General features: G+C 60.9%; 44 protein-coding genes (1 of these 44 running past the window's edge). 4 read left to right on the plus strand and 40 right to left on the minus strand.

The window, feature by feature from the left end; all coding sequences use genetic code 11:
• The 13 genes from holA to pyrR all read right to left on the minus strand — a co-directional run.
• Window positions 1-69, minus strand: the beginning of a protein-coding gene (gene holA, locus NBH09_RS05555) for a DNA polymerase III subunit delta (protein WP_250787302.1). 894 nt of this gene lie to the left of the window's left edge; 69 of the gene's 963 nt are visible here — the first part of the coding sequence; its start codon is at window positions 67-69; its stop codon lies beyond the left edge, outside the window.
• A 78-nt stretch (window positions 70-147) separates the two neighbouring features.
• Complete coding sequence (locus tag NBH09_RS05560) at window positions 148-2,451, minus strand: DNA internalization-related competence protein ComEC/Rec2 (RefSeq protein ID WP_250787303.1); 2,304 nt, start codon at window positions 2,449-2,451, stop codon at window positions 148-150.
• Window positions 2,448-3,161, minus strand: coding sequence for a helix-hairpin-helix domain-containing protein (locus tag NBH09_RS05565; protein ID WP_148331463.1), 714 nt, complete (start codon window positions 3,159-3,161; stop codon window positions 2,448-2,450). Before NBH09_RS05565 ends, NBH09_RS05560 begins: the two co-directional genes overlap by 4 nt.
• A 213-nt stretch (window positions 3,162-3,374) precedes the next feature.
• Complete coding sequence (gene thiI, locus NBH09_RS05570; RefSeq protein WP_250787304.1) at window positions 3,375-4,619, minus strand: tRNA uracil 4-sulfurtransferase ThiI; 1,245 nt, start codon at window positions 4,617-4,619, stop codon at window positions 3,375-3,377.
• On the minus strand, window positions 4,620-4,901 hold the full coding sequence (locus NBH09_RS05575; RefSeq protein ID WP_035138532.1) for a DNA-directed RNA polymerase subunit omega: 282 nt from the start codon (window positions 4,899-4,901) through the stop codon (window positions 4,620-4,622).
• A gap of 5 nt (window positions 4,902-4,906) precedes the next feature.
• A complete protein-coding gene (gene gmk, locus NBH09_RS05580) occupies window positions 4,907-5,476 on the minus strand; it encodes a guanylate kinase (RefSeq protein ID WP_006236131.1) in 570 nt (189 codons plus the stop codon).
• On the minus strand, window positions 5,477-5,785 hold the full coding sequence (gene mihF, locus NBH09_RS05585; RefSeq protein ID WP_006236130.1) for an integration host factor, actinobacterial type: 309 nt from the start codon (window positions 5,783-5,785) through the stop codon (window positions 5,477-5,479).
• A 239-nt stretch (window positions 5,786-6,024) separates the two neighbouring features.
• The gene (gene pyrF, locus NBH09_RS05590; protein WP_035138533.1) at window positions 6,025-6,741 is read right to left on the minus strand and encodes an orotidine-5'-phosphate decarboxylase; all 717 of its coding nucleotides are present in this window, start codon (window positions 6,739-6,741) and stop codon (window positions 6,025-6,027) included.
• Window positions 6,735-7,643 (minus strand): dihydroorotate dehydrogenase, encoded by a 909-nt coding sequence (locus NBH09_RS05595; protein WP_006236128.1) that lies wholly within the window; start codon window positions 7,641-7,643, stop codon window positions 6,735-6,737. Before NBH09_RS05595 ends, pyrF begins: the two co-directional genes overlap by 7 nt.
• Window positions 7,644-7,657: 14 nt before the next feature.
• Window positions 7,658-8,425: a dihydroorotate dehydrogenase electron transfer subunit gene (locus NBH09_RS05600; protein WP_117770351.1), complete on the minus strand. Its 768-nt coding sequence runs from the start codon at window positions 8,423-8,425 to the stop codon at window positions 7,658-7,660.
• Between the two features lie 116 nt (window positions 8,426-8,541).
• Complete coding sequence (locus NBH09_RS05605; RefSeq protein ID WP_250787305.1) at window positions 8,542-9,831, minus strand: dihydroorotase; 1,290 nt, start codon at window positions 9,829-9,831, stop codon at window positions 8,542-8,544.
• Window positions 9,815-10,759, minus strand: a complete 945-nt coding sequence (locus NBH09_RS05610) for an aspartate carbamoyltransferase catalytic subunit (protein ID WP_035138537.1) — start codon at window positions 10,757-10,759, stop codon at window positions 9,815-9,817. Before NBH09_RS05610 ends, NBH09_RS05605 begins: the two co-directional genes overlap by 17 nt.
• Window positions 10,760-10,763: 4 nt before the next feature.
• Window positions 10,764-11,348 carry a bifunctional pyr operon transcriptional regulator/uracil phosphoribosyltransferase PyrR gene (gene pyrR, locus NBH09_RS05615; RefSeq protein ID WP_117770320.1) on the minus strand — a complete coding sequence of 195 codons (585 nt, stop codon included), beginning with the start codon at window positions 11,346-11,348 and terminating at the stop codon, window positions 10,764-10,766.
• 452 nt (window positions 11,349-11,800) lie between these two features.
• Here pyrR and rpmB point away from each other — a divergent pair, with 452 nt between their 5' ends.
• Complete coding sequence (rpmB, locus tag NBH09_RS05620; protein ID WP_022094725.1) at window positions 11,801-11,989, plus strand: 50S ribosomal protein L28; 189 nt, start codon at window positions 11,801-11,803, stop codon at window positions 11,987-11,989.
• 206 nt (window positions 11,990-12,195) lie between these two features.
• On the opposite strand, the gene NBH09_RS05625 is transcribed toward rpmB, so the two are convergent.
• Window positions 12,196-12,972: a transposase gene (locus tag NBH09_RS05625; RefSeq protein WP_250787306.1), complete on the minus strand. Its 777-nt coding sequence runs from the start codon at window positions 12,970-12,972 to the stop codon at window positions 12,196-12,198.
• A 332-nt stretch (window positions 12,973-13,304) separates the two neighbouring features.
• On the opposite strand from NBH09_RS05625, the gene adhE reads away from it, so the two are divergent.
• Together adhE and NBH09_RS05635 are read left to right on the plus strand one after the other, a co-directional pair.
• Complete coding sequence (gene adhE / locus NBH09_RS05630) at window positions 13,305-15,953, plus strand: bifunctional acetaldehyde-CoA/alcohol dehydrogenase (RefSeq protein ID WP_055309881.1); 2,649 nt, start codon at window positions 13,305-13,307, stop codon at window positions 15,951-15,953.
• An 88-nt stretch (window positions 15,954-16,041) separates the two neighbouring features.
• A complete protein-coding gene (locus NBH09_RS05635) occupies window positions 16,042-16,806 on the plus strand; it encodes an aminoglycoside phosphotransferase family protein (protein ID WP_250787307.1) in 765 nt (254 codons plus the stop codon).
• Window positions 16,807-16,984: 178 nt separating this feature from the next.
• Here NBH09_RS05635 and NBH09_RS05640 read toward each other — a convergent pair whose 3' ends face one another.
• From NBH09_RS05640 to rpsP, 26 genes are all read right to left on the minus strand, one after another.
• A complete protein-coding gene (locus NBH09_RS05640) occupies window positions 16,985-18,706 on the minus strand; it encodes a proline--tRNA ligase (protein WP_250787308.1) in 1,722 nt (573 codons plus the stop codon).
• Window positions 18,707-19,789, minus strand: coding sequence for a flavodoxin-dependent (E)-4-hydroxy-3-methylbut-2-enyl-diphosphate synthase (gene ispG, locus NBH09_RS05645; protein WP_250787309.1), 1,083 nt, complete (start codon window positions 19,787-19,789; stop codon window positions 18,707-18,709).
• Window positions 19,790-19,802: 13 nt separating this feature from the next.
• Complete coding sequence (locus tag NBH09_RS05650; RefSeq protein WP_250787310.1) at window positions 19,803-21,164, minus strand: M50 family metallopeptidase; 1,362 nt, start codon at window positions 21,162-21,164, stop codon at window positions 19,803-19,805.
• Window positions 21,165-21,189: 25 nt separating this feature from the next.
• The gene (dxr, locus tag NBH09_RS05655; protein WP_250787311.1) at window positions 21,190-22,377 is read right to left on the minus strand and encodes a 1-deoxy-D-xylulose-5-phosphate reductoisomerase; all 1,188 of its coding nucleotides are present in this window, start codon (window positions 22,375-22,377) and stop codon (window positions 21,190-21,192) included.
• Complete coding sequence (locus tag NBH09_RS05660) at window positions 22,377-23,276, minus strand: phosphatidate cytidylyltransferase (protein WP_250787312.1); 900 nt, start codon at window positions 23,274-23,276, stop codon at window positions 22,377-22,379. The genes dxr and NBH09_RS05660 overlap by 1 nt, the downstream gene beginning before the upstream one ends.
• Before the next feature lie 2 nt (window positions 23,277-23,278).
• A complete protein-coding gene (gene uppS / locus NBH09_RS05665; RefSeq protein ID WP_055309876.1) occupies window positions 23,279-24,073 on the minus strand; it encodes an undecaprenyl pyrophosphate synthase in 795 nt (264 codons plus the stop codon).
• A gap of 1 nt (window position 24,074) precedes the next feature.
• Window positions 24,075-24,611: a ribosome recycling factor gene (gene frr / locus NBH09_RS05670; RefSeq protein WP_006236112.1), complete on the minus strand. Its 537-nt coding sequence runs from the start codon at window positions 24,609-24,611 to the stop codon at window positions 24,075-24,077.
• A 2-nt stretch (window positions 24,612-24,613) separates the two neighbouring features.
• Window positions 24,614-25,336, minus strand: coding sequence for a UMP kinase (gene pyrH, locus NBH09_RS05675; protein WP_035138557.1), 723 nt, complete (start codon window positions 25,334-25,336; stop codon window positions 24,614-24,616).
• 117 nt (window positions 25,337-25,453) lie between these two features.
• Complete coding sequence (gene tsf / locus NBH09_RS05680) at window positions 25,454-26,323, minus strand: translation elongation factor Ts (RefSeq protein WP_022094736.1); 870 nt, start codon at window positions 26,321-26,323, stop codon at window positions 25,454-25,456.
• Window positions 26,324-26,368: 45 nt separating this feature from the next.
• On the minus strand, window positions 26,369-27,097 hold the full coding sequence (gene rpsB / locus NBH09_RS05685) for a 30S ribosomal protein S2 (RefSeq protein WP_006236109.1): 729 nt from the start codon (window positions 27,095-27,097) through the stop codon (window positions 26,369-26,371).
• Between the two features lie 219 nt (window positions 27,098-27,316).
• Window positions 27,317-28,237 carry a tyrosine recombinase gene (locus NBH09_RS05690; protein WP_350446087.1) on the minus strand — a complete coding sequence of 307 codons (921 nt, stop codon included), beginning with the start codon at window positions 28,235-28,237 and terminating at the stop codon, window positions 27,317-27,319.
• Window positions 28,234-29,571: a methylenetetrahydrofolate--tRNA-(uracil(54)-C(5))-methyltransferase (FADH(2)-oxidizing) TrmFO gene (gene trmFO / locus NBH09_RS05695; protein WP_161144691.1), complete on the minus strand. Its 1,338-nt coding sequence runs from the start codon at window positions 29,569-29,571 to the stop codon at window positions 28,234-28,236. Before trmFO ends, NBH09_RS05690 begins: the two co-directional genes overlap by 4 nt.
• 14 nt (window positions 29,572-29,585) lie before the next feature.
• Window positions 29,586-30,518, minus strand: a complete 933-nt coding sequence (locus NBH09_RS05700; protein WP_117745984.1) for a DNA-processing protein DprA — start codon at window positions 30,516-30,518, stop codon at window positions 29,586-29,588.
• A complete protein-coding gene (locus tag NBH09_RS05705; protein ID WP_250787314.1) occupies window positions 30,518-32,041 on the minus strand; it encodes a YifB family Mg chelatase-like AAA ATPase in 1,524 nt (507 codons plus the stop codon). Before NBH09_RS05705 ends, NBH09_RS05700 begins: the two co-directional genes overlap by 1 nt.
• Entirely contained in the window at window positions 32,041-32,526 is a 486-nt protein-coding gene (locus tag NBH09_RS05710) for a YraN family protein (RefSeq protein ID WP_055250020.1), read from the minus strand. Before NBH09_RS05710 ends, NBH09_RS05705 begins: the two co-directional genes overlap by 1 nt.
• A gap of 189 nt (window positions 32,527-32,715) precedes the next feature.
• Complete coding sequence (rnhB, locus tag NBH09_RS05715) at window positions 32,716-33,504, minus strand: ribonuclease HII (RefSeq protein ID WP_250787315.1); 789 nt, start codon at window positions 33,502-33,504, stop codon at window positions 32,716-32,718.
• 93 nt (window positions 33,505-33,597) lie between these two features.
• Window positions 33,598-33,939 carry a 50S ribosomal protein L19 gene (gene rplS, locus NBH09_RS05720; RefSeq protein ID WP_250787316.1) on the minus strand — a complete coding sequence of 114 codons (342 nt, stop codon included), beginning with the start codon at window positions 33,937-33,939 and terminating at the stop codon, window positions 33,598-33,600.
• Between the two features lie 209 nt (window positions 33,940-34,148).
• Window positions 34,149-36,899, minus strand: a complete 2,751-nt coding sequence (gene ppdK, locus NBH09_RS05725) for a pyruvate, phosphate dikinase (RefSeq protein WP_250787317.1) — start codon at window positions 36,897-36,899, stop codon at window positions 34,149-34,151.
• A 299-nt stretch (window positions 36,900-37,198) separates the two neighbouring features.
• Window positions 37,199-38,074, minus strand: a complete 876-nt coding sequence (locus NBH09_RS05730) for a pyruvate, water dikinase regulatory protein (RefSeq protein WP_250787318.1) — start codon at window positions 38,072-38,074, stop codon at window positions 37,199-37,201.
• A 34-nt stretch (window positions 38,075-38,108) separates the two neighbouring features.
• A complete protein-coding gene (gene glyS, locus NBH09_RS05735; RefSeq protein ID WP_250787319.1) occupies window positions 38,109-40,205 on the minus strand; it encodes a glycine--tRNA ligase subunit beta in 2,097 nt (698 codons plus the stop codon).
• A 3-nt stretch (window positions 40,206-40,208) separates the two neighbouring features.
• Window positions 40,209-41,120, minus strand: coding sequence for a glycine--tRNA ligase subunit alpha (locus NBH09_RS05740; RefSeq protein WP_006236091.1), 912 nt, complete (start codon window positions 41,118-41,120; stop codon window positions 40,209-40,211).
• Between the two features lie 59 nt (window positions 41,121-41,179).
• Entirely contained in the window at window positions 41,180-41,743 is a 564-nt protein-coding gene (lepB, locus tag NBH09_RS05745) for a signal peptidase I (protein ID WP_250787320.1), read from the minus strand.
• A gap of 2 nt (window positions 41,744-41,745) precedes the next feature.
• Window positions 41,746-42,504, minus strand: a complete 759-nt coding sequence (gene trmD / locus NBH09_RS05750; RefSeq protein WP_250787321.1) for a tRNA (guanosine(37)-N1)-methyltransferase TrmD — start codon at window positions 42,502-42,504, stop codon at window positions 41,746-41,748.
• A 10-nt stretch (window positions 42,505-42,514) separates the two neighbouring features.
• Window positions 42,515-43,006 (minus strand): ribosome maturation factor RimM, encoded by a 492-nt coding sequence (rimM, locus tag NBH09_RS05755; RefSeq protein WP_250787323.1) that lies wholly within the window; start codon window positions 43,004-43,006, stop codon window positions 42,515-42,517.
• A gap of 34 nt (window positions 43,007-43,040) precedes the next feature.
• On the minus strand, window positions 43,041-43,286 hold the full coding sequence (locus tag NBH09_RS05760; RefSeq protein ID WP_171021534.1) for a KH domain-containing protein: 246 nt from the start codon (window positions 43,284-43,286) through the stop codon (window positions 43,041-43,043).
• A gap of 42 nt (window positions 43,287-43,328) precedes the next feature.
• Window positions 43,329-43,670: a 30S ribosomal protein S16 gene (gene rpsP / locus NBH09_RS05765; protein ID WP_022094749.1), complete on the minus strand. Its 342-nt coding sequence runs from the start codon at window positions 43,668-43,670 to the stop codon at window positions 43,329-43,331.
• 201 nt (window positions 43,671-43,871) lie between these two features.
• Here rpsP and dinB point away from each other — a divergent pair, with 201 nt between their 5' ends.
• Window positions 43,872-45,125 carry a DNA polymerase IV gene (gene dinB / locus NBH09_RS05770; RefSeq protein ID WP_250787322.1) on the plus strand — a complete coding sequence of 418 codons (1,254 nt, stop codon included), beginning with the start codon at window positions 43,872-43,874 and terminating at the stop codon, window positions 45,123-45,125.
• Window positions 45,126-45,396 lie beyond the last annotated feature (271 nt).

The raw sequence follows: 45,396 nt of genomic DNA on the forward strand, positions 1-45,396 counted from the left end.
GGCGTGATCGCGCTTGACGCCGTCGGTACCGACGATCAGATATGCCGGCAGCAGACCGATTTCGGACATTGCGCTCCCCTCCCGCAGGCCTTCGTATTCGTTCCGTGCCATTCTAGCCCAGGGGCCCACCACACGCCAACGACGTCGTCACGGTCGCTGGCATCGCATCGTAAAGCCCTTCGCGGTCGGCGTGATGGTGATATCGCCGTGTTCGATAGTGCACGCGAACACACCGCCCGCTTCCTTAACGGCATCGATGCAAGCATCGGACGGATGGCCGTATCGATTCCCCTCGCCCGCGCTCGCGAGGGAAAGCTCAGGCTTCAGGACGTCCAGCGACTCACCATCGACTGAAACCTTAGAGCCGTGATGCCCAAGTTTAAGGACATCGATATCCCCCACCTCCTGCACGAATTCCCGTTCTTGGTCGAGCTCGGCATCACCGGTGAGGAGCATACGCAGGCCCTTGCCTTCCTGAATATAAGAGAGCAGCAGGACAAGCGAGTCCTCATTTCCCTCGCCATCCACGGACTCGAATGGCCACATCACGCGAGCGCAAAATGAGCCGATGTCGACCGTATCCCCACGGCGCACCTGCCGATACTCCACGCCAGGTCGGTTCAATACTTCGGCAGGAGCATCCTCCAGCGCATCCGCCGCCACGGCAATCGTTCCGACCGAAAACTGTTCGAGCACGGCAGGCAGACCACCCCAGTGGTCCTCATCCCAATGCGTCACAAAGACGGCATCGATATGGTGCACGTTATTGCGAACCAACGCCGCCACCACGCGCTCGTCGAGCCCGCAGTCGACGAGCGCTACTGCACCGCCCTCGCGGATAAGAATCGCATCGGCCTGGCCCACATCGAGTACCGTCACCGAAGGCGGAGCGAATCGATCCCAGTAGACGTACGGAATCGCAGCCAAGAGCACCAGGCATGCAAGCCCCACCGCCATAAGACGTGCACGGGGACGCGGCCACCAGACCAGCAGAACCGCCAGCAAACACGGCACTAGGTAAATCCACATGCTATCGGGCGGCACGCTCACGGATGCACCCGGCACGGCGGCAAACAGCTGCTCGAAGAACAGCGCGCAACGGGCGGCAATCATGGGCACAACGAGCGCCCAAGTCCGCAACGGCGCCACGAGCGAAAAGGGAACCAGCACGATCGACACAGCAAGCAGTACGCTCACCACCGGACCGATGACCGCATTTGCCAACGGAGCAATGAGCGAGAACGTACCAAAGGCAGGAATGGTGATGGGGAGCGTCGCCAACTGCGAGCACAGTGTGACGGAGAGCATGCTGGCAATGCCCGACGGCACGCTCAGCTCACCCAAAGCGTAGGTAGCATACGGGCAAAAGCACAGGATGGCAAAGACGCTGGCACATGAAAGCTGAAAGCCCATCTCGAACAGCACCGTCGGCCTCAGTAGCACAAAGATGGACATGGTTACGAAGAGTGCCGATGCGCCGTGCCGACGACGACCCGCTCCGTTTACGACAAGCGTCGCGAACACCATGCAGCACGCGCGCACGGCCGAGGGAGACGCGCCCGTAAAGGCAGCGTAGCCCACAAGCGTTATCGCCAATATCACCCGCTGAAAACCACGTGAGCACCGAGTCTTTTGCAATACGCCCTCGATCACAAACCCCACGATAGCCAGATGGCTGCCCGAGACGGCGATAAGATGCGCCGTTCCCGTCACCGAAAACCAGTCGCCCGCCGGCTGGGCGCGCAGCTCGGCCGAACGACCACAGACGACACCAGCTATGAGCGCACGTGCCGGGTCGGTCGCAGGCGCGATGGACGCAAGCAGCCAATTTCGCAGCCGAAGCAGCGGCCCCGGAGAGCCCTCATCGACCGACACAATCCGAACGGCTTTAACCTTGCGCACCTCGCCTCGGAGCACGCGCAATCGTCCATACGCATCGTTCTCAAAACGTGAAACGCGACCGATAACACGCACGTGCGCCCCGACCTTGAGCTCGCGGTCGCACGATAGGCGAACCGTTGCCAAGTTCTTACCGTCCGCGCGTACCTCGCAGGTATAGGAATACACGTCGTCGTTTATGGATGGATCACCCTGCACGACAAACTCGAGGCTGCTTGCCGCTCGACCGTCGAGCGCCTTCGAGGCGTTGAGCGCGCCCGCAGCCCACCACGCCGAGACGACCGCTCCCGCCACGAGACCGACGGACGCGGCATACAGCCACCGCTTCCAAGGGGCAAGCCGCGCACAAGATTGAGCCAGCACAACGAATACCGTCGCCGCAACGGGAATGGCCCATAGCAGCCCGACCGCCGGCGCCTGCTCCCTCAGCAGCGCATCAGCGGCCACGTTGAGCACCAAGGCGCAGCTCATGCACATGCCGGCACACAGGGCCATCGTCCACGGCATCAGGGGCCGCGGAGGCATCACATGTTCGCGCTCGGTCGCACTCATACGCAGATGCAATCTTTGATTTTGGCAAGCTTCTTCTCGCCGATTCCCGACACACGCATCAGATCGTCAACCGAGGCAAAAGCACCGTTCTTTGTACGCTCATCGATAATCGACTGTGCCACGGAGGGACCGATGCCCGAGAGCGTCTGCAGCTCTGCCGCGCTTGCCGTATTGATGTTGACTAGGCCCGTTGCGCCACTCACGCCCAATGATGCGGAAGCCCCACCATCAACACCGGCTTCCGCAATGGACGCCTGCTGCTCCCCCACCGTTGGAACGTGAATCTTCTGCCCATCGACGACCTTGGATGCCCGATTGAGCCCCGTAACGTCTGCCTCGGGCGCCAGCCCGCCGGCGGCATCTATCGCCTGAGCCACCCGCGCGCCGTCCTTGACGCGATATACACCGGGCGACACAACGGCACCATCAACATCGACATAAACCTCTGCCGCGGCAGACGCCTTAGACGAAGAGCCTTCGGATGTCTTTCCGCTCGAGGCATCGCCGGATCCCGGCTCCACTAACGAGCCCGAACCATCAGTGCGCTCAAACGACACGCCGCCAGTACCGCCGCCAAGATTCGCCATCGCCAAGCCGCTCGCCATCGCAATGACGACCAGTATCGCCATCACCACTGCCTTGTGACCGAGCAGCTTGTCCGCCCAGCGGTCCATCTTTTTGACCCGTTCGTGTTGTTCGCGCTGCGCCATAGCAAAACCTCCCAACACCATCGTGTCAGGAAGGGAGCTCCGCAACAGCCACGCTCCAAAACCGGTTTTAGCGGTCAAACCAAAAACCGACCAAAACCTTGCACAAATCTGTCCATTTATTCAGCCACACGTCAGCAAATGGACACTTAGCCGCAAAATGCCCAGATAGAAAAAGACCGACGATGCAGGCGCATCGTCGGTCTATGCACAAAATTACTCGTGATCTTGGTAAATCTCACGCGGAGCAAGCTCCGAATGTTTGCGTTTTAAGGTCTTAGGGGCCTTATACGTGTTGCTCTCGAAGTCGATGTACTCGGTCTGCTTGAGCAGGCGCTCGATCATCTCCTCATGATCGAACAACTCCCAGGCCTCATGCACGGCATCGAGTTTAGCGTGCGTCTCGGGACGGCGCGGCATAAACAGCGTGCAGCAGTCGGGAGCGGCCTCAGTCGAGATATCGAACGTACCGATCTCCTCGGCACGCGCAATGATCTCCTGCTTGTCCGAACCGATGAGAGGACGGAACACGGGGATCTTCACGGCCTCGTTGACGGCCATGATATTCTCAAGCGTTTGGGAGGCAACCTGTCCAAGCGATTCGCCCGTCACGATGGCATTGGCGCCCTCGATGTGTGCAATGCGCTCGGCAACCGAATACATAATGCGGCGATACATGATCACGCGCAGGTTGCTGGGACAGGTGACCGAAATCTCACGCTGGCAGTCGCCAAACGGCACCACGTACAGGCGGCCGATCTGGACACCCGGCTCAAGCGCACGGATGATGTCCTGCACCAGATACTCACTCGTATCGGGCGTCTGCGGACGACCAGAGAAATGTACCGGCACGCACACCGCGCCGCGACGCGCGAGCATCCAGGTCGCCACCGGAGAATCGATACCCGACGACAGCAGCGTCACGACCTTGCCGGCAGAACCCACCGGCAGACCGCCCACGCCGCGCTCGGAGCGCGCGTACACATAAACGCTACCCTGGACCACCAGTACGTGCACCATCGCATCGGGGTCGTGCATTTGAACCTTTTTATCGGGGAAGGCCTCACACAGCACCTCACCCACCTGACGATTGATGTCAATCGAGGTAAGCTCATAGTCAGTATTGGAGCGCTTGGCGTGCACCTTAAAAGAATCGAAGGAACCAAACTCGCGCAGCGCCTTCACGGCGGCGGCGCAGTACTCCTGCGAGTCGCGGTTGGTGTGATACGCCAAAGACACACGTGCAACGCCGGGAACGGTGCGAATGACACGCGCCGCCTCATCGGCCTGATGCTCGTTAAAGGTCACGAGGATATAACCGGAAATTCGAGACACGGCATTCACGGAAAAGGCGGCCAAGGCCGCCTTGATGTTATCCATGAGGATATGCTCAAAATGTGCGCGGTTCTTACCCTTCAGTCCAACCTCGTGATAGTGGACCAGGCAGACGCGAGCCGCCATTTAGGCTTCAGCAACCTTGTGGCCGAGCGCCTTCTCGTAACGGGCCTCGTCGTAAGAGATGTCGCCGTCGACAATCTCGTCCATAGCCATCGAAATGGTATCGGCACCGGAAAGCCCGATGGTGATGTCATCGACATCCTGGACGGCAAGCACGCGGTTGTGCTGGCCACGCAGCATGCTGTTAATGTCGCAGGCGCGCTTGGAGGCAAGCGAAGCGAGCAGGAAGCGGTTGTGATCGGTCTTCTCCAGAAGATCGTCAATGCAAGGCTTTACAACGGACACGGACCTCAGATCCTTTCATGCATATCGAGAACGCGAACGAGCTCATCGGTCGCGCGGTCGAGATCGTCATTAACCACGACGTCGTCGTAGCGGTCGGCAAGGGCAAGCTCATCGGCGGCGTTTGCCATACGCAGCTCAATCGTCTCGGGCGTCTCGGTACCGCGACCGACCAGGCGCTCGCGGAGTACCTCAAGCGAAGGCGGCTTGATAAAGATCAACACGGCCTCGGGGAAACGCTCCTTCACCTGCAGGGCGCCCTGGACATCGATCTCCAAAATCAGAGATGCGCCAGAGGCGAGCTTGGATGTGACCTCGCTCACCAACGTGCCGTAGCAGTTACCGTGGACCTCGGCCCACTCAACAAACTCACCGTTTGCCACGCGGCGGTCGAACTCCTCGCGCGTCAGAAAAAAGTAGTTGACGCCGTCGACCTCACCTTTGCGTGGTGCTCGCGTGGTAGCCGAAACCGTCAGGCCCAGGTTCGAGCGGCGCTCGCGCACACGAGTGACGAGCGTACCCTTCCCTGCGCCTGACGGTCCAGAAATCACAAAGAGCTTGGAATCCTGAGCGCTCACTTATTTGGTCAGCTGCTCGAGGAGCTGCTCGCGCTGACGGACGCCGAGGCCCTGGACGCGACGGGTAGCGGAGATACCAAGCTCCTCCATGATCTTGGCGGCCTTGGCCTTGCCATAACCAGGAAGAGACTCGATGAGGGTGGAAACCTTCATGCGGGAAGCGATGGGGTCATCGGAGTTGAGCACGGACTCGAGGGACTTCTCGCCCTTCTTGATCTGCTCGCGAAGCTCAGCGCGGGCGTGACGTGCGGCAGCAGCCTTCTCAAGAGCCTGCTTGCGCTGCTCATCGGTAAGCTGAGGGAGTGCCATTCGTACCTCCAAATAGTTGGGTTATATCTGATTCAATAATTGGCATTTTAGCACGTAGAACGTACAAAATGCCCAATCGCGGCTCCATAGGTTAGACGATACCCGCAAAAAGTGCAATATACTGCGCCCAAAGTTAAGCCCCTGACCTGCGATTCCACACAAAGGATGGGAAAGTTTACGCAGGCACAGGGGCTATTTTGTGCTAATGAGACCCAAAAGTGGTGACTTAGGGGAATCTTTTAGGCGACGTTTTCGACCAGCTCGGCGACGATGGCGTCAAAGGCGGCAACCGGATCGTCGGCGCCGGTGATGGGACGGCCCACCACAATGTGGCTTGCGCCACGCTCGATAGCCTGGGAAGGCGTCGCCACGCGGGACTGGTCACCAAGGGCGGCACCCACCGGACGCACACCCGGAGTCACGATCAGGGCATCAGGGCCCAGCAGCTCACGCATGTCGTGAGCCTCCATCGGCGAGCACACGATGCCATCGATGCCGTTGGCCTGAGCGAGCTTTGCCAGGCGGGCGGCCTCCTCAGCCACGGGCGACTCGACACCGATCTCGCTCAAGGCATCCTGATTCATGCTCGTGAGCACGGTGATGGCGACGAGCTTGGCGCGGTCCTCGCGCGCCTCCTCGGCACCCTCGCGGCAGGCAGCGAGCATGGCGCCCGAACCCAAGCCGTGAACCGAGAGCAGGTCGGCACCGGCAAGCGAGGCCGAACGGGCGGCACCGCGAACCTGATGCGGAATATCATGGAACTTAAGGTCAAGGAAGACCTTAAAGCCCAGGTCCTTAAAGGTCTTGACGATCTCGGGGCCCTCAGCGTAATAGAGCGTCATACCAACCTTAAGCCAGGCGGCATGGCCCGAAAGCTCGTGGGCGAGCTCGAGCGCACGCTCACGATCGCAGTCGAGGGCGACGATTACGCGGTCGCGGGCATCGGTCTCTAGCATTCGAAAGCACCTACCAGCTCGTTGATGTCCTTTACGCCCTGGGACTCGGCCCAGGCCTCGAGCTCATGCGCGATCTTGAGCGAAGCGCACGGATCGACGAAGTTGGCCATGCCGACCGACACGCAGGTGGCGCCGGCCAGGATAAACTCAGCCGCATCCTCGCCGGTCATGACACCGCCGACACCGTTGATGGGGATATCGACGGCCTGGGCAACCTCCCAGACCATGCGCACGGCGATGTGGTGGCACAGCGGGCCCGAAAGGCCGCCCTTGGGCTTGGCCACGCGGGACTTGCGGGTATGGACGTCGATGGCCATGCCCTGGATGGAGTTGATGACTGAAAGGCCGTCGGCGCCGGCAGCCTCGAGGGCCTTGGCGATCTCGGCGACGTTGACCGGAGCCATCTTCACGAACAGCGGCTTATCGGTCACCTTGCGGCAGGCAGCCATAACGGAAGAGGCGCCCTCGGGCGTGGAGCCCATGGCGGCACCGCCGGCGGCGATATTAGGGCAGCTCACGTTGATCTCGTAGCCGGCAGCCCAGGGGCACAGCTCGACATACATCTCGAGTGCGCGGACAAACTCGTCAACGGAGTGGCCGGCAACCTGACAGATGACCTGGCAGCCGTCCTTGGACAGCTGTTCGAGCCACGGACCGGACTCGCGGGCAAAGGCGGCCACGCCGGGGTTCTGAAGGCCCACGGAGTTGATCATACCGCCGGGAATCTCGGCCATGCGGGGCGCGGGATTGCCGGGCCAGGGCTCGGCAGCGCAACCCTTGGTGGTGATGGCACCCAGCTGGGAGACATCAAAGAAGTTCTGGAACTGCCAGCCGTAGCCAAAGGTACCGGCTGCGGTGTTGATGGGGTTTTGCATCTTGACGCCGCCGAAATCGACGGCCATGTTCACGGTACCCACTAGAAGACCACCACCTTGGAAGCATCGAACACGGGGCCGCACATGCAGGCGCCCTTCATACCGTCGACCGTCTCGACATTGCAGGTGTTGCAGGCGCCAAAGCCGCAGCTCATCATGCGCTCGAGCGACACCTCGCAGTACGCGCCGGCCTCGGCGGCAGCGGCGGCGACCTTCTTCATCATGACGGCGGGGCCGCAGCTGGCCACATAGTCGTAGCCGCCCTCGCCGAGCAGCTCGGATGCCGGGTCGGTGCAAAAACCGTGCGTGCCCAGCGTGCCATCATCGGTGCACACGTTAACCGTATCGCACAGCGCGCGGAACTCATCGACGCCCACGGCCTTGGACGCGGTGCCAAAGCCCAGGCACACGTCGACGGCTACACCCTGCTCGGCAAGCTTGTCGGCAAGGCACAGCACAGGCGGAACACCGATGCCACCGGCGACGAGCAGGGCCTTCCTGGTGCCCTCGGGTACCATCCAGCCACGGCCACCGGGGCCCAGCAGGTTAGAGGTGGAGCCAGGGCCCATCTGGGACAAACGACGGGTATCGTCGCCCACGACGGCGTACCACAGCTCGACGGTGCCAGCCTCGGCGTCGGCGCGGTAGTAGCTCAGGGGCACGCGAAGCAGCGAGGACGCATCGCCGGGTACGGCGATGTTCACAAACTGACCGGGCTTGAGCGCACTTGCAAGCTTGGGGGCCGAGATGACGAGCGAGAAGATGCCGTCGGCAATCTCCCGGTTCGAGACGACCTCGAAGTCGTGCATGCGTGCAGTGGAAGGTGTGGGCATAGACGCTCCAATCCCCCATGCGGTTGCATGGTCCAAACGAACAGAAAGCGCGGCACCGCAAGGGCGCCGCGCACAAAAGCGATAAGGCTATGCTAGCAGATGCAGCCGTCGGCAAGCGTCTGCTTACCGCCGACAAACACATCGGTGGCACGACCGGTGAGCGTGCGGCCGGCAAAACCGGAGTTCTCGGCGCGCGACTCGTAACCGTCCTCGCCAACCGTCCAGGTGGCGGACGCGTCGAACACGGTCAGGTCGGCAACGGAGCCCGCCTTGACCTGAACCTGGTCGAGACCCAGGATCTCACGCGGCTTGATGGCCATGAGCTCGACCATGCGGCCCATGCTCATCTTGCCCGTGTTGACCAGCTCGGTGAGTACGAGCGACAGCGAGGTCTCGAGGCCGATCATACCAAAGGGCGCAAGCTCGAACTCACGGGCCTTCTCCCACGGGGTGTGAGGAGCGTGATCGGTGACGATAACGTCGACGGTGCCGTCGATGACGCCCTGACGGATGGCCTCGGCATCCTCCTCGGTGCGCAGCGGCGGATTGACCTTGAGCGAGGTGTTGTAGGTCTCGTCCAAGTCGTTCTCGGTCAGAAACATGTGGTGCGGGGTGGCCTCGCAGGTCACCTGGACGCCAGCGGCCTTACCGGCACGCACGAGCTCGAGACCGTGAGCGGTGGAGATGTGCTGGATGTGCAGCTTGGCACCGGTCAGCTTGGCGATCTCGATGTCGCGGGCGATCTGGAGCTCCTCGCCGGCAGCCGGCCAGCCCTCGAGAGCCAGACGGGTCGAGACCTTGCCCTCGTTGATCTGGCCGTGGCCGACCAGGTCCTCGTCCTGGCAATGGCTCATAAAGACCTTGCCGAACATCTTACCGTAGTCCATGCAGCGACGGAGCATACCCGCGCCCTGCACGCCGCGACCGTCGTCGGTGAAGGCGACGGCGCCGTGGGCGACCATATCGCCCATCTCGGACATGGCCTCGCCCTTAAGACCGCGGGTCATGGCGCCCGACGGATAGACGCGGCAGTGACCGACCTCGGCAGCGCGGGACTTGACGAACTCCACGACGGTGCCGTTATCGGTGACGGGATCGGTGTTGGGCATGGCGCACACGCCGGTAAAGCCGCCCTTGGCAGCTGCGCGGGTGCCGCTCTCGATGTCCTCTTTGACCTCGTAGCCGGGCTCGCGAAGGTGAACGTGCATATCCACCAGGCCAGGGACGAGGTACTTGCCGGAAAGGTCGCGGACCTCGGCTCCCTCGACGGCGAGATTCTCGCCGACCTCGGCGATCTTGTCGCCGTTAATCAGGACGTCAACGACACCGTCAAGCTCGACGGACGGGTCGACGACGTGGGCATTCTTAAGAAGCAAGGCCATTATCGGCACCTCCAAGCAGCAGATACAGGATAGCCATACGCACGCAGATACCGGCGTAGACCTGCTCCAGGATGACGGAGCGTTGCGGGTGGTCGGCCATATAGGAGTCGAACTCGACGCCGCGGTTGATGGGGCCCGGGTGGCAGATGATCGCATCGGGCTTCATGAGCTTCTCGCGGTCCTTGGTCAGACCGAAGAGCTTGTGGTACTCACGAATGGTCGGGAACGGGGCACCCTCGAGGCGCTCCTGCTGCACGCGCAGCATGTAGACGACGTCTAGCTCGGGCAGGACGGAATCGAGGTCGCTCGTCACGTGGTCGCAGCCCAGGACCTCGGGCGCCGGCGGCAACAGCGTGCCGGGGGCGACGGCGTAGGTCTCGCAGCCCATGATCTTAAGGGCGGGAATCAGCGAGCCGCAGACACGGGAGTGCGCGATATCGCCGACGACAGCGACCTTCAGACCGTGGAAGTCACCCTTGTGCTCCCAGATGGTGTACAGGTCGAGCAGGGCCTGCGTGGGATGGTTGTGCTTGCCGTCGCCGGCGCAGATGACGCTCGCGGGCGAGTTCTGCGTGACGATGTAGGGAGCACCGGCGTGCTTATCGCGCACGACGATGCAGTCGATCTTATAGGCGTTGAGGGTCTCGACGGTGTCGACGAGGCTCTCGCCCTTGACCGTGGAGGTCGAGGAGCCGCCAAAGTTGAGGCTGTCGGCCGAAAGACGCTTCTCGGCGAGCTCGAAGGAGCTACGGGTGCGCGTCGAGGGCTCGTTGAACATGTTGACGATGGTCTTACCCTTGAGCGTGGGGACCTTCTTGATCGCACGCTCGTTGACCTCAGAGAACGCCTTGGCGGTCTCGAGGATGAGCTTGATGTCCTCTTCGGAGTACTCGGTAATGTCGATCAGGTGCTTATGGTTGAACGCCACGGTACTACTCACCTCCCAGCGGCGCGGAGCCCACGTGGGAACCCGGCGCGACGTCGTTAATCTCGACGGCGGTGTGGCCGTCGACTTCCTTCATATATAGGTGCACGTTCTCCTCATGCGACGAGGGAACGTTCTTGCCGACAAAGTCCGGCGAGATGGGGAGCTCGCGGTGACCGCGGTCAACGAGAACTGCCAGCTCAATACGGCTCGGACGGCCCAGGTCCATGACGGCGTCCAGAGCAGCGCGGATGGTACGACCCGTGTACAGGATGTCGTCCACCAGCACGACGCGCTTGCCGTCGACGCTAAAGGGAATGTTGGTGGCGTGGATCGCGGGAGCGAAATTGGTCGCATAGTCATCGCGGTAGAAGCTGATGTCCAGGCTGCCGAGCGGAACTTCGACGCCCTCGATCTCCTTGATCTCCTCGGCGAGCTTCTTTGCCAGAAGGTCGCCGCGCGTGACGATGCCGACCAGAGCGAGGTCTTCACAGCCCTCGTTGCGCTCGAGAATCTCGTGCGCGATGCGGGTCATCGCTCGATTGACGGCGGTCTCGTCCATGATGACCGCCTTGGGGGAAGTCGTGCCCATCGATCTCCTTCCTCACATGTCTTGACTGCTGACACAGTCAAAAAAATAGATGCCCGACCGCTTAAAGCGGACCAGACACCCAGAGGAAAGGCTGCTCGCATGGCAGCTATGTAATTCCATGTGGGTATCTCGTACCCCTTTAATGGTCAAGGGATAGTGTAGCCAACCTCGAGCTTAATTGCGAGCATAAATACAGAGCAATCCGTAAACGGAGCCCAATGCTCCATAAACCTATATATATTTGTGGGACGAGCTTGAAAACGCACGCACGAGCTGGCATAATCCCCTCTGCTGCACGCAAATCGGATCTACGTCCAGGGCCGTGGCGTGGGCACTATCGCCAAAAGAGGAATATCTCTGTGTAGATTGCGCACAGGGAGCGACTTCTGTGCTATAGTTCAGGCTTGTTTGTTAACGCGACATGTTCGTTTGTCGCCCAAGGAGGGTCAGTTATGTCCAAAGTTTGCGAAGTTTGCGGTAAGCACCCCGTTGCCGGTCGCTCCATCAGCCACTCTCACCGCGTCACCAACCGTAAGTTCCGCCCCAACATCCAGCGCGTCTACGTTGTCGTCGATGGTCACCGTCGCAAGATGAACGTTTGCTCCACCTGCCTCAAGTCTGGCAAGGTTGCGCGCTCCTAAATAAGGTCTTACCAACAAGTACCTCGGACTCTCCGGGTCAAAGACCTCGCGTTCATATAGAACTTACCAAAGGCGTCCTCCCCTACGGAGGGCGCTTTTTTGTGCTCATTGGGCGCTCATTGGGGACAGACTTAGATGAGTGCTTTCACGCATTGGGGACAGACATGACGTACACATGCGGCGCCATGATCAGGTCCTGCCCAGCCTCACGCAGCCTCCTTCCAGCCTGCAGTGGCCTTGGTCACGCTTGTAGCGCCGATACCGGTGATACGGGCAATTTGCTTGACCGTGAGATGTGCCCGCCTGAGCCTCAGCAGACACGCATCACGCTCGAGTCGCGGCAGGGCCTTGAGCAGCGCAGGATCTATGCTCGGCAGGACTTCGTGCGCAACGGAAAGGGCCTCCTCATCGGGGATCCGCCGGCGTGGAAGAACCTCTACTAACCAGATGCGCCCGGCAACTTTCTCGAGATGCTCGCAATAGCAACGGGAGCCTCCGACAATATCGAGCATAGGAGCCGCATCACAGATGTCAAAGGGATCATAGCCCAGCTGATATGCCTTGTAGCTTGACCAGCGGTATGCTTCGAGTGAGTTAATTGCACCCTTCACAGGATTGAGATGGATATAATCGAGTAGCTGCACCGCCTGTGTGTCCGACTCGACCGCGACCCGCGAATAGCGATTGTCAAACAAATGCCCCGTTCTCCCCGTTTTCCCATTGAAATACTTAGCATATGCCGTCAATGCGCACTGCATCGCCTTTGAAAGATTGTCGAACGGATCATCAACCATCAAATGAAAGTGGTTGTCCATAAGGCACCAAGCCAAAACCGCCACTTCATGGCGCGCAAACCTGTCCGAGATGTCCGATAAGAAACGATATCGGTCAGAGTCATCTTCAAAAATAATCTGTTTGGAGTTGCCACGGTCAAAGACGTGGTAATAGCCGGTGAGCGAAACGGCGCGGGCGCATCGGGGCATAATCTCTCCTTTCAAAACTGAACAGGCAACACCTAAAAGGAGAGAAGGAACGCGAAATGCTGAGCCTGTGACCTATTTATATCCAATGAGCGGCAAAAACAGGTTCAGAACGGCAAAATGGCAAAACGATATCTGTCCCAAATGAGTGAAAGCACTCATGTAAGTCTGTCCCCAATGAGCGGGGCGATGCAGCAGGCAGATAGTTTTAGTTAAAGCGTTTCAGTTTTTTGAAGCGTTTTAGTTTGTCTTTTACGGGAATCTGACCGTTCACCGAATTATTTCTTGCTATCATGCAAGGCGTAGGGTAAATCTCCGATCGCAAGGAGACACAAATGGTGAAAAAGTCACCGGAAAACACTACTCCCGCAATTGTGGACAACGTAGAGGCGCTTGAGGCTAAGCTCGCTCAGATGCGAGAGGCCCAGGCGCTTTTTGCTACGTACACGCAGGAGCAGGTCGACAAGATCTTCTATGAGGCCGCCATGGCCGCCAACAAGGCTCGTATCCCGTTGGCGAAGATGGCCATCGAGGAGACCGGCCGCGGCGTTCTTGAGGACAAGGTCATCAAGAACCACTACGCCGCAGAGTACATCTACAACGCTTACAAGAACACCAAGACCTGTGGTGTCCTGGAGCGCGACGAGGCTTACGGCATCACCAAGATCGCCGAGCCCATCGGCATCGTGGGCGCCGTCATCCCGACGACCAACCCCACCTCCACCGCGATCTTCAAGACGCTGATCAGCCTGAAGACCCGCAACGGCATCATCATCTCCCCGCACCCGGCAGCCGCCAAGTGCACCATCGCCGCCGCCAAGCTCGTGCTTGACGCCGCCGTCAAGGCCGGCGCCCCCGAGGGCATCATCGGCTGGGTCGATGTCCCCTCCATCGAGCTGACCAACATGGTCATGCGCGACGTCGACATCATCCTCGCCACCGGTGGCCCGGGCATGGTCAAGGCCGCCTACTCCTCGGGCAAGCCCGCCCTGGGCGTTGGCGCCGGTAACACCCCGGTCATCATCGACGACACCGCTGACGTGCTGCTCGCCGTCAACTCCATCATCCACTCCAAGACCTTCGATAACGGCATGATCTGCGCTTCCGAGCAGTCCGTGACTGTCATCGACAGCATCTATGACCAGGTCAAGGCCGAGTTCCAGAAGCGCGGCTGCTACTTCGTCAAGCAGGGTGCCGAGATGGAGGCCCTGCGTGCCGCCATGTTCAAGAACGGCGCCCTCGATCACCGCATCCCCGGCATGGCTGCCGCCAAGATCGCCGAGCTCGCCGGCATCGAGGTTCCCGCCAAGACCAAGATCCTGATCGCCGAGGTCACCTCCACCGACCCCGCCAAGGAGGAGTTCTCCCACGAGAAGCTCTCCCCGGTCCTGGCCATGTACCACGCCAAGGACTTCCAGGAGGCCGTCGACAAGGCCGAGCACCTGGTGCTCGCCGGTGGCCCGGGCCACACCGCCTCTCTGTACGTGCACCCCGCCCAGGCCGAGAAGATCAGCCTGTTCGAGCACGTCATGAAGGCCTGCCGTATCGTCATCAACACCCCGTCCTCGCACGGTGGCATCGGTGACCTGTACAACTTTGGCATGAAGCCGTCTCTGACCCTGGGCTGCGGCTCCTGGGGCGGCAACTCCGTCTCCGAGAACGTTGGGGTGAAGCACTTGATCAACGTTAAGACTGTGGCCGAGCGCCGTGAGAATATGCTGTGGTTCCGCGCTCCCGAGAAGGTCTACTTCAAGAAGGGTTCCACGCCCGTTGCCCTCGACGAGCTGGGCAACGTCATGGGCAAGAAGCGCGCCTTCATCGTCACCGACCAGTTCCTCTTCAAGAATGGCAACACCCGCGCCATCGAGGCCAAGCTCGACGAGATGGGCATCGCCCACGACTGCTTCTATGACGTCGAGCCCGATCCGTCGCTGCAGTGCGCACGTCGCGGCGCCAAGCAGATGGCCCTCTTTGAGCCGGACGTCATCATCGCCGTCGGCGGTGGCTCCGCTATGGACGCCGGCAAGATCATGTGGATGATGTACGAGCACCCCGAGTGCAAGTTTGAGGACATGGCCATGGACTTCATGGACATCCGCAAGCGTATCTTCACCTTCCCCGAGATGGGCAAGAAGGCCTACTTCGTCGCCGTCCCGACCTCCTCGGGTACCGGCTCCGAGTGCACGCCGTTCGCCATCATCACCGACAAGGAGACCGGCATCAAGTGGCCGCTCGCCGACTACGCGCTGCTCCCCAACATGGCTATCGTCGACGCCGACAACTGCATGACCGCCCCGCGCGGCCTGACCGCTGCCTCCGGCATCGACGTCATGACCCACGCCATCGAGTCCTACGTCTCCATCATGGCTTCCGACTACACCAAGGGCCTCTCCGAGCGCGCTGCCAAGCTCGTCTTCGAGAACCTGCCCTCCAGCTTCACGAACGGCGCCAAGGACCCGCACGCCCGCGAGGAGATGCACAACGCCTCCTGCATGGCCGGTATGGCCTTCGCCAACGCCTTCCTGGGCCTCAACCACTCCATGGCCCACAAGCTCGGCGCTTTCCATCACCTGCCCCACGGCCTCGCCAACGCCGTCATCCTGACTCGCGTCATGCGCTACAATGCCGCCGAGGCTCCCGTCAAGATGGGTACCTTCTCCCAGTATCCTTACCCCAACGCACTGCACAACTACGCCGAGATGGCCAAGTACTGCGGCATCGAGGGCAAGGACGACAAGGAGGTCTTCGAGAACTTCATCACGAAGCTCGAGGAGCTCAAGGACTTCATCGGCGTCAAGAAGACCATCGCCGACTACGGTGTTGACGAGCAGTACTTCCTCGACACCCTCGACGAAATGACCGAGCAGGCATTCAACGACCAGTGCACCGGCGCCAACCCGCGCTACCCGCTCATGAGCGAGATCAAGGAGCTCTACCTGGACGCCTACTACGGCCGCGAGCCCCAGGATTACGCCGTCTGCTAGTTTTAGCACGGTTTTTAACGGCGGGGGTGCACGGGTGTTTCACACACCCCCGCCGTCGCTTCTATCGCATCGTTGAAAGGATGCAACCATGCTGCTACCCGATTCCAAGACCGAGCTCGTCCGCCGTGGCAACAAGGTCGTTTACGACCTGGGCGACAAGATTGTCAAGGTCTTTAACGAGACCAAGCCTGTCTCCGACGTGTTCAACGAGGCTTTGAATCTTGCCCGCATCAATGAGTGCGGCATCCGCAGCCCCAAGGCGCTCGAGGTTTCCCAGCTCGAGAACGCCAACGGCTGGGCGCTCGTGACCGAGAAGGTTCCGGGCACCACCCTTGCCGAGAAGATGACTGCCGAGCCCCAGCGCTTTGGTGAGTACCTCGAGATGTTCGTCGACCTCCAGATCGAGATCCACGGCTACACCTCCCCGCTGCTCAACCGTCAGCGTGACAAGTACGCCCGCATGATCGACAGCCTTGATCAGCTCAATGCCACCACGCGCTACAACCTTCAGGAGCGTCTGGACGGCATGACCAAGGAGTTCAAGGTCTGCCACGGCGACTTCAACCCCTCCAACGTCATCGTCGGCGACGACGGCCAGCTCTATGTGTGCGACTGGGCACACGCCACCCAGGGCTCCCCTGCTGCCGACGTTGCCACCACCTACCTGCTCTTTGCCCTCAACAGCAAGGATCAGGCTGAGGCCTACCTGGAGCTCTCCTGCGACCGCGCCGACATGCCCATGCAGGTCGTGCGTCAGTGGACGAGCATCGTCGCCGCTTCCGAGCTCGCTCGTAAGCGCAACGTGAACGATGAGTTCCTGAAGAACTGGATCGACGTCGTCGATTATCAGTAATATCTGAGCGATTTATTTCGCATCGGAGGCACAAGGAAAACCCCGCAGCTCGCATGGGCTGTGGGGTTTTCCTTTTAGATATCGAGGATGCCACAAGATAAAAGGACGGCCCCGCATCTCCCCGATCTGGAGAAATGCGGGGCCGTCCCGTATATCGAACTACAAGCGAAATCGTCGATTAACGGCGTGCTGCCTTCACAAGCTCGGCGACCTTGGCGACGACCTCGTCGATCGCCACATCCTCGCGCTCACCCGTGGCACGGTCCTTGAGCTCAACGGTGCCATTCTTAAGGCCACGCTTACCCAGAACGACCTGATACGGGAAGCCCATAAGGTCGTTGTCGGCAAACTTAAAGCCGGGACGCTCGTCGCGGTCGTCGACGACAACCTCGATACCCTCGGCGCACAGGCCATCAACGATCTGCTCGCAGACGGTAGCGCACTCCTCCTTCTTAGGATCGAGCGGAATCACCGCGACCTCGTACGGGGCAACGGAGACCGGCCAGACGATACCGTGCTCGTCGTTGTGCTGCTCCACGACGGCAGCGAGCGAGCGGGACACACCAACGCCGTAGCAGCCCATGATGAGCGGCTTCTCCTTGCCGTCCTCGTCCATAAAGGTGGCACCCATGGCCTCGGAATACTTGGTGCCCAGCTGGAAGACCTGAGAGACCTCGATGCCGCGGGCAGCGGAGAGCGGCTTGCCGCAGTGCGGGCAGGGGTCGCCGGCGACAACGGTGACCAGATCGGCCCACTCATCGACGGTAAAGTCGCGCTCGGGGCAGGCACCGGTAAAGTGATAATCGACCTCGTTGGCACCGCAGGCCCACTGCTTGGAATCGCGCAGGCTCTCGTCGCACACCAGACGGATGCCCTCGGGCAGGTTGACCGGTCCGATAAAGCCCTTGTGCAGGCCGTTCGCTTGAAGCTCCTCGTCGGTCATCATGCGATAGCCCTTGCCAAAGACGTGCTCGGCCTTGCAATCGTTGAGCTCGTGATCGCCCGGAACAATGGCCACGACCGGCTTGCCCTCGGCGTCGATGAGTGCCAGCGACTTGCGCGTGCCGTTCTCGGGGAACCCAAAGAACTTAGCAACTGCCTCAATGGTGCCCATGCCCGGAGTCTCAACCTTGGTGAGCGTACCGTCACCAGGACCCTCGGTCACAACGACCTTGGTGCTTGCGGCCTCATCGTCGGCAGCGAACCCGCAATCGTCGCAGTAGACGAGCGAAGCCTCGCCGGCGTCGGCCAAAGCCATGTACTCGACGGAGGTATCGCCACCGATCTCGCCGGAGTCGGCGACAACGGGCAGGGCCTTGATGTAGCAGCGCTCGCAAATGTTGGCATAGGCCTGCTTCATCTTGTCGTACTCCTCCTGCAGGCTCTCCTGAGTGGCGGAGAAGCTGTAGGCGTCCTTCATGATGAACTCGCGGCCGCGCATCAGGCCAAAGCGGGGACGGAACTCGTCGCGGAACTTATCCTGGATGTGGTACAGGTTGACGGGCAGCTGTTTGTAGGAGCGCAGCTCGTTGCGCACCAGGGCCGTGACGGTCTCCTCGTGCGTGGGGCCCAGGACGAACTCGCGACCGTGACGGTCGTCAAAGCGCACAAGCTCCTTGCCATAGGCGTCGATGCGGCCGGACTCACGCCACAGCTCGGCGTCGACCATAATGGGCATCATGAGCTCCTGGGCACCAGCGGCATCCATCTCGTCGCGCACGATATTCTCGATCTTGCGGATTGAGCGCCATGCGAGCGGCAGATAGGAATACAGGCCGGCGGCCTCCTTGCGGATCATGCCGGCGCGAAGCAGCAGGCGATGGCTCGCAAGCTCGGCGTCGGCCGGATCCTCTTTGAGCGTCGGAGCATACAGCTTAGACATATACATTGCTCGGGTCATTTATTTCTCCTCAATAAGCTTGTCGACCTCGGCCATAAGCGCATCGACAATTTGGTCCTCAGCTACTTTACCAATGATCTGGCCGTGCGAAAAGAGCAAGCCCTGACCTCGTCCACAGGCCACGCCTAGGTCGGCGTCGGAAGCCTCGCCGGGGCCATTAACGGCACATCCCATCACGGCGATCGAAAGCGGCGCGGAGTAGTTCTTAAGCCGCTCGGTGACCTCCTCGGCAATGGGAATAAGGTTAACCTGGCAGCGAGCGCACGTAGGGCACGAGACAATCTCGGGACCACGGCGGCGCAGGCCCAGCGACTGCAGAATACCCCAAGCGACCGGCGGCTCCTCGACCGGATCGGCCGTGAGCGACACACGCATGGTGTCACCGATGCCTTCGGAAAGCAAGATACCCAAGCCTACAGAGCTCTTGATGGTGCCCTGGAGCTTGGTACCCGCCTCCGTCACACCCAGATGAAGCGGAACGTGTGGAATCTCACGCGACAGGGCTCGATAGGTATCGAGCGTCGTTTGCACGCTGTGGGCCTTGGCCGAAAGCACAATGTTCGTAAAGCCGCGGTCCTCAAAGTGCTTGACGAAGCGCTCGCTCGACATCACGAGCTTTTCGGGCTGCGTGAGGTCGTCGCGCTCGGCGATATCCTGCTCAAGCGAGCCCGCGTTCACGCCAATGCGAATCGCACAGCCCGCAGAACCCGCAGCATCGATCACCGCATCGACCTTGGCCCAATCGCCAATGTTGCCGGGATTGATGCGGAGCTTGGCGGCACCGGCCTCCACAGCGCCAATGGCCAGCTTGTGGTTAAAGTGGATATCGGCAACGATTGGCACCGGAGACTCGGCACAGATGGTGCGGAAACCCTCAAGCGCGGCCTCAGTGGGCACGCTCACACGCACGATATCGCAGCCAGCCTGCGCCAACGCGCACACTTGCGCAAGTGTTGCCTTGGCATCAGCGGTATCGGTGCAGGTCATGGATTGGACCACCACCGGCGCACCGCCACCGATCTGCACACCGCCCACATGCACGGGGCGCGTCAAATCGCGAGGCAAAGGATGGGATAAAGACAATCCAAACACTCCCCTACAGAATAAATCGAAGGATGTCGGAACGAAGCATATAGACAAACAGCAGCACAAAGAGCGCGATGCCCACATAGCTCACAATCGTCTGGACCTTGAGCGGAAGCTCGCGGCCCACAATCTTTTGAATGATCTCGATGACCAGCTTGCCGCCATCGAGTGGTGGGATGGGCAGCAGGTTCATAAAGCCAAGCGAGAACGAAATGAGGGCGGCAAACGAAAGGAATGTGGCAGGACCGGCAGCAGCAGCCTGTGAGGACATAACGCTAATACCCACGATCGAAGAAGACTGATCGAGAATCTCCATCGTATGCTGCGGCTGGAGCAGGCGCATCACGCCCTCCGCGGTCTGCACAACATAGGAGAATGACAGACGCGCCGAGGTGATGGGGTCCAAACGGACTACCTGCGTAGAGGCATACACACCTAGGCGCTCGTCCTCTTTGAGCGCAACCGTGGTCGAATGCTGCTTGCCGTCACGCTCGTACTCGATGGCGATATCGTCCTTACCGGCGGCCTTGCCGATGGCATCGTAAACGTTCATCCATGTGGAGCACGATACACCGTCAACCGAAAGGATCGCATCACCAGCCTCGATACCCGCCTTGGCGGCAATAGACCCCTCGTCAACCTGACCGATCACGTTGGTATCGATCGGCACGGTGACGCCCGCAATGGAATAGATGCTCATAAGCAGCAAAAAACCCGTCAGGATATTGACGAGAATGCCCGCGAACAGCATAAAGGCGCGCTTGAGAAAGCCCTGGCCAAGATAAGTGTGCGAGCGCTCTTGCGCCAAGAAATCAGCCTCGCCGCACGGCAGCTCCCACACATCGCCCTCGGCAGTCGCATGCTCTCGATCGAACCGGCGGCCGTCAAAGGTGGTGTAACCCGCCGCGTCTCGCGGCAGCGTCTGATACTTGGTGGGATAGTAGCTCGGCGAGGGTTTCTCCCCTTCCTCATACCAGGGAGCGATGGAGCCCCAGCCCAGCAACAGAGCACAAGCCTCGAGCACATCCTCCTCGGAAAGCTCGAGCTCGACAGCAAGGTCGGCCACGGTCACGCGACCATGACGGTAGATAGCCGCGAGCACGCGATCGGCGCAGGAGACATCGGTCGGATCCATACCGCAGATGGCAGCGTAGCCACCCAGCAGCAGCGGGGTCACGCCAAACTTGGTTCCAATGCGACGCGACGTGTAATGGATGTCAAAGCGGCACGGCAGGCCCAAAAAGAACTCGGTCACACGGACGCCGCAGGCACGCGCCGCCAAAAAGTGGCCGCCCTCGTGCAAAAACACGAGGACGGAAAGCATCAGCAGGCCCCAAAAGACCGATGAGAGAACGCTCAGAACAGTATCCATAAAACGAAAAAGCAATCCTTATGGGTTAGGAACGGGTTGCGGCGAGTACCTGCGCAGCCTTTTCACGCGCCCACGCATCGATGTCGCGAAGCTGCTCAAACGAATCGACCGCCTGCATATCGTGGGCATCCATGCAGGATTCCACAATGCGATCGATATCGGTAAAGCTGCAGCCATCGTGCAGGAAGGCATCGACGGCGACCTCGTTGGCGGCATTGAGCACGCACGGCATGGTGCCACCCGTCTTGCCGGCACGCTCGGCCAGTGCCAGACAGCGGAAGGTATCCATGTCGGCAGCATCAAACGTGAGCTGCCCCAGCTCGCGGAAATCGATACGAGGCGCCGGGGTATCCCAACGCTCGGGATACGAGAACGCGAACTGGATGGGAATACGCATGTCGGAAGCACCGAGATGCGCCATCACGGAGCCGTCGGCAAACTCGACCATAGAGTGAATCTTGGACTGACGCTGCACGACCACGTTAATGAAATCGAGGTCGCAGTTAAACAGATGCATGGCCTCAATGCGCTCCAGGCCCTTATTCATGAGGGTGGCGGAGTCGATGGTGATCTTAGCACCCATGGCCCACGTGGGATGTGCGAGGGCATCGGCACGCGTCACGCGATCTAGCTCGTCGCGCGTGCGGCCAAAGAACGGACCGCCCGAGCAGGTGAGCCAAATACAATGAGCCTCGCGCGGGTTCTCCCCCAGATAGCACTGGTAGATGGCGGAGTGCTCAGAGTCGACTGGAATAAGCTGGCCCGGTTGCGCCAACGGCATAAGCAAGTCGCCACCGACGACGAGGGACTCCTTGTTGGCAAGGGCAAGACGCTTATTCGAGGTCAAGGCCGCATGGCTCGCCTCGAGACCGGCGGCACCCACAATAGCGACAAGCACGCAGTCGACATCGTCGCGACGCGCGAGCTCGCAAACCGCCTGCGCGCCAACGCCGAGCTTCGTTCCCTCGGGCAACTCCTGCAGCACGGCGTCATCGCCATGAGCGACATCGGCCACGGCAACCGCCGGAACCGAGAACTCGCGGGCAGCGGCAACGAGCTCGGAGGTACTGGAGTTAACGGATAGCGCCGTCACCTGCAGGCGATCGGCATGCTGGCGGCACACATCGAGCGCCTGGGTGCCGATAGAGCCCGTACAACCCAGGATGGCAACACGGAGACGTCCATCGGGGCCATACGTCGTCTGGAAGGACATTACAGCACGCCTCCGATCATCAAAAGCAGCTGCGCGGTAATGCAGCCAAAGATAAGCGAATCGCTACGATCGAGCATGCCGCCGTGGCCCGGGATAAGGTTACCGGAATCCTTAACGCCCACACCGCGCTTGATGCGCGACTCGATGAGGTCTCCGATAACGCCCAGGACGGACACGACCACGCCGCACAGCAGCGCATAGGGCAGGCTGAGCTTGTAGAAGTGCGTCGCCCACAGGATGAGCCAAATCAAAACCGAACCCAGGATGCCGCCGACAAACCCCTCCCAGCTCTTTTTGGGAGAGATCTTGGGAACCATCTTGTGCTTGCCGATACGGCTACCCACGATGTAGGCAAACGAATCGGAGACCCAAAGGGACGCGCAAACGCCCACCGAAAGCAGGGCGCCGGCAAAACCGGGCACGGCATCGCGCAGCAGCACGATAGCCGACAGCATAAAGCCAGTGTAGATGGGACCCATGAGCGTCACGGCCACATCAGAGATGCGGGTACGCGGCGACCAAACATACCAAATGCCCACAGCGAGCATCAGGGCAAAAAGCAGGGCATTCAGCAACATCGAATCGCCCAACGCCGACAGCGGAAAGAGTACGGCGGCAGCGATACCCATGCGCTCGTTAGCCATCTTGCCATCGAGCCTCGTCATACGGAAAAACTCATAGCAGCACAGACCGCTCATGACAGAAACAAAGATGGCCGTGGGCACAATACCCAAAACCAGGCACAGGATAAAGACAACGGCATAGACGATACCGGCGGCGGCACGGGTGATAAAGCCGGCAAGCCACGAACCGGTGCCATTCTTCGCTGCGGGCGCTCCCGCAGCGACAGCCTTGCGCTCAGATGTCTTGGAAGCAATTGCCTTGGGACGATCGGACACGATTAAGCCTCCTCGGTCTTGCTCAGACCACCAAACCTACGGTCACGGCCCTGATAGGCCAAAATGGCGTCGACAAGGCCCCAACGATCAAAGTCGGGCCAATAGGTATCGGTGACGTAGAATTCGGAATAAGCCACCTGCCACAGCAGATAGTTCGAAAGGCGCAGCTCACCAGAAGTGCGAATCACAAGCTCAGGATCGGGAAGGCCAGCGGTATAGAGGTGGGAAGCCACCATGTCGTCATCAATTGCGCCAGGATCGATCTTACCGGCGGCAGCGTCGAGTGCGATCTGACGGACAGCGCGGGTAATCTCGGCACGCGCGCCGTAGTTGACGGCAAGCGCCAGCGTCATGCCGGTGTGATTGGCGCACTCGGCAAGACCTCGCTCAAAGACATCGCGGGTCTTCTTAGGCAGTGCGGAAATATCGCCCAAAAAGACAACGCGAACGTTTTCGCGCTTAAGCAGCGGCAACTCATCGATAAACGTCTTGGCAAACAAATGCATCAAAACGTTGACCTCGTGCTGCGGACGATTCCAGTTTTCGGTGGAAAACGCATAGGCCGAAAGGACGTCGACACCCAAGCGCACGCATGCGGTAATGATCTCGCGCAGGGAGACGATACCCGCCTTGTGGCCCTCGGTGCGTGCAAGACCGCGCGACGTGGCCCAACGACCGTTACCGTCCATGATGCACGAGATATGGTGCGGAATGTTATTAAGGTCAAGGTCGGAAAAACCGACGCCCGCAGGGGCGTCGGCAAAGTACTCGACCAGTTTATGCTCGTCGTATTGCACCTTAGATCTCCATGACCTCGGCTTCTTTTTCCTTCAGAAGCTCCTCGACCTTGGCGACATACTCATCAGTGTGCTTCTGGACCTTGGCCTGCTCGCGACGGACATCGTCCTCGGTGAGCTCCTCATCGCGCTCGAGCTTGTTGTTGAAGTCGCGACGGATGTTACGGATAGACACCTTGGCCTGCTCGGCGTACTCGCGGCACTCCTTGACGAGCTCGCGACGGCGCTCCTCAGTGGGAGCCGGGAACGGAAGACGAACGACGGTGCCATCGGAGTTGGGGGTAATACCCAGATCGGAAGCGCCGATGGCCTTGACGATAGCATTGATGAGTGCCTTGTCCCACGGCTCGATGAGCAGCATGTGGGCCTCGGGGGTCTTGACGGCGGCAACCTGCGTGACCGGCGTGGGAACACCGTAATAATCGACGGTGATGTCGGACAGAATGTTGGCATTGGCGCGGCCGGTACGGACCTTGGAGAAGTTATGCTTGAGGGACTCGAGCGACTTGTCCATATGGGCGGTGATGTTCTCTGCCATGCTTAATCCTCCTGATAGACGAGCGTGCCGACGGGCTCACCCGAAAGCGCGCGCTTGACGGTGTCCTCGCCATCGATGTTGAGGACCAAAATCGGCATACGGTTATCCTGGCACAGTGCCGTAGCCGTGGAATCCATAACCTGCAGACCGCGGACAAGAACCTCGTGGTAGGTAATCTTGTCAAAACGGACAGCATCGGCGCACTTGACGGGATCTTTGTCGTAGATGCCGTCAACCTTGGTGGCTTTAATCAGAATCTCGGCGCCGATCTCGCACGCACGAAGAGCCGCGGCGGTGTCGGTCGTAAAGTACGGATTGCCCGAACCGGCAGCAAAAATAACGACGTTGCCCTTGGAAAGGTGGTTGATGGCGCGACGACGAATATAGGGCTCGCAGATCTCGTTCATCTGGATAGCGCTCATCACGCGGCAGGGAACATCGTTGTGCTCGAAGGCATCCTGCAGGGCGAGCGCGTTCATAACGGTCGCGAGCATGCCCATATAATCGGCCTGAGCACGCTCCATGCCACCGGCAGCGCCGGCCATGCCGCGGAAAATATTGCCGCCGCCGACAACGACGCCGACCTCATGGCCAACGGCTAGCAGCTCCTTGACCTGCTTGGCAAGATGGTCGGTAACCTTGGGGTCGATGCCATATTGGCCGTCGCCCATCAGTGCTTCGCCGGAAAGCTTAAGAAGCACGCGTTTATATCGGATGTCGGACAAAGCGATCCTCCTTTAATTAGACTCTCAATATGATATCAAAGGCTCTGATAAGAGCCATGAAAAAGCAGGCTGTGAGTAAAACCCACAGCCTGCTCATTACCAGCTACAAGAGCTTATTTACTCGCCACGGACCAGACGGTCAAAGGCAACGACGGTAATGGTGTCGCCGAGCTCCTTGGAGACCTGCTCAGCGTACTTCTTGATGGTGAGGGAGCTGTCCTTGATGAACTCCTGCTCGGTGAGCACGGACTGCTTGTAGAACTTCTCCAGACGGCCGACAGCCATCTTCTCCTGGATAGCCTCGGGCTTGCCGGACTCGGCAGCCTGGGCCATGTAGATCTGCTTCTCGTGCTCGACGGTCTCGGCCGGAACCTGATCGCGGGTAGCGCAGATCGGGGCGACGGCAGCAACCTGAAGGGCAACGTCGTGAGCGAAGGTCTTGAAGGACTCAGCCTGAGCGGTCTCGGCCTTCTCGAAGGCGAACTCGACGAGGACGCCGATCTTACCACCCATGTGGATGTAAGAAGCGAGCGCGCCGTTCTCGGCCTTGCGGGCAGCGAAGCGGGAGATCTTCATGTTCTCGCCCATGATGTGAATCATCTCGGTGAGCTCGGAGGAAACGGTCTCCTCGCCCATCGGCTTCTCGAGCAGAGCGTCGACGTCAGCAGGCTCAGTGGTAGCGACAACCTCAGCGACCTTGGAAGCAAAGCCGGTGAACTTGGCGTTGGAGCCAACGAAGTCGGTCTCGCAGGAGAGCTCGAGCAGAGCGCCGGTCTTGCCATCCTCGGAGACGAACGCGGCGACAGCGCCCTCGTTGGTCTCACGGCCAGCCTTCTTGGCAGCCTTGGCAAGGCCGTTCTTACGCAGAACGTCGACAGCGGCGTCCATGTCGCCGTCAGCCTCGACGAGAGCCTTCTTGCACTCCATCATCGGGGAGTCGGTCATCTCGCGGAGCTGCTTGACCATAGCGGCGGTAATCTGGGCCATTGTGGTTCCTTTCAAAGAGATGAAAAAGAATTAACTAAGACTGATTTACTCGGCCTTGGGCTCAGCGGCCATCTCGGCCTCGGAGACCTGCTCCTTGCCGGAGCCAGCGAGGCAGGCGTCAGCCATGAGCTCGCACATAAGGGTGACAGCGGAGATAGCGTCATCGTTGCAGGGGATGCCGTACTCGACCTCGTCGGGATCGGAGTTGGTGTCGATCAGGGCGACGACGGGGATGTTCAGGCGCTGAGCCTCCTTGATGGCGTTCTCCTCGCGCTTGGTGTCGATGACGAAGAGAGCCTGGGGCAGACCCTTCATGTCGCGGGCGCCACCGAGGTTGGTCTGGAGCTTGGTGAGCTCCTTGCCGAGAACAGCCTGCTCCTTCTTGGGCAGAACAGCCATGCGGCCGTCCTCGACCATGGCCTCGAGCTCCTCCATGCGGTTGATGCGGGAGCGGATGGTGACGAAGTTGGTCAGCATACCGCCGAGCCAACGCTGGTTGATGTAAGGCATGTTGGCGCGCTCAGCAGCGTTCTTGACGGCCTCCTGAGCCTGCTTCTTGGTGCCGACGAACAGCACGTTGCCGCCCTTAGCGACGTTCTTGACGAAGGTATAGGCCTGGTCGGCGTCGAGGATGGTCTGCTTGAGGTCGAGGATGTAGATGCCGTTGCGCTCACCAAAGATGAACGGCTTCATCTTGGGGTTCCAGCGACGGGTCTGGTGACCGAAGTGGCAGCCGGCCTCGAGCAGGGTGCGGATATTAATCTTGGTAGCCATGTTAAACCTCCTGTGGTTTGCCTCCGCGCGGGGTCATCCTCCAAAACCAACCCGGACATGTGCTACCAAAGCCCGGGCACCACGGTATGAAGTAGCCGCGCGTGCGTGATAAAAACATGTTGCCGTGAAGCAACCCGATGAATGATAGCAGGAATGCTTCTTCCTGCCAACCCGCAATCAAAACCACACACCTCGGTGCGGCGCGGGACGTCCCAGCCACTATTCGCCGCGGGGATGGGCTTGAGCCACGGCACGTTTGAGCCGATCGGGTGTGAGATGTGTGTAAATCTGCGTCGTGGACAGGCTCGCATGGCCCAGCAGCTCTTGAACCGAGCGCAGGTCCGCACCGCCCTCGAGCAAGTCGGTCGCAAAGGTATGGCGCATCGCATGCGGGGCGATGTCGGCCGGAATGCCGGCGAGCGTCGCCAGCGTATGGAACCGCCGCCTGAGCATGGCGGCACTCATGCGATTGCCGCGCACCGATATAAGCAGCGGATGTGGCCCGGTGGCGGGGTCACGGCGCTTTGCCTGAGCGAGCAACACCGGCCTCCCCTCCTCAATATAGAAACGAGTCACCTCGAGCGCACGACGATACAGGGGGACGATACGTTCTTTGCTCCCCTTGCCCCACAGGCGCAGCGTGCGCTCGGACCATGAGATGGATTCCACATCGAGCGCCGCAAGCTCTGAGATGCGGGCACCCGAGGCATAGAGCAACTCAAGCATCGCCGCATCGCGCAGTCCCGCGGGTGTTGAGGTATCGGGGGCTTTGAGGAGTGCCTCCACCTGTTGAGTCGTAAGGACGCCCGGCAGGTCGCGCGGCAGCTTGGGCGATGCGATCGCCGAGACCGCATCGCCCTCGACAATCCCCTCGACAGCCATCCACCGATAGAGTGAGCGAATGGCAGACAGGTGTGCCGCAAGGGTCCGAGCCGCCACCTGGCCACGCGACAGCTCGGCCAAATAGGAACGAACGGTCCGTACGTCGGCGGCGCGAGCGTCGATGCCCTCGCGTTCGCACCAGGCAGCAAAGCGCTCCAGCCTCGAGCCATAGGCCGTCACCGTGTTGGGAGAAAGTCCCTCGACGCGTGCGATATAGGCGATAAACGAGTCGACGGTGTCGTACAGGTCAAAGGCTATGACCGGTCGCCTCCAAACAGATCGGGGCGAGTAGCCAGATAGGCGTCAAGGGCCTCGAGCGCACGGTCCGCATAGGCCTGGTAGCGGTCGCGCTTGCTGCGGCGCTTACCATCCTCGAGTGGCGGCACCAGGCCAAAGTTGACATGCATGGGCTGGTAGCCCACGGTGGCAGGATCGGTCGCATAGCCCACGAGCGCGCCCAGGGCGCCCACGCGGGGCAACTCGACGCCCGCGGCGCCGATAGCCTCGGCATAGGTGTTGAGCGCCGCGAGCAGACCGGTCGCCACGGCTTCCATGTACCCCTCGGTGCCGGTGATCTGACCGGCCAGGCGCACGCCGGTACCAGGCACGGCAAAGGTGCCATCGAGCACGTGCGGGGCGTCGACAAAGGTATTGCGGTGCATGACGCCGTAGCGGAAGAACTCAGCGTTCTCCAGGCCCGGCACCATATGGAAGACGCGCTTCTGCTCGCCAAAGGTCAGGTTGGTCTGGAAGCCCACCAGGTTATAGGCGGTCTTCTCCTTGTTCTCGGCACGCAGCTGAATCGCCGCCCAAGGGCGACGTCCGGTACGCGGGTCGGTGAGGCCGACGGGCTTCATGGCGCCAAAGCGAATGGCGTCCTTGCCGGTGCGCGCAACTTCCTCGGCAGGCTGGCAGGCCTGGAACAGATCGCCGCCCTCAAAATCCTTGAGCACCACGCGGTCGGCCGTGGTAAGCGCCTCGATAAAGGCCTCGTACTCCTCCTTGTTGAGCGGAGCGTTGAGATAGTCGCCGCTCCCCTGCTCCTCGTAGCGCGACTGCGAAAACAGCACGTCCATATCGAGCGTGGAGGCATCGACGATCGGCGCCGCGGCATCGAAGAACGCAAGGGCGTCGCCACCGACGAGCTTCATGACCTCTTCGCTCAGCGCCGGTGAACACAGCGGGCCCGCGGCAATGACCACGTGGCCCTCGGGGATCTGGGTGACCTCGCCGTGAACGACCTCGATATTGGGGCGGGCGGCAACCTCGGCCTCGACAAGCTCGGAAAACTTGACGCGGTCGACCGCCAAGGCACCACCGGCGGGAACAGCGGCGCGATGGGCGCAATCGAGCAGGACTGAACCCATGCGCTCAAGCTCGGCCTTCAGCAAACCAGCCGCAGAATCCGGACGGGTCGACTTAAACGAATTGGAGCAGACGAGCTCTGCCAGGTGATCGGTATGGTGGGCCGGGGAGCTCACCTGGGGGCGCATCTCGCACAGCTTTACGGCAAACCCGCGGTCTGCCAGCTGGATCGCGCACTCCGAACCCGCCAGACCGCCACCGATAACCGTCACCTGATCGAACTGCATCTGCAAACACCTTTCTAATTGACACGTTTTCCATTGTGACCGAAGGGCGTCTGGGCGTGAAGGGCAAACTTGGAGGGCGCATACCTTCCATCCATCATGCGCTCGATAAGGCCCTCGAGTTCAAGCGAACCCAAGAGTTTGAGTACGCCGACAGCATCGAGTGAGACGAGCGCCGCGATGTCGTCGACCTTGAGCGGAGAGGCGATGAGCGCATGCATCACGGTCTGCTGTGTTGGATTCAGGTCGGCAATGCCGGGAGCATCGGGGCGCGAGTAGCGCAGGGTGCCGTATATGCGAGAGATAGCCATCTCGATGGACTCCTCGTCGACAATGCAGCAGGCACCGTTCGCAATGAGGTAATTCGTGCCACGCGACTCGGGCGATAGGATCGACCCCGGCACGGCAAGAAGTTCGCGCCCCAAATCCATAGCAGCCTCGGCTGTAGAAAACGTCCCGGAAGGCATACCCGCCTCGGATACAAAGAGGGCTTGCGACAGGGCCGCGATCACGCGATTGCGACGCGGAAAGGCAAACTTGCGCGGACCCATGCCCCACGGAGAGATCGACACGACCGCGCCACCCGTATCGAGCGTGCGAGTAATAAGCCCCGCGCTCGAACGCGGGTAGACCACGTCGGCGCCCGTCCCCAGCACCACGACGTGTTTGCCGCCGGCGTTGACCGCAGCCCAACCCGAGGCCTGGTCACAACCGACCGCACCGCCCGAAACTACCGTCACTCCCGCCTCAACCGCCACCTTCGCCGCAAGCTCTGCCACGGCAAGACCATACGGCGAGGCCTTTCGCGCACCGATGATGGAGAGCGCGGGCGTCGAAAGCGCCTCGGGGTTGCCGCGCACATAGAGCGTCTGAGGTACATCAGAAAGCTCCAAAACGGTCTCGGGATACAACGCGTCACCTGGATGCAGCTCGAAGGTCCCCTCAGCCATCATTGGTCCCTCCTTCCCTGGTACATCGCCGCCTCGAGCACGTGGTCCTGCGTCACCTGCTCGCTCTCGGCGACATCTGCGATCGTGCGCGCAATGCGAACAAGGCGCACGATGCCACGCCCTGTGAGATGCGTGCGCTTCGACAGGCCGAGCACACACTTCTCCGCCGCATCATCGAGCTCAAAGGTCGAAACGACGCCGTCAATGGACCGAGTCTCGTCATCCTCGGCCTCGGCATCCGCATCTTCCATGCGGGATTCGCGCCAAGCGCGAAAGGCGCGACCGCGCACAACGTAGTCACGTAACTCGGCCGACGACATGCCCTCCGCACCCTCGATAATCACTTGAGGGTCGGGACGGGTCACATCGATCATCATGTCGATACGGTCGGCCAAAGGACCGCGCAGTTTAGACCGATAGCGCTCGACCATCGCCGCCGAGCAGCGACACGGCACCTCGCGATCGCCCAAAAAGCCGCAGGGGCAGGGATTGCTCGCAGCCAGCAGCTGAAAGCGCGACGGGAAGGTAAAAGCCCCGTCGACGCGTACGATCCTCACGTAGCCGCGCTCGATGGGCTGACGCAGCGTCTGCAGCACGCCAGTGGGAAACTCGGCAAGCTCGTCCAAAAAGAGCACGCCGCCATGAGCAAGGCTGATCTCACCCGGGTGCACCGGGCGCCCGCCGCCGATAAGGCCTGCGGTCGAAATACTGTGGTGGGGACTGCGGAAGGGGCGGTGCCCCGCCAACAAGCCATCAATGTTCTCACCCAAAACCGAATGGATGCACAGTGCCTCCTGCTGATCCTCAACGGAAAGCTCGGGCAGGATGCCGGTCATACGGCGTGCGAGCATCGTCTTGCCCGATCCCGGAGACCCGATCATGAGCAAGCCGAGTTCTCCTGCCGCCGCAAGCGCCATGCCGCGTTTAGCGACTTCCTGCCCCAGCACGTCTGCATAGTCGAGCTCGGGCTCAAAGGTCGCCTCGACACCCTCGGAATCCAAGTAGTGCCGTGCGGCATCGCCCATGCCGTGAGCAAGCTGAGACAGATGGTCGATAAAGCCGCAATCTACGCCCGCGAGTGGCACATGCTGGTCGGACCTGCCGGCGATAAAAGACAGCCCCATGTCACGAGCCAATAGCTGAAACGCCACCTCGCCCTTGACGGGAAGCACCGTACCGTCCAGACCAAGCTCACCTGCGATAAGGCAGCGATCGAGGTTGTCACGGGGAATCTGCTCATCGGCCGCTAGAACCGCGATGGCGATGGGCAGGTCAAAGCCGCTACCGGTCTTGCGGATATCGCCGGGTGCCAGGTTAACGGTAATGCCCGAGCGCGGGATCTCGAACCCGGCGGAGCGCATCGCGCAGCGAATACGACCGCGTGACTCCATCACCTCCATACTCGGAATGCCGAGCATCTGGATGCCCGGAACGCCACCGGCAAGCGAGACCTCGACCGTGACGTGAATCGCCTCGACGCCGCGGATGCAGGCCGCGTGAACGGCAAACGTCTCGAACGCCATCACGACACCTGCCAATCGAACGCGTTGTACTGATGCTCGATCTCGGCGATATGCCCGCCGCGGATGGTGACACCCACAGCATCGAAGCGAATCGCCTTGAGCGGATAATGCTCCATGAGATAGCAACTTGCGATGCGGCGGTAGCGGCGTTGCTTTTGGGCGTCCACGGCCTCCTCGGGAAAGACCCGCGTGGTGCAATCCAGCGAAACGCGTCTGGTCTTGACCTCGGCCATCACCACGACATCGTCGAGCTCATCGAGCAGCACCAGATCGGCCTCGCCCTCGGTGCAGCGATAGCCCTGCTCCAGCAAGGTGTAGCCGCGCTCGTTAAAGTAGTCGATGGTGATCAGCTCGCCCAGCATGCCTAGCTCGCGGGGACTGAGTCCCTTGATAAACTCGGGCGTCATCGCCCCGGAGTCGAGCTCGCCGTTTTCCCAACGCTCCTTGAGCTGCTGCGTCTTGCTCTTTTTGCTTGCGGCACTCATGGGGTCTCCTTTCCCGCACACTGCATTGCCCCGATGATGAGGGCACCTTTCATGCGGGTAAGTACCGGAAGCAAACCAAAAGCTGACCAAATGCCGTCAAAAAACGGGCCGTACGCAACAATGGTGTTGCATACGGCCCGCTACCAGCAGGTTTATAAAACCCCAGAGGTCCCTGTCTCCACAATTGGCTTAGAAAAGGTGCTCAGTCTGCAGAAAGTTTCCGCAAAAGCTCACGCGGTGCAGCGGACAAAGTCCATGTTTGCGAATGGCCTCGATGTGCTCGGGGCTCGCATAGCCCTTCGACTCGGCCAGATGGTACTCGGGATACTCGGCGTCGTACTCGACCATCATCTCGTCACGCGTGACCTTGGCCATGATGGACGCCGCGGCGATGCAGGCGATCTTGGCATCGCCCTTCACCACATCGCGCTCGTTAGGAACGGCGCCCAAGGGGTTGCCATCCATAAGCACGCAATCGGGCTCGAGCCCCGTATCGGCCACGGCGCCCGCAACGGCGGTACGGATAGCACGGGCCATGCCCATCTCATCGATATCCTTAGGCGCGATATGGCAAAAACCGATCGCCGTCGCCACCTCGGCAATCTTCACTGAGAGCAACTCGCGGCGCGCCGGCGTGAGCTTTTTGGAATCGTTGATGCCCCAGACGCGCGGCTCCATAGGAAGGCAGACAGCGCATACCGTCAAAGGACCGGCCACCGATCCGCGACCCACCTCGTCGACACCAACGACCACTCCATCGCCGCCAAGCTCATGCATAAGCTCGTACATGTCATTGACGCGCTCGCGCTCGGCAAGCTCTTTGGCATGGCGTTTGAGGGCGCGTTCGCAAGCCTTGATCACCTGCTGGCGCGGGTCCTCGCGATAATGCTCCACGAGGGCGGGAATCTCCTCAAACGTGGCGCTCGCCAACTCACCGGCAACCTGCGATGCCGAAACCGAGCTCGTCATGTTGGCCATACCAGGCCCTCCTTGCATGCAAATCAGATAAAAAGAAGGGCCACCCGAAGGTGACCCTTGTGTCCAAACGAGTGGACAGACGCTGCGATCTTCTTAGCGCTTCTCGGGGATGCGAGCAGCCTTGCCCACCTTGTCGCGGAGGTAGTACAGCTTGGCACGACGGACGCGACCATGACGAACGACCTCGAGCTTGGCGATCTTGGGGCTGTGAAGCGGGAAGGTACGCTCAACACCGACACCGAAGGACATCTTGCGGACGGTGAAGGTCTCGCGGGAACCGGCGCCGGCCATGCGGATGACGTCGCCCTGGAAGACCTGGATGCGCTCGCGGTCGCCTTCCTTAATGCGGTAGTGAACCTTGACGTTGTCGGCGACGCGAACCTGAGGAATGTCCTCGCGGATCTGCTGACGCTCGATTGCGCGGATGTAATCCATGTGCAATTCCTTACTCTTCTAGAGGTGCCGTACCACCTTGGCCGGCACGTAGTTGAACAAACGTATTCGAGTATACACGCGCGGGTTTCTGCTGCAAGAACAATTTTTTACGCAGACAAAAAGACAAAACCCGCACATGATAACCGCCCGCCTCACGAATGAGGCGGGCGGCATGAAGGGGGCTACGCTAGGCGTCTATACCCAAAACGTTAGGCGGAGCGCTTCGCCTCGAGCTTGGCCTGGGCGGCAGCCAGGCGTGCGAGGGGCACGCGGTAGGGCGAGCAGGACACATAGTCCACATCGGCCACGTTAAACAGGCCCTTGATGGACTTGGGGTCGCCGCCGTGCTCGCCACACACGCCAAAGTGCATGCCGGGGTTGGTGGCGCGACCCTTCTCGACGGCCATGCGCACCAGCTCGAGTACCGCAGAGTCGATGGTCTCGAAGGGGTTATCCTTCAAGATCTTCTTGTGCATGTACAGCGGGATGAACTTGGCCTCGGCATCGTCGCGGGAGAAGCCGAAGGTCGTCTGCGTGAGGTCGTTGGTGCCAAAGCAGAAGAAGTCGGCATGATGGGCGATCTCGTCGGCGACCATGCAGGCACGCGGCAGCTCGAGCATCGTGCCCACGGGAATATTGAGCTCGACGCCTTCCTCGGCGGAAACCTCGGCGATCACGCGCTCGATGACCTCGCGGGTCTGGACATGCTCCGCCGTGATGGAGACGAGCGGGACCATAATCTCGGGACGCGGGTCGACGCCTTCCTTGATAAGGCGGGCAGCAGCCGTTGCCACGGCACGGACCTGCATGAGCGGCAGATCGCTAAAGACGACGGACAGGCGCACGCCGCGTAGGCCGAGCATGGGGTTCGACTCGACCATGCCGTCGATACGACGCAGGCGGGTGCGCAGGACGGCAAGCTCTTCCTCGCTGGCGCCAGCGGCTTCCTTCTTGGTGATGGCGACCTCGAGCTCGCGAGGATTATCCAGGAACTCATGAAGCGGCGGATCGAGCAGGCGAACGACCACGTCGCGACCGGACATAGTCTTGAACATCGCCAGGAAGTCCTCGGTCTGAACCTTGAGCAGGTCGGCCAGGGTCTGCTGCTTCACGGTCTCATCGTCAGACAGGATAAAGCTCTGGATGATGTTCTTACGGTCGCCCAGGAACATGTGCTCGGTGCGGCACAGGCCGATGGCCTCGGCACCAAACCCGAGGGCGAGCTCAGCGTCCTCAGGGTTGTCGGCGTTGACGCGCACGTGGTTGGCGTGGCCATCGGTCTCGTCCAGGCGAATCTCGTCGGCCCAGGACAGGATAGTGTCCAGGTCGCCGGTAAGCTCGGCGGAGACCAGGTCGACAGCGCCATCGACGACGATGCCCTGGGTGCCGTCGATGGAGATGACATCGCCCTCGTGCAATACGCGGTCGCTGCCCTCGATGCGCACGACCTTCTCGGCGGCGTCGATGTGGAAGCGTTCAACGCCGCAGACGCAGGGCGTACCCATGCCGCGGGCGATAACGGCGGCATGGCTCGTCTTGCCACCGTGGCTTGTCAGAATGCCCTCGGCGGCGACCATGCCTTTCAGGTCGTCGGGGTTGGTCTCCCAGCGGACCAGGATAACCTTGTGACCCTCGTTGGCGCGCGCGACGGCGTCATCGCTCGAGAACACGACCTCGCCCACGGCGGCACCGGGGCTGGCGTTAAGACCGCTGGCCAGAACCTCGTACTTCTTGGAGGCGTCGAACTGCGGGTGAAGGAGCTGGTCGAGCTGCGCAGGATCGATGCGGCTCACGGCCTCTTCGCGGGTGATCAGGCCTTCCTCGACCATTTCGATAGCGATGCGCAGGGCTGCGGTAGCAGTGCGCTTACCCACGCGGGTCTGAAGCATCCAGAGCTTGCCCTGCTCAATGGTGAACTCGATGTCGCACATATCGCGGTAATGGTCCTCGAGCGTCAGGAACACGCGCTCGAGCTCTTCACCTGCAGACTCGAGGCCCGGGGTGGCCTTGAGGTCGCCAATGGGCTCGGTGTTGCGGATGCCGGCGACGACGTCCTCGCCCTGGGCATTAACCAAAAAGTCACCGTAGAACTCCTTGGTGCCGTCGGCCGGATTACGCGTAAAGGCGACGCCCGTCGCAGAGGTCTCGCCCTTGTTGCCAAAGGCCATGGCCTGGACGTTGACGGCAGTACCGAGCTCGTCGGAGATGCCGTGCTGTTTGCGGTAGATGCAGGCGCGCTCGTTCATCCAGCTGCCAAAGACGGCCTGGATGGCAAGGCGCAGCTGAAGCTCAGGATCGTGCGGGAAGACGGGCTTGCCGTCGGCAACCTCGAGCTCGGGATACAGGGCGGCCTCGACGTTCTCGGAGAAGATCCCCTTGAAGGTCTCGACGAGTTCCTGCAGGTCCTCGGCCGAAAGCTCGGAATCGACGCGAATGCCGGCGACCAGGCGGGCCTGGGTCAGGGCGTTCTCGAACAGGTCGGCATCAACGCCCATGACGACGTTGGAAAACATCTGGATAAAGCGGCGGTAGCTATCCCAGGCAAAACGCGGATTTTGCGTCTGGGCGATGAGACCCTGAACGGAATCGTCGTTGAGGCCCAAGTTGAGGACCGTGTCCATCATACCGGGCATGGAGAACGGAGCGCCCGAGCGAACCGACACGAGCAGCGGATCGGAGGCGTCGCCGAGCTTTTTGCCGCAGCGGGCCTCGAGGTCAGCCTCGGCGGCAACGATCTCATCGAGTGCGCCTTCGGGCCAGACGTTGCCGGCACCGGAGTACTCGACACAGGTCTGGCAGGTAATAGTAAAGCCACCGGGAACCGGCAGGCCGATACGGCTCATCTCGGCAAGGTTTGCGCCTTTGCCGCCAAGCACGAAGTTCATGGACTTGTCGCCCTCAGTGACACAGGTGCCCTGGGCGTCGGTTCCAAAACGATAAACCCTCTTGCAATCGCTCACGATACTTCCCCTTCCATGCGCTTACGCACACGACCGTGGTAACGAATCGACCCGCCGGTTACGGGCCGTGAGGGAACTATACGGCGGGCTTTATGCCGACATGAGAAGAGGATGCGCGGTTTGGTAAACGAGGTGAATATGGCGGTAAACGGTAGGTAAAGGTGGTTACCTTATGAAGATACCACTGCAAGAAAATTGCAGGTCAAATGCAAGTTTGTTGCTAAATCGCTTTACCAATATCGTGCATTATTTTTAGGTAGTCTTTTTGAGACGGTGTATTTTTTAGCTACCGAAATGAGTTAACTTTGCCGGGCTCGGCGGGCGGCGCGGCGGGCACGGGCTTCTTGGATTTCCTCCAAGTGACTTATGATCTCGGAGGCGCTCTCCTCGATCGCCTTGCCGTCGGTACGAACCACAAAGCAGCCTAGGCGCTTCATGAGGGCACGAGCTTCCTCAAGCTCGCTGCGCACGCTCTCGGGCTCGGCATAGGAGCCGGCAACGGCACGAGCGTAGTCATCGCCCAAGCGGCTATCGCGAATTTCGGAAATCACATCGACGGTCGAAATCAGGCCGAACAGGCGCATCGGGTCGACCTCGTAAATCGACTTCGGCGGCTCCATGCCATGGGCCAACGGAACATTGGCAACCTTGTAGCCCTGATAAGCCAGATACATCGACAGCGGCGTCTTGGACGTGCGCGATACGCCCAGCAGCACGATATCGGCACCCGACAAATCGTCGCAACCGCGCCCGTCATCGTGCTCAACGAAATATTCCATGGCCTCGATACGATGGAAATAGCGGTCATCGGTCCTGTGAATCACGCCCGCGACGCCTTTGGGCGGCACACCGATGAGCGACGATAGCACGGCGAGCGTCGGGCCGATCAGGTCGACCGAGCGGATATGCAGCATACCCAGGTAATCGAGCACGCGGGCGCGAAGAGCCGGATCGACAATGGTATGGAACACGGCAATATCGCGATGGTCTGCATCGACACGCGGGCCCACAAATGACTTGACCTGCTCCACGGAGGTCACCTTGGGCAGGCGTAAAACGCGAAAAGCCCCTTCATCAAATTGCCCGGACGCCGCAAGCACCACCTCACAAGCGGTATCGCCGAGCGAGTCGGAGATAACGATAACGGTGGGACGAGCGGTGACCGGGCAATCCATGCAGGGCTCCTTTTGCGCTTACGCGCAGGCTGGCTTACTTTTTGCGGGCAAGCTCACCGATGTTGGCGATACCGGAGAAAACGGCCTCGAAGCGGTTGAGCAGCTTAAGGCGATTATCGCGAAGCTGCTCGTCCTTGTCCATGACCATGACCTCGTCGAAGAAGCGGTCGATGGGGGCGCGCAGGGCGGCAAGGGCGGCAAATGCGGCCGGGTAATCCTCGGCAGCAAGGGCGGCGTCGACAGCGGTCTGAGCAGCCTCGGAGGCATCGGCAAGCGCGAGCTCGACCTCGCCCATCAAGGCGCGGTCGTACTCCGCGCCCAGCTCGGGCTTGGAGATATGCGCGGCACGGGCATAGGCCGTCGCCAGGTTGTCAAAGGTCTCGGCGTCGTTCTTGCGGGCCTCGTCGAGGGCGGCGCAGCGGGCGAAGAAGACGGACGGGGCGATGATGTGCACCGCAGAGACGGCGGCAACGGTATCGGCCGGGATCTTTTCGTCGCGGGCCATGCTCACCAGGCGGCCATGGAAGAAGTCGCGAACCTGCTGGGCGACCTCGGCGGCGTCGAACTCAATGCCCTGCTCACTGTAGAGCTCGAGAGCGAAGTCGATGAGCGACGTGGGGTCGATCGGCAGGCGGTCGCGCAGGATGTTGATGATGCCGATAGCGGCACGACGCAGCGCATAGGGGTCGGAGGAGCCGGTCGGGGGCTCGCCGATGGCAAAGATACCGGCAATGGTATCGAGCTTGTCAGCACAGGCCACGATGCAGCCAGCGGTGCCCTCGGGCAGATCATCGCCGGCAAAGCGGGGACGATAATGATCGCGGATAGCATGGGCGACCTCGTCGTTCTCCCCCATCGCGATGGCGTAGTAACCGCCCATCACGCCCTGCTGGCTCGTGAACTCGACGACGGCGTTAGACACCAGGTCGGCCTTGCACAGGTGAGCGGCGCGAGCCGCATCGGCGGCCAGATGGGCACCCAGGTGAGCCTCGCGGGCGATGGCGAGCGCGAGCTGCTCAATACGCTCGGACTTGGCGAGCACGCTACCGAGCTTCTCCTGGAAGGCGACCTTGGCCAGACGCTCGCGGAACTCGTCAAGGGAGATCTTCAGGTCCTCCTCATAGAAGAACTTGGCGTCGTCCAGACGGGCGCGCACGACGCGCTCGTTGCCGTCGATCACGCGCTCGGCATTCTCGGGCTTGCTGTTGGAGACGACTACGAACTCACGCGTGAGCTTGCCCTCGCCGTCATAAATCGGGAAGTAGCGCTGGTTGGTGAGCATGGACTCGCAGATAATCTCGTGCGGGACCTTGAGGAACTCCTCATCGAAGGTACCGACGAGCACCGTCGGCCACTCGCAGAGGTTGATAACCTCCTCGAAGACCTTCTTGGGCGTGTCGACATGGCAGCCGGGGCGAGCGGCCTCGACCTCGGCGATACCGGCAAGGATGGCCTCGCGACGACGCTCGGCAGAGAGCACGCCGGCGTCCTCGAGCACCTGCTCGTAGACGGCGGGGCTGGCGACCACATGGTCACCGGGGCCCAGAACGCGATGTCCGCGCGTGGTATTGCCACTCGTCACATCGGCAAACGACACGGGCACGACGTCCTCACCCAAAAGGCAGCAGATCCAACGGACCGGACGAACAAACGTAGCGTGCTCGTGGCCCCAGCGCTGGCTGCGGTAGTTGGGCCACTGCAGGCCGGCGATAGTCTTCTCGCACAGAGACGTCAGGATCGGCGTAGCCGGAGCGGAGGGAATGTTCTTCTCGGCGAACACGTACTCGCGGCCGTCGGTGTCCTCGCGACGGACCAGGTCCTCGGCAGCCACACCGCACTTGCGGGCAAAGCCCTGGGCGGCCTTGGTGGCGTTACCGTCGGCATCAAAGGCAATGTTTGCCGCGGGGCCGCGCTTGACCTCGTGAACCTCGACGGTCGCGGTGGCGACGTCGGCAACGAGCGCAGCCAGGCGGCGCGGGCTCGAGATCACGCGGACCTCGCCGTGGGCCAGACCGGCCTCGTCGAGACCCTTGGCGATCATGGTGCCAAGCTGCTTGACGGCATTGTTCAGCGGTGCGGAGGGCATTTCTTCCGTACCGATCTCAAACAGGAAATCCTTAGCGTCTGCCATGGCTTACGCCACCTCGCCTTCCTGGTCGGCATTCTCGTTGACTCCGGCGACCTCGGCCATGTAGGCCTCGCAGCACGCCTTGGCGACGGCGCGGACGCGCAGGATGTAGTTGGCACGCTCGACCGCGGACAGCGCGCCACGGGCATCGAGCAGGTTGAAGGCGTGGCTGCACTTCATGACGCAGTCGTACGCCGGCAGCGGCAGCTTGCGCTCCAGACAGGAGTGGCACTCGGCCTCGTAGTCGTCAAACTTCTGACGCATCATCTCGACGTTGGCGACCTCAAAGTTGTAGGCGCTGAACTCGCGCTCGTTCTCGAGGAACACGTCGCCATAGGTCATGGGCGTGCCGTCGGGCAGGTAGCTCCACACCAAGTCGTAGACGGAATTGACGCCCTGCGCATACATGGCGATGCGCTCCAGGCCATAGGTGATCTCGACGGGCACGGGGTCGACCTCGATACCGCCCACCTGCTGGAAGTACGTAAACTGCGTGACCTCCATGCCATTGAGCCAGACCTCCCAGCCAAGGCCCCAGGCGCCGAGCGTCGGGCTCTCCCAGTCGTCCTCGACAAAGCGGACGTCATGGTCGTTGGGGTCCAGACCGATAGCGGCAAGAGACCCCAGGTAAAGCTCCTGGGCGTTGACCGGAGAGGGCTTGATAAGCACCTGGAACTGATAGTAGTGCTGCATGCGGTTGGGGTTCTCGCCGTAGCGGCCGTCGGCGGGACGGCGGCAAGGCTGCGCATAGCAGGTGCGCCACTCGGCGGGACCGAGCGAGCGCAGCGTGGTCGCGGTATGGAAGGTACCGGCACCGACCTCGGAGTCATAGGGCTGCATAATGACGCAGCCCTGCTCGCCCCAGTACTGCTGGAGACGCAAGATGATGTCTTGGAAGGAAAGCGATGAAGCGTTCATGCCTCTAATATCCCCTCGTCGAAACGATTACACGGTTAGGTACTGTACTATAGCGGTTTTTAGTCGATAGCGCCGATGCGGTTGAGCGGCCAGTAGCGCACAAGCGCCACAGCGATCAAATCAGAGCGATCGACGGGACCAAAGTAGCGTGAGTCGGCAGAGTTTTCGCGGTTGTCGCCCATCACCCACACGCACCCGCCGGGAACGGTGTAGGGATAGCTTACCTGAGCGCCGGGCGCTTGGACCGAAAGTGGCCAGCTCATGCCCGTCGTATAGTCCTCGTCGAGCGCTTGGCCGTCAACGACCACCTTGCCATCCTGCAGGTCGACCGTCTGGCCGGCCGTGGCAATAACACGCTTGACAAGAACATCATGCTCGGAGGTGCCATCGGGGTTGTGAAACACCACGATATCACCCTGCTTGACGGGCTGACCGAGCTCGAGGCTCACCTTTTGTGCCAGGATCTGGTCGCCAATCTCGATCGTGGACTCCATGGAGCCGGTGGGCACCACAAAGGGCTCGACCACAAACGAGCGAATCAAGAAGGTGGCCACGAGCGCGATCGCGATGACCGCGATCCACTCAAAAGCGCCCCTCAACGCGGAATGCTGCGATGGAACCATTCTCACTCCTCGCTCTGCGAATACGCAGCGTCCAAAATCTCCTGCGCGTAAGCGCGCTCCTGGGGCGTAAGGCGCGCCGTCTCGATCAGATCGGGACGCCAGCGGCAGGTGCGCTCGATGGCGTTCTTGCGACGCCAGGCATCGACCTTGGCATGATCGCCACTCACGAGCACCGGCGGCACGCCCTCGCCGTTGAACTCGGCAGGACGGGTGTACTGCGCGTACTCGAGCAGTCCTCCGTCCTCGGCGGTCGAGAACGACTCGTCGACGTTGCTCATCTCGTCGCCCAGGGCGCCGGGGATGAGACGTACGACGGCATCGGCAACGACCATGGCGGGTAGCTCGCCACCCGTAAGCACATAGTCGCCAATCGACAGACGCTCGTCGGCATACGCATACGCGCGCTCGTCGACGCCCTCGTAACGGCTGCACACAAACAGCAGGCGCTCACTTTTGAGCAGGCGCTCGGCCACATGCTGCGTAAAAGGCTCGCCACAGGGGGTAAAGAACACCACAGTGGGCTTGGGACCCTCAGAGCTGATGGCCTCGATCGCCTCGGCAATAGGTTCGACCTTCATGAGCATGCCCTGCCCGCCGCCGTACGGCTCGTCATCGACGGTACGATGGCGGTCGTGCGTCCAGTCGCGCAGGTTATACGCCTTAAAATCAAAAAGGCCGGCCTTGCGGGCGCGGCCCAAAATCGACGTGGACATGACGGGCTCAAACATCTCGGGAAAGACCGAAAGGGTCTCGATCAGCATGTTGTCCTCCCTACTTGTCCATATCGATCAGGCCGTCCATAACGTGGACGGAAATTGTTCCTGTGTCGGGAAGATCGAGCACGACCTGCTCGATCACGGGAATCAGTACCTCGCCGTACCGATCGCCCTCGACAACCCAAACATCGTTAGCGGGCGTTGACATGATCTCGACGATCGTGCCAAGCGAACCGAAGCGCTCGTCGACCACCTCGCGACCCATCAGGTCGGTATAGGCAGCGTCGAGCGAGTCGAGCTCAAAGTCGTCACGATTTGCCAGCACGTAGCATCCCGTGATGCCCTCGGCGGCCGTCAAGTCGTCAATGCCCTCAAACGAGACCAGATCGCCATCGCCCGTATCGGTGACGGACACGACCGTGCAAAAGCGGTCGCGCTTGAGCGCCGGCGGCGTCAGGGAGACGCGCATACCCGGCTCTAATACAGAAGGAAGCCCCCGCAGCGGCTGCGCGAGGACCTCCCCCTTCCTTCCGTGCGGCTTGACCACACGGGCGATGTTTTTGTACTGGGACCTCAAGGTCCTAGCCCAGAACCTCTACCTCGACAGCAGTGTCGAGGCGAGCGGCCAGTGCACGGGCGAGCGTGCGAATGGCCTTGATGGTACGGCCACGACGGCCGATGACCTTAGCGACGTCATCCTCGGCGACCGAAACCTCAATCGTAGAGGCGTCGTCACCATCGATGACCTCAAGGCTCACGGAATCCGGGTCGTCGACGATCTGAACAACGAGATATTCGACGAGATCGGCGATGCGATCTGAGAGCATTGCCTCACCCTCGAGCTGTGCAGCGTCAACCTCAGGCACGATTTACTCCTCGGCGCCCTCAGCGGCCTCAGCGGCAGCCTTAGCGGCCTCGGCCTCTTTGGCGAGCTGCTTCTTGGACTTCTTGACGACGGTCTCAGTCTTCTCGCCCTCGTTGGCGGCCTTGACCAGAGCGGCGACGGCGTCGGTGAGCTGAGCGCCCTTGGACTGCCAGTCGGCGATCTTCTCGAGGTCGAGGTTGATGGTCTTGGGGGCGGTCATCGGGTTGTAGCGGCCAACCTCCTCGATGATACGACCGTCACGCGGGGCGCGGGAATCGGCGACGACGACACGGTAGTACGGACGCTTCTTAGCGCCGTGACGAGCAAGGCGAATCTTGACTGCCAAAGGAAACTCCTCCAACCAAGCAGCTTTAGGCTGCAACTACAAACAAACAGTTGAACATAATACGCCATCGACGCGGGCAGGTGAAGTCCGTGAGACCAACTTCTTCGGTGTAGTCGAGGGCAAATCCATATCTTAGACAAGAATTCGGGATTTGCAAGCACATACACGCACCCCACATGAGCTGCGCGGTATACTCATGACATGGAAAGACGCGAACATACATACGGTTATGAGGATGCCACGGGCGTCACGCCGCCTCCCTGGACGGGTCCGGCGGTGGGCCTCATGGACCTCGATGCGTTTTTTGCGAGCGTGGAGATGCTCGATCATCCCGAATGGCGAGGAAAGCCGCTCATCGTGGGCGGAGACGCCGATTCGCGTGGCGTCGTGTCCACGTGTTCGTATGAGGCACGTCGCTTTGGCGTGCACTCTGCCATGGCCTCGGCCGAGGCGCGGCGCTTATGCCCGCAAGCCATTTGGACGCATGGGCACTTTGATCGCTACCGCGAGGTGAGCGCGCAGGTCATGGCGATTCTCGCCGACGAGACCCCGCGCGTTGAGCGCGTATCCATCGACGAAGCCTTTATCGATATCACACCGGGCCGCTTTGCGCCCGAAGACCCGATGCTGGTTGCGCGGCGTATAAGCGACCGCGTGGCAGCGCTGGGAGTGACGTGCTCCATTGGCGTGGGCTGCAACAAGACGGTCGCAAAGATCGCAAGCGAGCGGGATAAGCCGTTTGGGCTGACCATCGTGCGCCCCGGAACCGAGCAGCGCTTTTTGGCCGCACTGCCGGTATCTGCCATGAGCGGCATCGGGCGCTCGGCCGAGGAGCGACTGCGCCGCATGCGCATCTACACCCTCGGCGAGCTTTCGCGCGCGCCTGAGTCCACACTGGCCTCTATTTTTGGCGTCAACGGCGAACGCATGCGCCAGCGTGCGCTGGGACTCGAAATCTCCGAAGTCACGAGCTTCGATGAAGAGCGCGAGGTCAAGTCGGTCAGCAATGAACGCACCTTTGCTAAAGATCTGACTGAGCGTGGGGATATTGAGGCGGCAATTGCGCTGTTGGGAGAGTCAGTGGGACGCCGCCTGCGCCGTCAGGGACTGACGGGCGCCACGGTGACGCTCAAGCTCAAATACTCGTATGGCAGCGGACGCTCGGCGCAGCGGCGGCTTCCACACCCCACCGATGACGAGAATATCTTTGTTGCCGTAGCGCTCGAGCTGCTCGACAACATCTGGCAGGAAGGCATGCATGTTCGCTTAGCGGGCATCGGCATGAGCGACTTCGATCACCAAGGCGGCATCCAGACCGACCTGTTCTGTGAGATCGATGACCGCGGAGCCCAATCCAGCGACCGCCGCGACCTCTCCGTCGCTATCGACGCCGTCCGAGACAAATTCGGCGACAGCGCCCTTTCCTTCGGCCGCCAATCACGCTTCAATAACTAGTCTTTTTTGGACGGGGGGGTTGCTGCCTTCCGCCCGACACGGCATTGGTAGTCAATTTGGGACGGGGCTATTTTAGCTACCCCTATATATCGGTTGAGATTCATTCGGCCTAATTCATTCACCGTCAGCCAAAGGGTAGCTAAAATAGCCCCATTACAGTTTGAGTCGTCCGAAAGGGCGGCTCTTTTCCGTTGCACGGCTATACGATTGAGCCGTACCGGTGGTCGCTGGCCGACCGCCCCGGACGGCCGTCAGCCCCTGCCCCGTAGAG

It is taken from the genome of Collinsella sp. BG-O-102 (assembly GCF_023656745.1).
GTDB lineage: Bacteria > Actinomycetota > Coriobacteriia > Coriobacteriales > Coriobacteriaceae > Collinsella.

What these genes read in the sequence shown, in the direction of transcription:
- rnhB (WP_250787315.1), bottom strand. Translation starts at nt 33,504, where the DNA reads ATGGCCAACATGACGAGCTCGGTTTCGGCATCGCAGGTTGCCGGTGAG.
- NBH09_RS05625 (WP_250787306.1), bottom strand. Translation starts at nt 12,972, where the DNA reads ATGCCCCGATGCGCCCGCGCCGTTTCGCTCACCGGCTATTACCACGTC.
- NBH09_RS05730 (WP_250787318.1), bottom strand. Translation starts at nt 38,074, where the DNA reads ATGGATTGCCCGGTCACCGCTCGTCCCACCGTTATCGTTATCTCCGAC.
- NBH09_RS05640 (WP_250787308.1), bottom strand. Translation starts at nt 18,706, where the DNA reads ATGACCCGAGCAATGTATATGTCTAAGCTGTATGCTCCGACGCTCAAA.
- NBH09_RS05565 (WP_148331463.1), bottom strand. Translation starts at nt 3,161, where the DNA reads ATGGCGCAGCGCGAACAACACGAACGGGTCAAAAAGATGGACCGCTGG.
- rplS (WP_250787316.1), bottom strand. Translation starts at nt 33,939, where the DNA reads ATGGATTACATCCGCGCAATCGAGCGTCAGCAGATCCGCGAGGACATT.
- NBH09_RS05700 (WP_117745984.1), bottom strand. Translation starts at nt 30,518, where the DNA reads ATGGCTGAGGGGACCTTCGAGCTGCATCCAGGTGACGCGTTGTATCCC.
- NBH09_RS05760 (WP_171021534.1), bottom strand. Translation starts at nt 43,286, where the DNA reads ATGCTCTCAGATCGCATCGCCGATCTCGTCGAATATCTCGTTGTTCAG.
- NBH09_RS05710 (WP_055250020.1), bottom strand. Translation starts at nt 32,526, where the DNA reads ATGAGTGCCGCAAGCAAAAAGAGCAAGACGCAGCAGCTCAAGGAGCGT.
- trmD (WP_250787321.1), bottom strand. Translation starts at nt 42,504, where the DNA reads ATGCTGATCGAGACCCTTTCGGTCTTTCCCGAGATGTTTGAGCCCGTC.
- pyrF (WP_035138533.1), bottom strand. Translation starts at nt 6,741, where the DNA reads ATGCTAGAGACCGATGCCCGCGACCGCGTAATCGTCGCCCTCGACTGC.
- NBH09_RS05635 (WP_250787307.1), top strand. Translation starts at nt 16,042, where the DNA reads ATGCTGCTACCCGATTCCAAGACCGAGCTCGTCCGCCGTGGCAACAAG.
- lepB (WP_250787320.1), bottom strand. Translation starts at nt 41,743, where the DNA reads ATGGTTCCATCGCAGCATTCCGCGTTGAGGGGCGCTTTTGAGTGGATC.
- NBH09_RS05560 (WP_250787303.1), bottom strand. Translation starts at nt 2,451, where the DNA reads ATGAGTGCGACCGAGCGCGAACATGTGATGCCTCCGCGGCCCCTGATG.
- dxr (WP_250787311.1), bottom strand. Translation starts at nt 22,377, where the DNA reads ATGTCCTTCCAGACGACGTATGGCCCCGATGGACGTCTCCGTGTTGCC.
- glyS (WP_250787319.1), bottom strand. Translation starts at nt 40,205, where the DNA reads ATGGCAGACGCTAAGGATTTCCTGTTTGAGATCGGTACGGAAGAAATG.
- trmFO (WP_161144691.1), bottom strand. Translation starts at nt 29,571, where the DNA reads ATGCAGTTCGATCAGGTGACGGTTATCGGTGGCGGTCTGGCGGGTTCG.
- NBH09_RS05740 (WP_006236091.1), bottom strand. Translation starts at nt 41,120, where the DNA reads ATGAACGCTTCATCGCTTTCCTTCCAAGACATCATCTTGCGTCTCCAG.
- rpsB (WP_006236109.1), bottom strand. Translation starts at nt 27,097, where the DNA reads ATGGCTACCAAGATTAATATCCGCACCCTGCTCGAGGCCGGCTGCCAC.
- adhE (WP_055309881.1), top strand. Translation starts at nt 13,305, where the DNA reads ATGGTGAAAAAGTCACCGGAAAACACTACTCCCGCAATTGTGGACAAC.
- NBH09_RS05600 (WP_117770351.1), bottom strand. Translation starts at nt 8,425, where the DNA reads ATGCACGACTTCGAGGTCGTCTCGAACCGGGAGATTGCCGACGGCATC.
- pyrR (WP_117770320.1), bottom strand. Translation starts at nt 11,348, where the DNA reads ATGGGCACGACTTCCCCCAAGGCGGTCATCATGGACGAGACCGCCGTC.
- tsf (WP_022094736.1), bottom strand. Translation starts at nt 26,323, where the DNA reads ATGGCCCAGATTACCGCCGCTATGGTCAAGCAGCTCCGCGAGATGACC.
- dinB (WP_250787322.1), top strand. Translation starts at nt 43,872, where the DNA reads ATGGAAAGACGCGAACATACATACGGTTATGAGGATGCCACGGGCGTC.
- rpmB (WP_022094725.1), top strand. Translation starts at nt 11,801, where the DNA reads ATGTCCAAAGTTTGCGAAGTTTGCGGTAAGCACCCCGTTGCCGGTCGC.
- NBH09_RS05605 (WP_250787305.1), bottom strand. Translation starts at nt 9,831, where the DNA reads ATGGCCTTGCTTCTTAAGAATGCCCACGTCGTCGACCCGTCCGTCGAG.
- NBH09_RS05595 (WP_006236128.1), bottom strand. Translation starts at nt 7,643, where the DNA reads ATGGCCGTCGATTTCGGCGGCGTCAAGATGCAAAACCCCATCAACACC.
- NBH09_RS05650 (WP_250787310.1), bottom strand. Translation starts at nt 21,164, where the DNA reads ATGGATACTGTTCTGAGCGTTCTCTCATCGGTCTTTTGGGGCCTGCTG.
- NBH09_RS05705 (WP_250787314.1), bottom strand. Translation starts at nt 32,041, where the DNA reads ATGGCGTTCGAGACGTTTGCCGTTCACGCGGCCTGCATCCGCGGCGTC.
- frr (WP_006236112.1), bottom strand. Translation starts at nt 24,611, where the DNA reads ATGGCAGAGAACATCACCGCCCATATGGACAAGTCGCTCGAGTCCCTC.
- thiI (WP_250787304.1), bottom strand. Translation starts at nt 4,619, where the DNA reads ATGGCGGCTCGCGTCTGCCTGGTCCACTATCACGAGGTTGGACTGAAG.
- mihF (WP_006236130.1), bottom strand. Translation starts at nt 5,785, where the DNA reads ATGGCACTCCCTCAGCTTACCGATGAGCAGCGCAAGCAGGCTCTTGAG.